The 52,107-nt window shown below is 47.0% G+C and carries 49 protein-coding genes and 2 tRNA genes (1 of these 51 running past the window's edge); 11 read left to right on the top strand and 40 right to left on the bottom strand.

Features of this window, described 5'->3' with window-relative positions; translation table 11 throughout:
• From FVR03_RS01575 to FVR03_RS01550, 6 genes are all read right to left on the bottom strand, one after another.
• The coding region (locus FVR03_RS01575) for a metal-dependent hydrolase (RefSeq protein ID WP_147920003.1) at positions 1–180 on the bottom strand (180 nt) is incomplete at its 3' end.
• A 94-nt stretch (positions 181–274) separates the two neighbouring features.
• The gene (locus FVR03_RS01570) at positions 275–1,441 is read right to left on the bottom strand and encodes a hypothetical protein (protein ID WP_147920002.1); all 1,167 of its coding nucleotides are present in this window, start codon (positions 1,439–1,441) and stop codon (positions 275–277) included.
• A gap of 369 nt (positions 1,442–1,810) precedes the next feature.
• Positions 1,811–1,883, bottom strand: a tRNA-Thr gene (locus tag FVR03_RS01565).
• 322 nt (positions 1,884–2,205) lie between these two features.
• Positions 2,206–2,278, bottom strand: a tRNA-Thr gene (locus tag FVR03_RS01560).
• Positions 2,279–2,407: 129 nt separating this feature from the next.
• Positions 2,408–4,603 (bottom strand): DUF349 domain-containing protein, encoded by a 2,196-nt coding sequence (locus FVR03_RS01555; RefSeq protein WP_147920001.1) that lies wholly within the window; start codon positions 4,601–4,603, stop codon positions 2,408–2,410.
• A gap of 30 nt (positions 4,604–4,633) precedes the next feature.
• Entirely contained in the window at positions 4,634–5,206 is a 573-nt protein-coding gene (locus FVR03_RS01550) for a YqgE/AlgH family protein (RefSeq protein ID WP_369410439.1), read from the bottom strand.
• 300 nt (positions 5,207–5,506) lie between these two features.
• Here FVR03_RS01550 and pdxH point away from each other — a divergent pair, with 300 nt between their 5' ends.
• The 4 genes from pdxH to FVR03_RS01530 all read left to right on the top strand — a co-directional run bounded on the left by pdxH (position 5,507) and on the right by FVR03_RS01530 (position 9,770).
• On the top strand, positions 5,507–6,157 hold the full coding sequence (gene pdxH, locus FVR03_RS01545; protein WP_147920000.1) for a pyridoxamine 5'-phosphate oxidase: 651 nt from the start codon (positions 5,507–5,509) through the stop codon (positions 6,155–6,157).
• Between the two features lie 401 nt (positions 6,158–6,558).
• Entirely contained in the window at positions 6,559–7,860 is a 1,302-nt protein-coding gene (locus tag FVR03_RS01540) for a DUF1015 domain-containing protein (protein WP_147919999.1), read from the top strand.
• On the top strand, positions 7,826–8,404 hold the full coding sequence (locus FVR03_RS01535) for a Maf-like protein (protein ID WP_147919998.1): 579 nt from the start codon (positions 7,826–7,828) through the stop codon (positions 8,402–8,404). The genes FVR03_RS01540 and FVR03_RS01535 overlap by 35 nt, the downstream gene beginning before the upstream one ends.
• A gap of 181 nt (positions 8,405–8,585) precedes the next feature.
• A complete protein-coding gene (locus tag FVR03_RS01530; RefSeq protein WP_147919997.1) occupies positions 8,586–9,770 on the top strand; it encodes a class I SAM-dependent rRNA methyltransferase in 1,185 nt (394 codons plus the stop codon).
• 280 nt (positions 9,771–10,050) lie between these two features.
• On the opposite strand, the gene FVR03_RS01525 is transcribed toward FVR03_RS01530, so the two are convergent.
• The 6 genes from FVR03_RS01525 to FVR03_RS01500 all read right to left on the bottom strand — a co-directional run bounded on the left by FVR03_RS01525 (position 10,051) and on the right by FVR03_RS01500 (position 15,983).
• Positions 10,051–11,073, bottom strand: coding sequence for an SDR family NAD(P)-dependent oxidoreductase (locus tag FVR03_RS01525; RefSeq protein ID WP_147919996.1), 1,023 nt, complete (start codon positions 11,071–11,073; stop codon positions 10,051–10,053).
• Between the two features lie 101 nt (positions 11,074–11,174).
• Positions 11,175–11,948, bottom strand: a complete 774-nt coding sequence (locus FVR03_RS01520; protein WP_147919995.1) for an outer membrane beta-barrel protein — start codon at positions 11,946–11,948, stop codon at positions 11,175–11,177.
• A 424-nt stretch (positions 11,949–12,372) separates the two neighbouring features.
• Entirely contained in the window at positions 12,373–13,293 is a 921-nt protein-coding gene (locus FVR03_RS01515) for a M28 family peptidase (RefSeq protein ID WP_147919994.1), read from the bottom strand.
• 288 nt (positions 13,294–13,581) lie between these two features.
• A complete protein-coding gene (locus tag FVR03_RS01510; RefSeq protein ID WP_147919993.1) occupies positions 13,582–14,169 on the bottom strand; it encodes a hypothetical protein in 588 nt (195 codons plus the stop codon).
• Between the two features lie 15 nt (positions 14,170–14,184).
• A complete protein-coding gene (locus tag FVR03_RS01505) occupies positions 14,185–14,907 on the bottom strand; it encodes a head GIN domain-containing protein (RefSeq protein ID WP_147919992.1) in 723 nt (240 codons plus the stop codon).
• 128 nt (positions 14,908–15,035) lie between these two features.
• Complete coding sequence (locus FVR03_RS01500) at positions 15,036–15,983, bottom strand: M48 family metalloprotease (protein WP_255474003.1); 948 nt, start codon at positions 15,981–15,983, stop codon at positions 15,036–15,038.
• Positions 15,984–16,249: 266 nt separating this feature from the next.
• Between FVR03_RS01500 and FVR03_RS01495 the strand changes: the two genes are divergently transcribed.
• On the top strand, positions 16,250–17,635 hold the full coding sequence (locus tag FVR03_RS01495; protein WP_147919991.1) for a high affinity choline transporter 1: 1,386 nt from the start codon (positions 16,250–16,252) through the stop codon (positions 17,633–17,635).
• Positions 17,636–17,679: 44 nt separating this feature from the next.
• Here the strand turns inward: FVR03_RS01495 and FVR03_RS01490 are convergent, their stop codons facing one another.
• The 5 genes from FVR03_RS01490 to FVR03_RS01470 form a co-directional block, all read right to left on the bottom strand.
• Positions 17,680–18,858 (bottom strand): Gfo/Idh/MocA family protein, encoded by a 1,179-nt coding sequence (locus FVR03_RS01490; RefSeq protein WP_147919990.1) that lies wholly within the window; start codon positions 18,856–18,858, stop codon positions 17,680–17,682.
• 200 nt (positions 18,859–19,058) lie between these two features.
• The gene (locus tag FVR03_RS01485; RefSeq protein WP_147919989.1) at positions 19,059–19,661 is read right to left on the bottom strand and encodes a hypothetical protein; all 603 of its coding nucleotides are present in this window, start codon (positions 19,659–19,661) and stop codon (positions 19,059–19,061) included.
• 271 nt (positions 19,662–19,932) lie between these two features.
• Positions 19,933–20,673 carry an SRPBCC family protein gene (locus FVR03_RS01480; protein ID WP_147919988.1) on the bottom strand — a complete coding sequence of 247 codons (741 nt, stop codon included), beginning with the start codon at positions 20,671–20,673 and terminating at the stop codon, positions 19,933–19,935.
• A gap of 386 nt (positions 20,674–21,059) precedes the next feature.
• Entirely contained in the window at positions 21,060–23,333 is a 2,274-nt protein-coding gene (locus tag FVR03_RS01475; protein WP_147919987.1) for a Tex family protein, read from the bottom strand.
• Positions 23,334–23,587: 254 nt separating this feature from the next.
• Positions 23,588–24,178, bottom strand: a complete 591-nt coding sequence (locus FVR03_RS01470) for a hypothetical protein (protein WP_147919986.1) — start codon at positions 24,176–24,178, stop codon at positions 23,588–23,590.
• 534 nt (positions 24,179–24,712) lie between these two features.
• On the opposite strand from FVR03_RS01470, the gene FVR03_RS01465 reads away from it, so the two are divergent.
• The 6 genes from FVR03_RS01465 (at position 24,713) to FVR03_RS01440 (ending at position 31,043) form a co-directional block, all read left to right on the top strand.
• Entirely contained in the window at positions 24,713–26,251 is a 1,539-nt protein-coding gene (locus tag FVR03_RS01465; protein ID WP_147919985.1) for a hypothetical protein, read from the top strand.
• 625 nt (positions 26,252–26,876) lie between these two features.
• Positions 26,877–27,125 carry a hypothetical protein gene (locus FVR03_RS01460; RefSeq protein ID WP_222707160.1) on the top strand — a complete coding sequence of 83 codons (249 nt, stop codon included), beginning with the start codon at positions 26,877–26,879 and terminating at the stop codon, positions 27,123–27,125.
• Positions 27,126–27,418: 293 nt separating this feature from the next.
• Positions 27,419–29,257: an LTA synthase family protein gene (locus tag FVR03_RS01455; protein WP_147919983.1), complete on the top strand. Its 1,839-nt coding sequence runs from the start codon at positions 27,419–27,421 to the stop codon at positions 29,255–29,257.
• A 772-nt stretch (positions 29,258–30,029) separates the two neighbouring features.
• A complete protein-coding gene (locus FVR03_RS01450) occupies positions 30,030–30,386 on the top strand; it encodes a hypothetical protein (protein WP_147919982.1) in 357 nt (118 codons plus the stop codon).
• A 20-nt stretch (positions 30,387–30,406) separates the two neighbouring features.
• On the top strand, positions 30,407–30,715 hold the full coding sequence (locus FVR03_RS01445) for a hypothetical protein (RefSeq protein ID WP_147919981.1): 309 nt from the start codon (positions 30,407–30,409) through the stop codon (positions 30,713–30,715).
• A gap of 100 nt (positions 30,716–30,815) precedes the next feature.
• Positions 30,816–31,043: a helix-turn-helix domain-containing protein gene (locus FVR03_RS01440; protein WP_147919980.1), complete on the top strand. Its 228-nt coding sequence runs from the start codon at positions 30,816–30,818 to the stop codon at positions 31,041–31,043.
• A gap of 58 nt (positions 31,044–31,101) precedes the next feature.
• Here FVR03_RS01440 and FVR03_RS01435 read toward each other — a convergent pair whose 3' ends face one another.
• The 23 genes from FVR03_RS01435 to FVR03_RS01340 all read right to left on the bottom strand — a co-directional run.
• Complete coding sequence (locus tag FVR03_RS01435) at positions 31,102–31,530, bottom strand: hypothetical protein (RefSeq protein ID WP_147919979.1); 429 nt, start codon at positions 31,528–31,530, stop codon at positions 31,102–31,104.
• 62 nt (positions 31,531–31,592) lie between these two features.
• On the bottom strand, positions 31,593–31,856 hold the full coding sequence (locus FVR03_RS01430) for a hypothetical protein (RefSeq protein WP_147919978.1): 264 nt from the start codon (positions 31,854–31,856) through the stop codon (positions 31,593–31,595).
• Positions 31,846–32,139, bottom strand: coding sequence for a hypothetical protein (locus FVR03_RS01425; RefSeq protein WP_147919977.1), 294 nt, complete (start codon positions 32,137–32,139; stop codon positions 31,846–31,848). Before FVR03_RS01425 ends, FVR03_RS01430 begins: the two co-directional genes overlap by 11 nt.
• On the bottom strand, positions 32,136–32,576 hold the full coding sequence (locus FVR03_RS01420) for an N-acetylmuramoyl-L-alanine amidase (protein WP_147919976.1): 441 nt from the start codon (positions 32,574–32,576) through the stop codon (positions 32,136–32,138). Before FVR03_RS01420 ends, FVR03_RS01425 begins: the two co-directional genes overlap by 4 nt.
• A 4-nt stretch (positions 32,577–32,580) precedes the next feature.
• Complete coding sequence (locus FVR03_RS01415) at positions 32,581–32,913, bottom strand: hypothetical protein (RefSeq protein ID WP_147919975.1); 333 nt, start codon at positions 32,911–32,913, stop codon at positions 32,581–32,583.
• A 468-nt stretch (positions 32,914–33,381) separates the two neighbouring features.
• Complete coding sequence (locus tag FVR03_RS24870; RefSeq protein WP_255474000.1) at positions 33,382–33,513, bottom strand: hypothetical protein; 132 nt, start codon at positions 33,511–33,513, stop codon at positions 33,382–33,384.
• 29 nt (positions 33,514–33,542) lie between these two features.
• Positions 33,543–33,953 (bottom strand): hypothetical protein, encoded by a 411-nt coding sequence (locus FVR03_RS01410; protein WP_147919974.1) that lies wholly within the window; start codon positions 33,951–33,953, stop codon positions 33,543–33,545.
• Positions 33,950–34,123: a hypothetical protein gene (locus tag FVR03_RS24210; protein WP_187270000.1), complete on the bottom strand. Its 174-nt coding sequence runs from the start codon at positions 34,121–34,123 to the stop codon at positions 33,950–33,952. Before FVR03_RS24210 ends, FVR03_RS01410 begins: the two co-directional genes overlap by 4 nt.
• Positions 34,120–35,496 (bottom strand): hypothetical protein, encoded by a 1,377-nt coding sequence (locus tag FVR03_RS01405; RefSeq protein WP_147919973.1) that lies wholly within the window; start codon positions 35,494–35,496, stop codon positions 34,120–34,122. The genes FVR03_RS24210 and FVR03_RS01405 overlap by 4 nt, the downstream gene beginning before the upstream one ends.
• Positions 35,493–36,494, bottom strand: coding sequence for a hypothetical protein (locus FVR03_RS01400; RefSeq protein ID WP_147919972.1), 1,002 nt, complete (start codon positions 36,492–36,494; stop codon positions 35,493–35,495). The genes FVR03_RS01405 and FVR03_RS01400 overlap by 4 nt, the downstream gene beginning before the upstream one ends.
• A 2-nt stretch (positions 36,495–36,496) precedes the next feature.
• On the bottom strand, positions 36,497–38,902 hold the full coding sequence (locus tag FVR03_RS01395) for a hypothetical protein (protein ID WP_147919971.1): 2,406 nt from the start codon (positions 38,900–38,902) through the stop codon (positions 36,497–36,499).
• Positions 38,902–39,405, bottom strand: coding sequence for a hypothetical protein (locus tag FVR03_RS01390; protein WP_147919970.1), 504 nt, complete (start codon positions 39,403–39,405; stop codon positions 38,902–38,904). Before FVR03_RS01390 ends, FVR03_RS01395 begins: the two co-directional genes overlap by 1 nt.
• Positions 39,405–41,054: a hypothetical protein gene (locus tag FVR03_RS01385; protein WP_147919969.1), complete on the bottom strand. Its 1,650-nt coding sequence runs from the start codon at positions 41,052–41,054 to the stop codon at positions 39,405–39,407. The genes FVR03_RS01390 and FVR03_RS01385 overlap by 1 nt, the downstream gene beginning before the upstream one ends.
• On the bottom strand, positions 41,051–41,833 hold the full coding sequence (locus FVR03_RS01380; RefSeq protein ID WP_147919968.1) for a hypothetical protein: 783 nt from the start codon (positions 41,831–41,833) through the stop codon (positions 41,051–41,053). Before FVR03_RS01380 ends, FVR03_RS01385 begins: the two co-directional genes overlap by 4 nt.
• A complete protein-coding gene (locus FVR03_RS01375) occupies positions 41,833–44,664 on the bottom strand; it encodes a phage tail protein (RefSeq protein WP_147919967.1) in 2,832 nt (943 codons plus the stop codon). Before FVR03_RS01375 ends, FVR03_RS01380 begins: the two co-directional genes overlap by 1 nt.
• Before the next feature lies 1 nt (position 44,665).
• A complete protein-coding gene (locus tag FVR03_RS01370; protein ID WP_147919966.1) occupies positions 44,666–49,489 on the bottom strand; it encodes a phage tail tape measure protein in 4,824 nt (1,607 codons plus the stop codon).
• A gap of 4 nt (positions 49,490–49,493) precedes the next feature.
• Positions 49,494–49,766, bottom strand: a complete 273-nt coding sequence (locus FVR03_RS24700; RefSeq protein ID WP_147919965.1) for a ubiquitination-like system serine protease family protein — start codon at positions 49,764–49,766, stop codon at positions 49,494–49,496.
• Positions 49,767–49,770: 4 nt separating this feature from the next.
• Complete coding sequence (locus FVR03_RS01360) at positions 49,771–50,043, bottom strand: hypothetical protein (RefSeq protein ID WP_147919964.1); 273 nt, start codon at positions 50,041–50,043, stop codon at positions 49,771–49,773.
• A gap of 2 nt (positions 50,044–50,045) precedes the next feature.
• Complete coding sequence (locus FVR03_RS24205) at positions 50,046–50,219, bottom strand: hypothetical protein (RefSeq protein WP_187269999.1); 174 nt, start codon at positions 50,217–50,219, stop codon at positions 50,046–50,048.
• Positions 50,216–50,740 carry a hypothetical protein gene (locus FVR03_RS01355; protein ID WP_147919963.1) on the bottom strand — a complete coding sequence of 175 codons (525 nt, stop codon included), beginning with the start codon at positions 50,738–50,740 and terminating at the stop codon, positions 50,216–50,218. Before FVR03_RS01355 ends, FVR03_RS24205 begins: the two co-directional genes overlap by 4 nt.
• Positions 50,741–50,786: 46 nt before the next feature.
• Positions 50,787–51,356, bottom strand: a complete 570-nt coding sequence (locus FVR03_RS01350; protein WP_147919962.1) for a hypothetical protein — start codon at positions 51,354–51,356, stop codon at positions 50,787–50,789.
• 3 nt (positions 51,357–51,359) lie between these two features.
• Entirely contained in the window at positions 51,360–51,869 is a 510-nt protein-coding gene (locus FVR03_RS01345) for a hypothetical protein (protein WP_147919961.1), read from the bottom strand.
• Positions 51,866–52,107: the 3' portion of a hypothetical protein gene (locus tag FVR03_RS01340; RefSeq protein WP_147919960.1), read on the bottom strand. Its footprint extends 193 nt past the window's final position; 242 of the gene's 435 nt are visible here — the last part of the coding sequence; its start codon lies off the right edge, out of view; the stop codon is at positions 51,866–51,868. The genes FVR03_RS01345 and FVR03_RS01340 overlap by 4 nt, the downstream gene beginning before the upstream one ends.

Genomic DNA, 52,107 nt, shown 5'->3' with positions numbered 1-52,107 from the left:
CGTAACCGACCGGTGAAAGCTCAGCTGACCCACCATGTCGAGCATAGGGTTAGCCAGCACATCCAGGTCCGGAATAGTACCTGCTATGGCACCCCATAGCAGGGCTTTGTTGCCGATTTTGCGCCCACAAACGGCCTCTCCTACCGATGCTCCTAAAACTATTTGTGTAAGTGAATCCATTTGAACTAATCATTAAAAAAAGCCTTTACCTCTACCGATATGTTTTTGTGGCATCAGCAGCGGTAAAGGCTCAGGCATTTTATTTGCCTATGGTTTAATTGATGATTTTCATCCTCTTAAATTCTTTGTCACGGTCGAAGAGGAAGCGGTAGGTGTGATAGGTTTTGTAAATGCGGCTACCACACTGCACGGCTACGTTCATCATTTTTGGGTTAAAGTCACCGATCCAGTTCATTTCCATTACCTGGTAAGGAATTTTAGGGTTGTTCTGCACTACTTTTGAGGCAGCCACCACCATGGCCGTTTCAACGCCTTTGCGCTGATGATCGGGCGCTACGCCAAACACCACGCCAAACATGGCTTTGCAGGCACCACGCCACCGATGAAACGCAAACTTCACTTTCCCCCACAGGTCGAGTTTTCCGTTTACGTATTTGAAGAGCTGGTTCAGCTCCGGCAGCAGAATCATAAAGCACACCGGCTCATTTTTGTAATAGCCAAACCAAACAATGCGCTCGTCCAGAATTGGCTTCATCTGGTTCATGGCACCCATCGCCTGTGCCTCTGTCATGCCTTTTACACCTTCATGCTTGGTCCAGGCCTTGTTGTAAACAGTTCTGAAATCCTCGGCATATTTCTTCAGGTCATTTTTATCCATGTGCCGGAAGCTGTAGTCGGGGTTAGCCAGAATCTGTTGCGCTTTCCGGTAAATTCCTTCCTCCAGTTTCTCATCTACCACCCGGTAATACACATATTGCTTAAAGAACACCTGGAAACCATAGTTTTCGATAAGTTGCTGGTAGTACGGGAAGTTATAATTCATGCCATAGGTGGGCGGATTAAACCCATCTACCTGCATGCCCCACCATTTATCGCGATCCCCGAAGTTAATTGGCCCATCCATGGCTTCCATTCCTCTTGCCTGTAGCCAGTCGCGGCAGGCATCGAAGAGCATATTGGCCGCCTTCTGATCGTTTATGCAGTCGAAAAAGCCCATGCCGCCTGTCGGCTGCTCGTAGGTGTTCGCAGTTCTCTTGTTTATGAATGCTGCAATTCGGCCTATATATTTTCCCTTTTCATCTTGCAGCAGCCACCTGATGGCTTCGCTGTTGCGCAGGAGTTTGTTTTTTTTCGGGTCGAACAGGTTATTGATATCCTTGTCTAGGGGCCGGATGTAATGAGGGTCATTTTTATAAAGCTGCACCTGCATCATCAGGAATTCCTGGGCCAGACTTGGAGTCGTTACTTCGATTAATTGCATAACAGGTTTGTGTATGAACAAGTCAAAATAAACGATAAAAGCTGATAAGTAAAAGAACAGAATAGTTAGGCAGCAAATTGAGTGCAGGATAGGCTTTGCTTTTAGAGAATTACCAGGCAAGTACAGCTGATAAAATAATAGCAGGTTTAAGAGCTGCAACCTTTTACTACCAAGAGTATGCTGTCTGCTAAGGCTGCATTAAAAATTTACCTACTATAGGAAAATGATTCTTGAATGGGCATAAACCGCCGATTTAAACCTACTTATAATTATTGCCTGGCGAAACTCTCATACGAGGCAGCAGATACAAGGGCAGGTAAAAACAAAAAAGCCTCCAGATTTCTCTGAAGGCTTTTTGTTTTGGAGGAGAGCCCCCAGTCGGAATCGAACCAACGACCTACTGATTACAAGTCAGTTGCTCTACCAGCTGAGCTATGGAGGCTTTACTCTTTTGTGTGCTCTAGCGTTCTAAAGCGATGCAAAGGTAGAAATTGATTTTTAAAATACAAACGCCTAAGGTAGAAAAATATAGATTTTTTGCAGTAGACCAGAAGGATAACATCTATCGTGTTATCCTTCTGCTAGTTATAAGTATTCTTTTTGCAGCGGTTTATAAATTATTCTAATCAAATTAGCTTTCCAAAGCAATTTGGCATAGTGGGGTTCAAGGGTCTCTTCTGAATTTTAGCTTAATTCTCCACATCCATACAAGCCCTAAAACAAAAAAGCCTCCAGATTTCTCTGAAGGCTTTTGATTGGAGGAGAGCCCCCAGTCGGAATCGAACCAACGACCTACTGATTACAAGTCAGTTGCTCTACCAGCTGAGCTATGGAGGCTTTACTCTTTTGTGTGCTCTAGCGTTCTAAAGCGATGCAAAGGTAGGCGCAGATTTTAAAATTGCAAACCCCTTGTCATACTTTTTTGCTTGGAGCAGAGTAAGCTTTTGGAAATCAGGGTTAAAAATTTTATCCTCTGAATGCCTGCTGCTGCCTGTGCAGCAAATCTATTCGTTTTTGCGCTTCCTCAATGCGGGCTTCATACTCTTCGCGCAATTTATCGGCGTTTTTAGAGCGGGCAAAAAACTCTATGTTAGTGCGCAAGGTCTGAATATCGTTTTGCAGCTGCGAAATTTCGCGACGTATGGTCTGTTCACGCTGTTGAAGTTTGTGGCCGGCATCCGGGGTTTGCTTCAGCCTTTCTACCTGCAGGCGCACCAGAATGTCGTTTCTGTCTTCGTACGAGAGCTGTGGTACCCGCTCCAGGAAATCTGCCATCAGAGCCAGAAACTTCTCTTCCACCTTCTGACTGCTGCGTTTGCCTTTGTCCAGGGCGTTCCACTGCGTCACCAGATCCTCAAACTCTTCGAGCGAAGTGGTAGCGGTTGGTGCCGCCAGTTTGGCTGCAATGGTGTCGCAAAGCGCCATTTTCTCAGAGGCCATTTTATCGAGTTCGGCACCACGTTGCTGTTCCTGCGCCTGCTTGCGGTCGAAGAACTCGTTGCAGGCACTACGGAAACGCTGCCAGATTTTATCAGAATATTTGTCGGGCACACGGCCGATGGTTTTCCATTTCTTCTGAAGCTGAATCAGCTTTTCCTTCGTAGAGTTCCAGTCTGTGCTGTCTTTCAGGCTTTCGGCCTCCTCGCAAAGCTCCGTTTTAATGCGGAGGTTCTGCATCTTCTGATCATCGAGGGTTTTAAAAAATTGATTTTTGTGCTGGAAAAATGCTTTGTAATTGCTCCAGAAAGTCTTGTTTACTTCTTCGGCATACTCTTTAGGCACTAATCCGGCAGCATCCCACTCTTCTTTCAGCTTCTGAATTTCATCGGTTTTATCGCGCCATTCATTTATGCGATCTGTATTGAAACCCTGAAAAGCCATGAGGCGCTCCAGCAAGTCCCGCTTTGTGGCCAGGTTCAGCATCTCCTTCGATTTGCGGTCTTCCTGGTATGCGCGGCGGTGTTCGTGCACTTTTTCGGAAGCTACAATAAACCGATCCCACACAACATCGCGCTGGTCGTTCGGCACCGGACCTATGTTTTTCCATTCTTCATGCAAATGCCTGAGCTCCTGCAGTGCCTTGTTAATAGATGGCTCCTGCTCCAGGGCTTCGGCACGTTCTATTAACAGCAGCTTTGCATCGAGGTTGCGTTTGCGGTCCAGCTCCTTCAGTTCATAAAAAATGCTGCGGTTGTTGTAGAAAATATCGAGCAGGGCATGGTACGAATCCCAGAGTTGTTGGGCCTCTCCTGCCGGTACTGGTCCAATGCCTTTCCATTCCTGTTGCAGCTTCTTTAGTTCTTCGCCACTGTTTTTTGTTTCCGCAGACTCTACTAATTCTCGGAGCTTAGTCAGTAGTTCGCGTTTGCGCTCCAGGTTCCTGGTGCGCTGCTCCTCCGACTGCTGACGTTCCTGGTACCTGGTTTCACGAAAAGAAGTGAGCAGTTTTTCGAGGTCCTGGTGCTCTGTTGCCGGATGGTAGTCGAAATCTTCATCGGCTCCTCCCTCACTCTTAAATTGCTCCAGTGCATCATGTTTTAGCTCCTGAAATTTAAGGTCGTAGTGGCGCTGAATTTCATTAATGGTTTTGTAGCGTTTGCGGGCATCGGTGCTTTTGAGCAGCGTTACCAGTTGCTGCCGTAGTTCCTCCAGCGACAACACCGACAGGTCAACAGCCAGTTCTTCTTCCTCATGCTCGTCGTCGTCGTGGTGCAGAGAGGCATCAGGCAGACCTGGCGCCGGTGTTGCGGCAGGCGTTGGTTCTGTTTCTGGTGTAGCGGCAGCGGTTATAGGCGATGCCGCTACAGGAGCCGGAACGCCTTCTTCTTCTATGATTTCCTGAGCATCAGCCATGGTTGCTTCTTTCGCGGCTACCGTAGCAGTTTCTTCTTCTGAGTTCAGCGAGGGTTTAATTTCCGGCTGTTCCTCTTTCGGAGTGGTTTCAAATGGTTCAGCTGTGGCAGCCTCTGCAGCATCCAAAGGAGCAGCAGGTGCAGAAGCAGGAGTTTCTTCTTCGCTTTTGGCATCGAGTTCAGCCATGCGCTTTGCCAGGATTTCCTGTGGCGTGTCGGCTTTCTTTACCGTTTCATTTGTTGCATTTACGTTCTCAGGCTTTTCAGCACTAGCACCAGTGGCGTCTGTATTTTTATTTTCGGTTGTCATGTCAGCAAGTTTAAGTACAACGAAACATCGTTAGTTTAGGCGTGGGTCAATCGGGTAGTTGGAGAGCACCTTGTATTTGCCTCCCATTTGGCGCAATATGTTGCTCCAAAGACTACCTGACTCAAAATTAAACAATTTATTCACAGCATTGTTATTTACTATCCAAACATTTTTATTAATTTCTTCCTGCAGCTGCCCTGCCGTCCAGCCAGAGTAACCTAAAAAGAAACGGATATCATCCGGTGTTACACCACCGGTTTTAATCATAGCCCTGAGTGCCTCAAAATCTCCGCCCCAGTACAGGTCCTCTCCCAGCTTTACCGCTTCCGGCAACTCGGCCAGGCGGTGCACGAAGTGTAGAGTGTTGTATTGCACCGGGCCACCTATACCCAGGTCCATATCAAACGAGTTTTCAAACACATCCAATACATCCGATAACTTCAGGTTCGACATTTTGTTCAGAACAAGGCCAAAAGTACCCTCGTTTTCTTCGTGGTTGCACAGCAAGATCACCGACCTCTCAAAATTAGGGTCGCCCAGAAAGGGTTCCGAGATCAAGATGCTACCGGAACGGGGTTTCGTCTCGCTTGTGTCTTCCATCATCTGGTTCAAGTTAAATGTTACATCACGACATGGTTCTGCAGCTTATGAGTAGCCAATTTTTTATTCGTTTCTGCTTGCACTAAAAGTAAAACAGGTTCATGGTTTTACTTTAAAATAACAACATAATGTTTCTTACGCAAAGAAAGCGATATAGTAGCAGATATAAGTAAGAACGTATAAGTTAGTTAAAGCTGATATATATCATTTGTAATATATAAGAGAATGTGTGCTTTTGCCTATCTGTTTTAGTTATTTGGGCTACTTAATTTTTTATACATTTGACAAAAAACAAGCATACTTATGGCACTTACTCAAAACATTGCTGCTATACGCATAAACTATTCTAAAAAGGAGTTATCTGAAGCGGTGGTTCTAAAAGATCCGCTACAACAGTTCAGTTCCTGGCTGCAGGAAGCCATTGAGGCGGAAGCGCTCGAACCGACTGCCTTTGTTCTTTCTACCGTTAACAGCCAGAACCGACCATCAGCCCGGGTAATGCTCCTGAAAGATGTGTCGGACGATGGGCTTACGTTTTTTACGAATTACGAGAGCAAGAAAGGAAAAAGCATAGCCGCTAATCCGTTTGTAGCTGTTACGTTTTTCTGGCCTGAACTCGAGCGCCAGGTACGCCTGGAGGGCGAGGTAACAAAAGCAGATGAGCAGTTCTCGACCGACTATTTCCATAGCCGGCCCAAAGGCAGCCAGATTGGTGCCTGGGCCTCCCCGCAAAGCCGCGAAATAAGCGGTCGCTCTGAGCTGGAAGAAGCTGGCAACCGCTATGCCAGCGAGTTTGCAGAACTGGAGCTGGTGCCAAGGCCGCCACATTGGGGTGGCTTTAAGCTGAAGCCCGATTACATTGAGTTCTGGCAAGGCCGGCCAGACAGGCTGCACGACCGCATTGCGTTCGAACTGCAAGACAATAGCTGGAAGACAAAACGCCTGGCTCCCTGATTTTCGCAGCTTCTGTACTTATAGAAGTTCCTATGCAGGGCCTTTACCCTTGGATGTTTTTAAGTGAAAACCCTCCTGGAGACCATTTTCATTTGAATAATTACAAAGGGTGAGCCACCAGGTTAAGGGCAGAAGACTGACCGTGCTTCTTTGACTGTACAACAAAATATTCGGCTGCCAGTATTAGAAATTACCGCTGCAGGAACTACAAACAACTGATTTTACCTGGTGCTTTGCTGAGAATCAGTAATTTTTCTAATGAAAACAGCCTTCCAAAGAAAATTTATCTGAATTTTGCCAAGGGTGTTACATTTAAACAGGACGGTCACAACTCTCGCAATTCAACATTTGGTGTCTTCTATCAAAAGAAAGGGGATTAACATCAACTACCTTTTATAAGCATGGCTGAAATATTACCAATCAGGCCCTGGCGATACAACGACGGGTTGCACCTGAATATTGAGGAACTGACATCGCCGCTTTTTGATGTGGTGTCGGCAAAACAGCGTCAGCACCTTTACCAGAATAAACTGAACAGCATTCATTTGTCGGTGCCGCAGGGTGAGCAGCCAGCTTTGCATGCCGCAGCTTTGCTGCAAACCTGGAAACAGGAGCAGGTACTGCTGCAGGACCCGCTGCCCGGCATTTATGTGTACTACCAATACTTCAGGTTGCCGGGCAGTAGCAAAACGTATTGCCGCAAAGGGTTTATCTGCCATATCAAAGCCTACGACTGGAGCGAACAGGTGCTGCTGCGCCACGAGAGTACCATGCCCGGCTCCGTAAACGACCGGATCGAGCTGCTGGAGCAAACCCAGTTAAACAGCAGCCCCACCCACGGCCTCTACACCGACCCTGATTTCATACTGGAACCTTACCTCGATGAGGCCATCCGCTCTCCGCTCTACGAAACGGAAGATTACCAGGGCGTACGCGATGTGCTGGCCGTGATACACGACCGGAACGTAATAAAGCTATTCGTGAATACGCTGCAGGCACGGCAGGTGCTCCTGGCCGACGGGCACCACCGGTATGCCGGTTCTCTGGCTTACCGGAAGGCCATGGCAGAACAGAACGAAGCCAACCACACAGGCATGGAGGCTTACAACTACCACCTGATGTACCTGACCAATACCGAGGCCGATGACCTGCGCATCCTGCCCACCCATCGGGTGCTGCAGCACCTGGACATGCCGGATGAGGAGTTTTTACAGAAGTTAGACACCTACTTCACAGTTACTCCCAAGTCAGACCCTTACGAGCTCAACGAGGTAATAACCGGTAAACCCTGGGCTTTTGGGCTGTACCTCTCCGGCAACTCCTACAAACTTCGCCTGAAGCCGGAGGTGCTCCCGCAGATAACCTGGGACCTGCCACAAGAAGTAAAGGAACTCGACCTGACAGTGCTGCACTTTTTCGTATTCGAGAAGATACTGGGCATCAGCCGGGAAGAGCAGCGAACTTACGAGCCTTTAACGTATGTGCGGAACTTTACCGCCTGCATTAGCCAGGTAGATGCCGGCAATGCCCGACTAGCGCTTATCACAAACGAAGTTACCATAGAACAGGTAAAACGTGTCTGCTACAGTGGCGCCATAATGCCGCAGAAATCAACCTTTTTTTACCCTAAAGTTATAAGTGGATTTTTATTTAGCTCCATTAAAGAAGATGAATTTGTCTCAGCCACTGCTGCTTGCCTCTAATTCGCCCCGCCGCAAAGAACTATTGGCCGGGCTTGGTCTTGCCTTTACCGTGAGGGTGAAAGAAGTGCACGAAGATTTTCCGGATCACCTGCAACCTGCCCAAGTCGCTGAGTATTTAGCTGGCCATAAAGCCGATGCTTATGCAGGCGAACTTGACGACGAAGTTTTGATAACCGCAGATACCATTGTATCAGTTGGTGACCAAATTCTGAACAAACCTGCTGATGAGGCAGAAGCTTTTAAGATGCTCAGCCTGCTCTCCGGCCAGCAACACCAGGTAATTACCGGTGTTTGTCTCCTAACAAAAACCTCTAAAACAGTTTTTCACGACACCACCAAGGTCTACTTTAAACACCTGACAGATGCTGAAATAGAGTACTACATCCGTACCTGTAAACCCTTCGATAAGGCAGGTGCCTACGGTATTCAGGAGTGGATCGGTATGATCGGGATAGAACGTATTGAGGGCTCCTACTTTAATGTGGTAGGCCTGCCGGTGCAAAAACTGTACAGCCAGTTGGTAGAACTAAACCTGATTAGGTAAGTTTTTGGCCTGAATTTGTAGTACTTTTGCAAACTGAAAATAAAGCCCTGGCAAATTCTATTGTAAACGAAGGTTTCCAGTTGAATTATTTACATGAAAACGGCCTTCCAAAGCAATTTCAGCATAAAAAGCTCAAGGGTTTGTTTTTAGTAACTGAAGTATAAATTTCCAAAGCAACAGCATGTCGATCATTAAACTATATTTAGCAAACGGTAAGGAGCATTCTTTAAAACGATTTCACCCGTGGGTTTTTTCTGGTGCCATTAAGAAAATAGAAGGCGAACCCAAAGAGGGCGATGTGGTAGAAGTGTACTCCGGCAAACGCGAGTTTCTGGGTTTAGGCCACTACGCGCCTGGTTCTATTGCGGTTCGTATTATTTCGTTTGAGCAAGTGGAGGTCGATCTGGCTTTCTGGAAACGCAAAGTACAACAGGCCTACGATTTCAGGAACCGGCTGGGCATGATCGATAACCCTACAACCGATGTGTACCGGCTGCTATACGCCGAAGGCGACCAGGTGCCGGGGCTTATAGTAGATGTGTACAAAGACACGGCAGTGCTGCAGGCGCACTCTCTCGGCATGCACCAGGCCCGCCACCTGATTGCCCAGGCACTGCAGGAGGTATATGGTTCTAAGCTGAACGCTATTTACGATAAAAGTGCAGAGTCGCTGCCGCAAAAGGCACAGTCGGGCGCGCAGAACGGCTACCTGTTCGGGGCATCATCGGCAGGCACTGTGGTAACAGAAAATGGCCATCAGTTTTTTGTGGACTGGGAAAGCGGCCAAAAAACCGGATTTTTTATTGACCAGCGTGAGAACAGAAGCTTGCTGGCGCATTACGTAAAAGGCAAATCGGTACTCAACACCTTCTGCTACACAGGCGGCTTCTCGGTTTACGCCCTCAACGCCGGAGCCAGCGAAGTACATTCTGTCGACAGCTCCAAAAAAGCTATTGAACTAACCGAGCGAAACGCCGGGTTAAGTCAGGCCCCGGATCGCCACGAAGCCTTTGCCATCGATACATTTGAGTTTCTGAAAGGGAAAGAAGAGCGCTACGACGTTATTATTCTGGACCCTCCTGCCTTTGCCAAAAGCCAGAACGTGCGCCACAACGCCCTGATGGGTTACAAACGCCTGAATGCTGAAGCTATGAAAAAAATTAAACCAGGCGGTATTCTTTTTACCTTCTCCTGCTCGCAGGTAGTTGATAAATACCTGTTTAACAATACGGTAATGGCAGCAGCCATAGAGGCCGGCCGATCCATTAAAATCATGCACCACCTCTCCCAGCCTGCCGACCACCCGATCTCTATTTTCCACCCGGAAGGCGAGTACCTGAAAGGGCTGGTTCTTTTTGTGGAGTAATCAATTAGAATATACAGATCAAATATATTTTAAGAAAAGCCCTTCCGGAAAGAAAATACTTTTTTCCGGAAGGGTTTTCTCAATTGGAATTAGATAAAGGCACTGCCGCCTTTGTACTTGCCTGTTACAGCAAACGCCGAACGCATCCCGACATCCAAAATTTATTATACTAAATTTTTACAACAGGAAAAAGGTCTTGTGTCCTGTTCTCAAAGTTCTACAAATTCGAATTCTGAAAAGTGCAGGCGCTGTCTGCCATAGCGGGCGTATAGCAGCGGCTTTAATACTGATTGTTTTTTTTAGCGGCTTCCTGTGTTTTCTTCGTTAGCGGCGACTGCGAAAGCGGCGATTCGCTTTGGTAGCCTTTGGCGCGGGTTTTACCTATGCCGCCCTCACCTGGCAACACACCATTTATAAAAGCAAATATCTCCGACATAAGCTCCGGCGAAAAATCATGCAGAAAGGCTCCTATTTTTGCCGGCAGGGTGGTAATAATTTCTGCATCGCCGTGCCGCAGCGCGTCCAGAATTTTTTCTGCGGTTGCCTCGGCACTCATACTAGACAAGGTGTTGGAGTCCATGATCTTAAACAGGGCGTACTCTTTTTTATGCTGTCCCTTCACGATGGCATGCCTCGGGCTACCCGATCTTATTAAACCCGGAGTGGCTGTGGTAACGGTAATATTAAATTTCTTAAGCTCTGCCCGCAGCCCTTCCGATAAACCCACCAGTGCAAACTTGCCGGCGCTGTACGGTACCAGGTGCGGCACACTTATTTTTCCTCCTATCGAAGATACATTCAGTATTCTGCCACCTCCACGTTCCTTCATGCTATCTACTACCGCTAAAACAGTGTAGAGTGGCCCCCAGAAATGGGTGTTAATAGATTCTTCGTAATCCTGCTCTGTCATCTCTCCCACAGGGCCGGCATGTATAACACCGGCATTATTTATCAGCACATCTACGTGCCCAAAGGTATTGCTGACTTTGGCGATCAGGGTCTCCACTTCCTGCCGCTTTGTTACATCGCAGATTTGAACCATTACGTCAGCTCCTTCGGCGGCAAGCTCCTGGCGGGCATTTTCGAGTTGCTGCTCATCGCGGCTGCATAACACTAGTCTTGCTCCTTCCGCTGCCAGTTGCCTGGCCATCACCAATCCTAGTCCGCGGGCACCACCGGTAATCAGCACGACCTTGTTCCTGAAATCGTAGGCATTCAGTTTACGATTAAGTGCCCGAACGGCCACCAGTGCACCTGCTCCGGCAGCCAGCCACCATAATTTCTTTTTCTGCTGTTTATTCATGATTGAGTTTTTAGAAAGTTCGGATGGCACAAAAAAATTCCCTGCGCCTATCCGTAATCGTACGGCAGATGCAGGGAGTGGTTAACGTAGCACCAGGTTCTTTACCGGCCTTCGTAGTTCTTCTTCGAGAAAATATTGTTTTTCAGGAACGGTGTGTACAGCAGTTTTATGGCAGCCAGCCCATAGTGGTCTGTGTTGCCTGCATTACCTAGTCGTGGCCCTATGTTGTCGAGGTAGTCGGTGGTGGTGATGTGGTAAACCAGCTCAGGTGCTATGCTGAACTCATCGTTTAACCTGAACCGGAGACCACCGCCAAAAGAGAAAACGGGTGCAAAAGCAGGATACTTGCGCTCATTATCGTAGGTAACCTGCGAGTCGTTCAGCCGGGAATTTGCCGGAAATGAACTGGGCGTATAATAGATGAAGCCTGCGCCACCTTTAACAAAAGGCACTACAAAACGCTTATGGGAAGACCGGTAGTTGCCAGAGCCACTGTAGCTATCGAGTAGGTTTAACACCACCATTCCCGATACCTCTATCACCTCCGACTGAAAGGCAACATTTAATGGGCGAGCCGGATCTTTTTCTTCAGCGCCAAGCCTGAAATAATCTACTTCTCCGCTTATACCCAGGGTCGGGTTAATTTTGTAAAGCGTGCCAATGCTAACGTTTGGCCCTAGGTCGTTGCAGCCCCAACTACCGCAAATGTCGCTTTTAATGGCCGTTACGCCACCACCCACCTGCACTACAAACCCGCGCTCAGGAGCATTGCTTACGCCACGTTTTTTGTAATAGCCAGACTGGCCGAAGCTATACAGAGGAACAAACCCAATGGCCAGCAAAAGTAAGACTGAAAGGTAAAATTTTATGTTCATATGTTTAATACACTTAACGTTAATGAGGCATGTGACACATGTGCTCCAGAATAAATAAAATAATGTGAAGTTTATAAACTACTTATTGATGCATGCCTTAAATATAAACTGCAAATACCTTTTACACCTGTTGAAGTACGATTCTTAAATTTCAGAATTATGAATTTAAGTTCGAGAGCCATAAAACTGGTGTGCCCGGACTTGCAGCTAGATTATTTTAAATGCTTTTTATGGTCGCGTTATTTAAGACACTATATATCTCTTACCTACGAAATATCTAACATAACAGATAACCTATTTGCTCTTATGCACCTATAATATTTAAAAAACCATATAAAAATATATTCAGAATCCTGATGCGATTACAGCTTATACCTTCTGCTGCAACTCGTAAAGCAGCTACGCATGACAATGCCACAAATTTCTACTTCTGCTGATTTGGCTTCGGCCTGTGTTGTTGATCTACAATCTGTATAAAATCGAGAACCAAAGCCGTGGCGTCAGCATAAAATGGCCTGTTGATGTTTTCGAAAGTGTCGGTGGTTTGGTGGTAATGAGTATGGTCTTCTACCCCAAAGTAAATAAACGGTAGTTCCCGCTTATGAAACTGGTAGTGGTCGCTTTGGTTTGTCCAGTCCTGAGGCCCCTGCTCCGGCCGGTCGTGCCCCACTCTTATGGCTGCATGAGGTAGAGCCTTAACCTGCTGCAGGTACGGCAGTAGCCATGGGTAGTGGTAAGAGCCACTAGCATAAAGTTCACCTTTGGAGTTTATGCTCAGCATGTCGAGGTTCACATTTAGCATTATGTTATGTAAAGGTACAGGAGGTGCATTCAAAAAGGCATTAGCTCCTTGCAAACCTAGTTCTTCACCATCTAAGGCTACAAAAAGCAACGTATAGTAGGGCTGATGCTTTTTAAAATAGGCCGCAATGGCTAACATGGCTCCAACACCCGAAGCATTGTCGTCGGCCCCGTTAAAAATAGAAGCCTGACGCTGGCCTAAATGGTCGTAATGTGCCGTAACAACAAGTACCTCCTGCGTTTGCCCCGGAATATAGCCGATTAAATTAATGGCATCCTCTACAACTAACTTTTCTTTCTGCAGCCTGACATGCTGCTTATAGGTTTTATTATAAGCAGTTAAGCCAATTTGTTTAAACCGTTGCTCCAGGTATCGTTGCGCTTTTCGGCTGCCTTCTGTGCCGCTCTTACGTCCGGCCATCGAATCGGCTGAGAGTACCCTGATGTCTTGAAATAGTTGTGCGGTATCTGGCAAGTTTTGTTGTGCACGAGCATGTACGCTGAAGAACAGCAACAACAAAGCAAAGCAGTTTTTTAGGAACATGTAGGGGTTGAAGTTAAGAGGCAAAAGCTAATTATTTAAATAAAAAATGCCTTCCAAAGCTTTTTAGCCAAAATTCTGCCAAGGGTATTACAGGTTATGGTGTAGGGTAAAGCTGTAAAAAGTAAAAAGTTTGGCATCAGATGGAGCATCTGTTGCCAAACCTTCAGAGCCAGAAATATGAATGGCTATAAAATAAGAGGTCAGTAGACACTTTAAGGAAAAGACCGTGTCTTTGCTCCCGTTACAAGAAAAACCATGAATGGGCATTCCTTGTAACGAGGCTGTACATTAATTTTTAATATTAATAAAAGCTGGTACTTCAAACGGACCAACAGAGGTTTGGATGGTTGGTTTTATCTGAAGCGTAATCTTCGGTTTATCTGCCGCATCTGCTTTAGAAAAAAGTGTAGCCAGTCGCATCAGGTGCGTAATGCTCGGGCTACCGTTTTCAGAAGCCAGAATAACAGGTGAACTTACCGAAATCGTATTTAAACCTTCATGTAGCTCTACCGGCTCACTCACAATACCTTGTGCTGTGTTGGTGCCATTTACCAGTAGTTGCCACTTCAGCTGGGTTACGGTCATAGATCGCTCCTGGCTGCCTTCGGGTAACTTCACGTCTAAGGCCAGTTTAGAGGAGGCGGCTAACTTGTTCTCTGAAACTGCTGAAAATAAAATAGCTGCATCGCTGAAGGAGAAATCCTCTGGCTTTTTTTTGTTCAGCAGATCGATGCCGTTCAGGTGTATTTCGTTTACACCTACCAGGTTGTATTTAGCTTCTCTAAACGCATCAACATCTTTTTTTGTGCCGCATGCAACAACCAGTAGCAGGAGACCAAAGAACAGGAGAGCCTGTTTAAACGTGTTTTTAATCATCTTATAAAAATAGTGTTATCGCTTTTCAACCTTACCAGAGCCGGTAATGCGCGAATTTACGGTAGGCGTACCTTTGTAATATACTCTGCCGCTACCTGTAATGTTAGCCTCCAGTATATCTGCAACCAACACCTCGGCATCGCCTGAACCAGAAATAGTTACAATAGCACGTTCGGTAGCAAGGTTAAAGGTATGCGCTTTTCCTGATCCTGAAATAGATACATCCTGCTGCTCTGCTGCACCCTGCAACTCTGCTTTGCCAGACCCTGTAATTCGCGTAAAAGCATGCTCTGCAGTAAAGTTAGCTTTTATTTTTCCTGATCCGTTAATCTGAGTCGTAAATTCATTTGCCTCAAATCTGTCGTTAATCACAATTTCTCCCGACCCGTTTATCTCTGTATAATCAATGGCCGGAGAGGTAATATAAACTTCAATCGTTTCATGCTTCCGGAAACACTTATCTGTTTCTATACGCCAGATGCCATCAGATACCCGTTGGTTTATGGCATCGAGTACATTGGGCTCAGCTTTTACCTCCACTCGTTGCTGTGGGCCATAGCTGATGTACACACGGCTGCTACCGTTAACTTCCACGCCACGAAAATTGGCAAGTTGCATGGTTCGGGTTTCGACATCTCCCTGTCCTCTGCTGCACCTCACTTCGTCGCCGCAGCCAGACAAAACAAAAATAGTGAACAGTGCAGCCGCACCGGTGTTTAATAATGTAATAGGCTTCATAGTTTTATTTGGTTATAGTAGTAGTATGCAACTGGCGTAGCGGCAATAACACATGAGCTGCTGCATCTCCATCTCTTCTTTAACCAGCTTCTAGTAATGCCTGCTATATGAATAATTTACCTGTTCAATCAGGTTCTTAATTGGCTCAGGTAACCAACCTTCTGGCCTTTCTGGTTTACCAGCACGCCATTTTCTGTTACAAAAACCTTATGCAGGTAGTCACTGTCTAAATAATATGGGTAGCTCCTGCTGTTGGTGCGGGCAAGCTTGCCAATAACCGAAGCGCCTTTTTCGGTCACGTGCACCAGGTTCATGTGTTTGGTTAAATAAAACTGCTCGCGCGGCGCGGCACTGAAGTTAACTTTCCGGAAAACATCTTTCGTTAGCAGCACGCCCTGGTTTTCGGTTGCTACACGGGCTACCTGCGGTTGCTGCGGCTCACGAACCCTTTGTTGTTCCTGCGCCACGCTCTGCTGCCGTGTTGTCTGCTCTTCCGGTGCAGATGAACGTGTGGCAGAGGCGAGGCCTTGTTCTTTGTCGAGGCCTTTGCTACTGGCAATAATCTGGGTATCCGCACTGCGCCAGCCTTTGCTGATGGCAGCCAGACGATAGCTACGGCCCGGATGTGTGGCCGAATTTCGCTCCTCCGACAATAGGCTCATGGCTGCCTGAGCGTCTTCCAGGCTTGCTCCCATTTTCCGAAGCACAAATCCTGAAAACTCATCTGCTTCCAGTTCATCGGCGTGGTTGCTGCCTTTGCCGGTTAAGGTGTGCCCGTTCAGGTGGTGCCCGATTTCGTGTGCCAGAATACTAACCCCAGCCCAGTCGGTGCGCACAGCATTGTTGATAGAGGCCAGAAAGCGCTCATTGTATAAGATGTACCGTTTGCCGCCGTAAATTACAGCCGCAGCATTTTCTATGTTTGCTGCCCGAACTTCAAACCGTGGTTTAAGGCCAATAACTTCATTTATTTCAGCAATAATATCGCGGGGGCCGGCAGTAGTGGCAGTTGCAACAGGAACTGCTATAGTTGTAGCAGAGGCAGACAAGGCAGTACTCAGAACCAAGCCTAGCATCAAGGTATATATCCTCAGTTGTTTCATGTCTTCTATTGGATTATAGGGAAAGTCGCCTTACATAACGCACAGGCAACCTCAGATGGTATATTTTTAAACAGCAACTACTTTGCCAAAGTGTAGATGGGTAAGGTTGTGGAGCAGAACTGCTTCTAAGAGGAGTTTTAAGGCGCATACATCGCAACCGATGTAGTTCAGCGGGTAATAAGAGGTTCGTTTCGCAGAAGCCGATTTAATGTTTACTTTAGCGCCAAAATCTGTTCCGGATGCTGGTCTTTTTTATACTGCTTTATCTTCTTTTCACCATAGGTATAGGACTCTGGGCCTCGAGGCGGGTGCACAACACCAAAGATTTTTTACTCGCAGGTCGCCAACTGCCGTTTTATATTTCTACGGCAGTGGTTTTCGCTACCTGGTTTGGCTCCGAAACGCTGCTGGGTGCCTCTTCGGAATTTGCGCAGCACGGACTGCTGGGCGTCATAGAAGATCCGTTTGGTGCTGCTCTTTGCCTGGTGCTGGTAGGGCTGTTTTTTGCCCGGAAACTCTACCGCCTAAACCTGCTCACCATGGGCGATTATTACCGTATCCGGTACGACCGGGTAACAGAGGGTGTGGCAGCAGTTTTTATGGTGATCTCCTACTTTGGCTGGATAGCGGCCCAGATGGTGGCTCTAGGTATTGTGATGAACCAGGTATTCGGAATTTCCACAACAGCGGGTGTTGTGTGTGGCAGCCTGATTGTGGTGGCCTATACTTATTTTGGCGGTATGTGGTCGGTCAGCATCACCGATTTTATGCAAACCATCATGATTATTGCCGGGCTCATCTTTATTACCTACGCCCTTACCCGCCAGGCCAGCCTGCAGGAAGTTACAGCCCAGTTGCCCGCTGATTTTTTCAGGATGACCCCTCCGGACCGCAGTGCAGTAACATGGCTGAATTACGTTGCCCTCTGGATAACTATTGGTTTAGGATCTATTCCACAGCAGGATGTATTTCAGCGGGTTATGTCAGCAAAATCGGAGCGAATTGCTGTCTTATCCTCTCTTAGCGCTGGTGTGCTTTACCTCACGGTGGCGTTTATGCCTTTGTTGCTGGCACTTTATGCGCGTCTCCTGTACCCTGAAATTTTGCAGGAAGATGCACAGCTGTTGGTGCCGGGACTTGTCATGCAGTCGGCTTCGCTCTGGGTGAAGGTTCTTTTCTTTGGTGCCCTGATATCGGCTATTATTAGCACGGCAAGTGGAGCCATACTGGCACCTGCCTCTGTGCTGAGCGAAAACCTGCTCAGGCCCCTGTTGCGGCAGCCCACCGATACACAACTGCTCCAACTCTCCAGGCTGTGTGTTCTCCTGGTTGCAACCATATCCTTAACAATGGCGCTTATGCGCACTAATATTTATGAGCTGGTAAGCGAGTCGTCGGCTTTAAGTTTAGTTTCGCTGTTTGTGCCGCTGGTGGCGGGGCTATACTGGCGCAAAGCCAATGCTGCAGGAGCTATGCTGTCGATGCTCCTGGGAATGGGCATTTGGTTAATTTGTATTGCCTATGGCACAACCATAAACCCGATGCTCTATGGGCTAGCAGGTAGTGTGGCCGGTATGCTGGCAGGCATACTTATTAAAACTAAAGATGCGCCCCAGCTATCATAATAAAAGATATTTACTTATAAAAATAGCTGGGGCGGGATGATATTTCAAGAAAGTTGAAGCGGAATTTTTTTGCCAGTGCGGGCAGCCTCATAAATTGCCTCCATAATTTTTACATCGCGTAAGCCCATCTCGCCGGGTACAATCGAGGGTTTGTTCTGTTTAATGCTCTGGCAGATGCCATCCATTTGCAGGGCTTGCTCAAACACCTGCGGATAATCCATTTTGCCCTCGCTGGTTTCACCGTCTTTGCCGTCGTAGGCATAAGCCGGGCTTACGCGCCACCACCCATTCTCTGCCTCACCCGAGAGCAGGTTCGCCTCTGTGCTGTAGCTGGAGGTGCAGTTAGCCATTACGCCACCCGGAAATTCGAGTTGCCAGCTTATCGATTCCTCTACATTTTTGAAGTAGGCAGGGTTCGTTACTTTGCCAAACTGTGCTGTTACGGCCACCGGGTTTTTGCCCATGGTGTAACATATGCCCTGCACACAGTAAATACCAACGTCCATGAGTGGTCCTCCGCCCGAAAGTTTTTTATCGAGCCGCCATACATCCGGACTCTCTTTAGTCATATCCTGGCTGTTATCGGCTTTCATGCTCTTCACTTTGCCAAACACCTCCTGCTGGCCCAACTCCATCACACGTTTATTATAAGGCTCAAAATAGAGTCGGTACCCGATCGAGAGTGTTACATTGTTCTCTTTACAGGCTTCGATCATGCGCTGGCAATCTGCTGCTGTAATGGCCATTGGTTTTTCGCAGATAACGTGCTTGCCTGCTTTGGCGGCTCTGATCGAGTATTCGGCATGCATGCTGTTGGGCAGCACGATGTAAACAACATCTATGGCCGGGTTGTCTTTTAGCTGATCGAATGTCTCGTAGTTGTAAACGTTTTTGTCTGGTATGCTGTATTCATCCTGCCATTCTTTTACCTTGGAGGGCGTTCCGGTAACGATGCCAGCCAGGTAGCAGTCTTTTGTTTCTTGTAAGGCTGGTGCGAGTTGTTCTTTGCTATATTTACCCAATCCTACTAAGGCTATACCAAGTTTTTTTGCCTCCTTAGCGCTTGCCTCACCCTGGTCAGCAGTTGCTGTTGTGTCGTTTTCGTTGCCAGCCGATTGACAGGAGCTTAAGTTCAGTAAGGGAATTCCTAAGGCGGTTGTGCCAAGCACCATCGTAAACCGCTTCATAAAGTGGCGCCGATCCTGTAAAGATTTTTGAGTCATAGGTTGAGGAGGTTTGATCTAAATTATTTTGAGACATAAAGTTAACTTGTAAAACTCACCTGATTTACCCTTGACAGTTTTAATAGCCTTTTGCTTTTGAAGGCCGATTTTATTAGCATAATTGAGTTGTAGAGCCGGAGCAGGTGCTATAGTTTGTATTGGACTGTTAACGAAGATGCGGTAATGAAACACGTTTGCAGTTACTCCCTTGGCTTCGACACAGAAATAAACTTAGGCGATTCTATGTTGCCGACCGGCGTTTTAACTGTAGGTTTTATCTGAAACGTGAGCGCCTGCCGGATGTCGCCATTGCTGCTCACCAGGTTTACTACCCGCGAAAGGCCTTCATAATTAGGTCGCCCGTCTACCTCTGTCAGTTGCACAGGCGACTGCACCGGAATTCTGTTCAGGCCATCGTGTAAGACCATGGCCTGGTCCATGTTGCCGGTCAGCGCCTCCTGCCCCTCCACCAGTATCAGCCACTTCATGTTGGTAATGGTAAGGGTCTGGTCGCCGGTTGGCTCCCTTAGCGACACATGTAGCAGCATAGTGGCATCTAAGGTTAAGTTGTTTGTAGCAACGGCTGCTAAAAGATCATCACGCTCCTGGTTGCTGAGGCGCCGGCCGGTTCCGGCACGTTCTTCCAGGCTAAGACCGTTTATTTTTACGTTTTCTATACCTTCCAGCCTGTAATCTGCCTCGGTAAAAGCTTTAATGGTTTGCGCCTGCTGGCAAGCTGCCAATAAACATACACTTATTGCACTGAGTAGTCGCTGCACCAATCTGTTACTGCTGCTGATCATGCTATCTCCTTCTATAATTGGTTTACTTTGTGAATAGTGTTGTACTGCCTGTAATATTTCAATTTCTTCTACCAAAATTTGTAGACTGGCTTTACTTACAGAAATGTATGTTAATTTTTTCAGGTAAGACCCTTGGCCGTTTTTTGCCTAAAAACCTTTTGAAGGGCATTTTCATTTAAAAAATTGCACCTTAGCCTTCAGAAGCGGCTAAGGTGCAATAGTGCCTGTTGAGTATAAAAGGCGAAAATTAAAGGTAGAATTCCTGCTACCACTACAGCGTAGCAGAAGGCTCAAAGGTTACCTCGCCAGTCTCGAGCAGGCGCTTGAACCGCCGAATGTCTTTTTCCACCATTTTTTTGAGCATAGGGTTTAGGAGTTTGGCAGCCATGCCTCCCATAGAGCCTGCCGGCGGACGATAAGAAATAGTTACCTGCACAATCGTTTCTTTCCCAGCTGCATCGTCTGAGAATCTCACTTCACCGGCATTGTCTATATCAGCGGCTGGCAAAGACTGCCATGCAATCAGTTCATCCGGCACTTCCTGCACAATGTCTGCATCCCAGTTAATTGTACCGATACCTCCGGGTATACGCGCACTCCACTGCGATCTTTTTGGCCCTAGCTGCCTCACGCTCTCCAGGTGCTCCATAAACGTTGGCAGGTTCTCTAACTGGCGCCAGAACTGGTATACTTCAGAACGAGGCTTGTTAACGGTAACGGTGCGGGTAATCTCCACCGAAATATCTTCGTTTTCTCCGGTGTCGCGACCAATGGCTTTGTTTACCGCGCAGTAGCCGGTGGCGCTACGGTACAGCATAGCACCGCCTGCAGCAGCTAATATTAGGCCAATAAGATTCGGTTTCTTCAGGCCATAATAGGTCAGCAATGTGCCGCCAACTGCCGAGGCAATTCTTTCTGGCTTACTAACATTAATATGGCTGGAGCCAGTGGCTGGTGGTACAATGTGCGTTGTTTGCAGCAATTCTGAAAAGTATTTATTTGAAGTATCCATAGTGTTTCTTTTCTAATGAATACGTGCCGCAGGTACCTAGTTGTTACTTTTTCATATAATTATTCTATAATGAGGCACTTACAGATCATAACCAGCATCATAACTTTCCTGAAATCGATTTTGCATACTTCCGAGAAGCAGGGCACAGGTTCCAACACACAAGTCACAGGGCTTTTTTTATCTTCCTGTTGAAATTAAACAAATCATGTTTTAAAGGCCAAGAGGTTATGTCGTAGTCTATATCATTCTGGCAAATTATTTGAATGAAATATGCCTTCAGAAGGAAAATGATGTGCTTTTTGTCAAGGGTTGATGAAAAACTTGAAAGAAAAAAGCCACTCCATCAGTTTGGAGTGGCTTGTAATAAATGAAGTAAGAGGTTCAGCTTATTTAAACTTTCCTTTGAGCATGGCTAGCTTGGCCTGGAAATCGTTGAGTTCTTCGACCTTCTCTTTTCTGCCGCCACCTTTGTTGCTACCAGGTTTATTGGCTACTCCATTACTTGCCGGGCGGGCTGTAGTTGGTTCACCTTTCATGGAGAGGGAGATGCGTTTACGGGGCACATCTACTTCCATAACAGTTACTTCCACCTTCTGCCCTACCTTCACCACATCATGCGGGTTGGTTACAAAGCGGTCCGAAAGGTGGCTTACGTGTACAAGCCCGTCCTGGTGAACGCCAACATCTACAAAGGCACCAAATGCCGTAATGTTGGTAACGATGCCGGGCAATTTCATGCCTTCGCGCAGGTCTTTTATCTCGTTTACTCCTTCTGTGAAGCTGAAAGCCTCAAATGTTTGGCGAGGATCGCGACCTGGTTTTGCCAGTTCGCTTAGTATGTCCTGTAAAGTTGGCAAACCTACAGCTTCGGTTACGTATTTCTTCAGGTCAATTTGTTTGCGGAGTTCATCGCGTTGCATCAGATCCTTTACTGTAACGCCCAAATCTTTGGCCATTTGCTCCACAATCGGGTAACTCTCGGGGTGAACCGCAGAGGCATCGAGCGGGTTATCGGCATCGCGCAGACGAAGGAAACCAGCCGCTTGCTCAAAGGCCTTGTCGCCGAGGCGCGGCACTTTCTTCAGTTCTGTTCTTGTTTTAAACGGACCGTTCTGGTTCCGATAATCTACAATGTTTTGCGCTAAGGCAGGTCCAAGGCCAGAAACATAGGTCAGTAATTGTTTACTGGCAGTGTTCACCTCTACTCCTACGGCGTTCACGCAACTCATCACCACATCATCAAGCGAGTGTTTTAAGGCTGTTTGGTCCACATCGTGCTGGTACTGGCCTACGCCTATCGATTTAGGGTCTATTTTTACCAGCTCCGCCAGAGGGTCCATGAGGCGACGCCCAATAGATACAGCACCACGTACGGTAATATCCTGATCCGGGAACTCGTTACGGGCTACCTCGGAGGCAGAATAAATGGAGGCTCCACTTTCGTTCACCATCAGCACCTGCACGGTGGCAGGCAAGCCAAGGCTACGCACAAATGTCTCCGTTTCGCGACTGGCTGTTCCGTTCCCGATGGCTACGGCCTCTACCTCGTAGCGGGTTACCAGGTATTTAACAGCCTGACCGGCATCCTGTGCCTTCTGCTGCCCGGTGTGGGGGTAAATGGTTTCGTTGTGCAGCAGTTTACCCTGTTTGTCGAGCACCACAAGCTTGCAACCTGTTCTAAAACCTGGGTCCAGGGCCAGAACAGTTTTCTGCCCGAGCGGAGAAGTTAGCAGCAGCTGCCGCAGGTTATCTGCAAACACCCTGATGGCTTCTTCGTCGGCTCTTTTTTTGGAACTCAGGCGCACCTCAGTCTCCATGCTCAGCTTCAGAAGGCGTTTGTAGCAATCTTTTGCCGCCAGGCGTACCTGCTCCGATGCCGCATTGCTTCCTTTCACGAACATGTCTTCGAGTTTGGCTAGAGCTTCTTCTTCGTCTGGTTGAGCGCTTAGCATCAGCACCATTTCGGTTTCGCCACGGCGCATGGCCAGTATACGGTGCGAAGGTGCTTTTTCAATGGCTTCTTCCCATTCAAAATAGTCTTTGTATTTCTGACCTTCCTCTTCTTTGCCCATCATGACACGGCTCTTGAACACACCTTTCTTTTCGAAAAGCTGCCGCATGGTGGCGCGAGCTTCTACATTCTCGTTCATCCACTCAGCCATTATGTCGCGTGCACCGGCAAGTGCCTCTTCCGCGTCTTTTACTTCTTTTTCTTCTGAAATAAACTGTGTCGCTTCTGCTGCCACATCAAAAGACTCCTGCTCGAACAGGCGCTGGGCCAGTGGTTCCAGGCCTTTTTCACGGGCAATGGTGGCACGGGTTCTTCGCTTTGGCTTGTAAGGCAGGTACAGGTCTTCTAAGGCGGTCATGGTTTCGGCTGCCATCAGTTGCGCCTCCAGTTCAGGTGTCAGTTTTTCCTGCTCCTTTATCGATTTCAGAATACTTTCTCGCCGTTTATCTAACTCACGCAGCTGTTCCAGCCTATCACGAATGGCGGCAACTGCCACCTCATCCAGCGAGCCGGTTGCCTCTTTCCGGTAACGGGAAATAAATGGTACTGTCGCTCCCTCTTCCAGCAGATCTGCCGTAGCCTGCACCTGTTTAATGGTTAGGTTGAGCTCTTTGGCCACTTTTAACAAATGGTCTAAATTCGGTTCCATAATTTAAATAAATGAAAAATCTCTGTTTCGCCTGCGAAAGGCTTTTGTGTTTAGCCTCAGCTTTTTAAAATGCCATTGCGCCTGTTCAGCTGCTTCTTTACAAGGTGCAGCAGGTAGGCCTCTGTATTTACTGAGCCAAATTTAGGATTAATTGCCTTAACCAAAAACTTGCATTTGGTGTTTTTGCTTGTCTGGAGTTCCAGGAGCATTTTAGGAGACTTGCTTAAACAGTAACCAGGTAGCTGAAAGTGGTACTAAAGAAGTGGTTGAGGTTGGGTGTGAGCGGGAGAAAGGGGCAGCCGCTGGAGGAGCATGGTGTCTGGCTGAATGGTAATCTGATTATCGAATATCTGTTCTTTTCTGCTGCAGGTGTTGTGTTCGTAAACCGAGAACTGGAGCCCTTGCCCTGCTACCTTTGGAGAACTGAACACAAAAGTGGCGCAGTCTTTCGATGTAGTTGCCTTTAGCAGGTAGTGGCTAAGTGCATCGTTGTAACAACCCACCAACGTATGCGTGGTCTCGAACTTGGTGCCCATAACTATAAAATAGATTTTCCAGCTGTTGGTGGTTTCATACAGCTGAATGTCGTGCACATAAAAGTCTGCCTCCAGCAGCTTGCGTTGTAACTGGCTTGTCTTTTGATTTTTGTAGAACTTCTGCGTGATGTCAGCTGCCACCTCTGCCGGTATTCTGCCACCACTGGTGCTCACGAACCTGGATAGCATTTCTTTGTTTATGTACCGGTTGTAGATGGTGATGTCCAGTTTGCTGGAGAACAGCAATGGGTCGTTTTTCGGAGTTATGGGTTTTATAGCAGCCGGTGGCGTAAGGACAGGAGTTGACATAATGGGGGCATCAACCGCCAGAGAGGGCTTGCTACTGTTTTGTAGGTGCTTGATCGGAAGCAGTTTCTTTTTGCTACAGCCAAGTGTGCACCATAGAAACAATAAATAAACAGCGTGTATAGCTGCAGTTCTCATGTTAGTTTAGGAATGCCATGGGTTACCTAATTTAAAAGTGAAGTAGTTACTTTTGCACAACTATAAATTTAGTAATAATAAATTAGAATTTAACTACAGAGAAGTCAAATTAATTTTAAGATATCAAAATACTATTTTAAAAGGCTATGTGACTAACTGTCAGGTTAATATATGTCCTTGCATCTTTAAAATGAAAATGCTTTTTGCTATAGGTGGTTAATTGAAAATTTGTTATTTGTATATGAACTTACATTCCACCGGTTAAACACATAAAGGCTAGGCAAACTGAATTATTCCAATAAAATAGCTCTCCAGAAGGTTTTTTTAAGAAAATGTCTCAAGGGTTCAGGAGTTGAATTTTCTTCCTTTTATGTAGATTGCGGCACAAACAAGAGCTGCATGTTTTTTCTTCCTTCTCATAACCGCTTACTTTTGCTGCTGTTCCTGGTGCTGTATGTGGTTTTCCCGACAAGCAACTCATCTTTGGATGCCTACTTTTATGCCGGAGCTGTTAAATATGGCGAGCATCTGTTTTTGCCGCATCACCTGCTCTATAACAGCACGTGCTACCTCCTTACCTTACCGCTTCGCTTACTTGGTGCGGGCGTGGATGTTCTCTCACTTTTAAAAGTCCTAAATGCACTATTCGCGGTACTATGCCTGTGGGTACTGACAAAAATACTACAACAGCTGCAGGTGCCTGCAGCCGCAATTTTTAGTTGGCTACTTGTGGCTGGCGCCTCTTTCGGCGTTTGGCGTTTTGCAACCGAGAACGAAGTGTACCTTCTGCCGCTCATCTTTTCGCTTGGGGCCAGTTACTTGTATGTGCGCTATAGTAGACAACCCAAAAAGGCCTTTTTAGTTGTATCAGGTATACTGGCTGCACTTGCCTGCCTTTACCACCAAGTGCAGTTTTTCTGGTGGCTAGGATTATTGGCAGGGGTACTTTGGCAGTGTAGATCTATCGGAGCTTTTGTAGCCTTTGCCCTGCCTGCCTTACTTGTTCCAGTTGGGTATGTGCTGGTGGTAGTTTTTTACCTGCAGCAGCCCGTGCACCTGCAGCACCTGCTTACGTTTGTTTTTCATGATTTTACAACAGGAAGTGCCGGAACATCTGTTGGCCTCCTGAATTTTACCCTCACCGGCATTAGCCTTGTGCGCACGTTTGTGCAGGTGCATGGCCTGATGTGGCATTTGGTTTCTCAGAGCTGGTTCTGGATTTTACCGGCTATGGTGAGTGGCACACTGGTGGTGTTCGCTTTGTTAAAAGTACCCTTATTTTCTACTGCAACCACTACGGCTTCTGTTCATTCTACCGGTAAAATCCATCTTCTCATCCTGTTACTACACCTGGGGTTTGCCTGGTTTGCGGTAGGTAATGCTGAGTTCATGGTCATGGTTCCATACCTGCTACCACTCGTGCTATGGAACCGGGTTAATGCGGTGGTCATTCGTTATGCAGGGCTGGCGATGCTGGTGTGGAATTTCTGTTATGGCATTTTTCCTGCCTATTACTTCAACCTCTCTACAAGCAAAGAGTTGGCTCAGAGAGTGAAGCAACAGCCAGAAGCCCTTTTTGTGCTGCAGGAGGCTAATGCAGTACGCAATTTGTACTATTATATCTATGGCCTGGAAGATGTGCCAACAGTTCTAAAATCACCGGCTCAGTTGGCTGCTAATCCTGCTGCTTTGGCTGCACTGGCTAACCAACTCCACTCCCACCTGCAAACCAACCCTGAAGTTCCCATCTTAACAGACTGTGTGCAGAAGCAGACGATATTAAATCGCGCTTTTTTTGTAACAGAAGATTTTAACGAGCAGTTCTTTCAACAATTTGGTACAGCAACAGCAGATTCTCTTGCTACTTTTTATGGCAAACACTACCTGCACATTTTAAAAACTAAAGCTGGACAGGCTACTGCAAACCACCTTAAATAACAAGCTACCTATTTAATAGCCTAGCCAGACTGTGCCGTACATTTACATTCCTTCTCTTTCTTCGCTGCCTTTAGCTGCTAAAAATGACTTTAGGGTTGTATGTTACTGGAGGAGCAGCTAAATAGAGCTAACTTTTTCAATTCCTTAAAAAATCCTTATCTACTATTTTTGGAAGCTGAAATTTATGAAATTCGTAATAAAACAGATTGAAAATTAGGCTTTTTTACATGCTTAAAAATTAATAAGGTTTCTTCTTTCAAAATAGTAACATTTTATACAGATGCTCTCGTAAAAGCAGCATGAGAACAGCTCTTCAGACTATAACACCCAAAACTTTTTGAAATTTATTAGCAAAAAGGTTATTTAGGAGTGAATTTAACATAATTAAAAGTTTAGAAATACATCTTAAATATTATATAAATATTTTTGTTTATATTTATCTTTTTCTAAATTTGTATTCCACAACACCCATTTTTGCTTTACATTTGGTAACGTTTGCATACTTTAATTTTTAAAGGAAAAGGGCAGATGGGGTGATACCCGCTTTCGGGTTATGGTAGGTGCATTAAATTAAATTTTATATAATTAGGAGATCAGATAACTTATGCAGACTGCAGAAAAACCTTTGAACGTTGTGGACACGGTACTAAAAGTTACCAGAAACCAAACGGTTAGCGCGGAACCGATCATTAATTTCATGAAAGAAATTAACCCGAGCGACCTGATGGATCATTTAAAGCTGGTGCTGGAGTATGCATCGTGTGGCGTAGTGCATAGAGAATCTGGGAAAACAGATGAGCATATCGGTGAAACGATGTTATTTGTGCATGGGCTGCGTAATGCCATTAAGAAAGCTACCGGAGAAGAAAAATAACATTTTTACCTTCCTTGTCAGGCGGAGCTTCTATCTTAGAGACTCCGCCTGAATATTTATACCCCTACTTCGCTCACTTGCCTGCTGCCAGGAAAGCCATTAATTGTGCACTTATACCTAAAACTGTAGCTTCAGCTATTTACCTCAATTGGTTGCGCCACATGCTGCATTCAACTTTTGCGTCTCGATAACATTGAGAAGCAGAATTAGAATCCTCTTTTCACTATTCAGCCGGAACAGGTATCGCAAACTTTTTCAGAAAGTGGCTTCTTCTAAAGCTGTATATTTGCCTTGTGAAACGAAGAATTTTTTATCAGCCGCTCTATTTTCTGTTCTGGATTATTTACTTTTTTGCTACCAGAGCTATATTTTTACTGTACCACCTGCCGCGCACCAAAACCCTTACCGGAACCGAGCTCTTTACACTGTTCAAAAAAGGTCTCCCGCTTGATGTATCATTTGCCGCCTATTGCTGCTTACTTCCTTTTTTAGCCATTACAATTTCTATGGCTATACCAAGAGTGAAAGTTGGTGGCTTTATCAGGTATTACACGTATGGGCTTATTTTGCTGCTCACCGTTTTGCTGGCAGGCGACCTGGAACTTTACAATTTCTGGGGTTTCCGCCTCGATGCTTCTCCCCTGCAGTACCTCAATACGCCTGCTGAACTTTTGGCCTCTACAGCCATTGCTCCCTGGTTTCTGCTGACTTCCATAACTGCCCTTACCTCTGCCCTGGCAATTTTGCTTTACAGGTTTGTGTTTGATTACCGGCAGTTCCGGCATTATTATTCTAAATTGCTGTTTTCGAGCATTGCTTTTTTATACCTGATTTTTCTGGTAGTACCTATGCGTGGCGGTTTTCAGCAGATACCCATTAACCAGAGCATCGCTTATTTTTCTGATAAGCCTTTTGCCAACCACGCCAGCCTCAACATGCCCTGGAACCTGATGCACTCGCTGCTCAAGTACAACAAGGAAAAAGAAAACCCTTACCAGTATATGCAACTGCAGCAGGCAGAAGCGATGGTAAATGCGCTCTACACGGCCACGCCCGCTGCTGCGGCTCCTGTGTTGGTAAGCCCTACTCCTAATGTTCTTTTTATTGTTTTAGAGAGTTTTACAGGTAAACTGGTAGGTAGTATTGGCGGCGAAGCAGGCGTAACTCCTATCCTCGATCAACTGGCAGCGGAGGGCATTAACTTTACAAATATGTATGCCAGCGGCGACAGGAGCGAAAAAGGCCTGGTTTCTATATTAAGTGGCTACCCGGTTCAGACCACCACCTCTATTATAAAAAACCCCAGAAAGTCTGAAAAGCTGCCGGAGCTGAGCCAGGTGTTTGAGCAGCAGGGTTACAGCACCAGCTTCTATTATGGCGGCGAGCTTGAATTTGCCAACATTAAATCCTATTTGCTTAACGGCGGTTACGACCGGCTCATCAGTAAATCGGAGTTCGACCCGGAGACTTATAATTCGAAATGGGGAGCACACGATCATGTGCTGTTTGAGCGGGTACTAACAGACCTGAAGTCAGAAAAACAACCTTTTTTCTCTACCGTGTTTACACTCAGCAGCCACGAGCCATACGATATTCCCATACCGGCTAAATTTCCGGGAAACGACTTTGCAGCCAAATTCCGCAATTCTGTTTACTATACCGATTGGGCTTTAGGTAAATTTATAGAGGCTGCCAGGCAGGAAGCCTGGTGGCAAAATACCCTGATCGTACTCGTAGCTGACCACGGGCATCCCTTACCGAACGAAGACCAGAACCATGTGCCTTTAAAGTTCCGGATTCCGTTTATTATGACAGGTGGTGCGCTGCAGGTAAAAGGTGAAGAGGTGCATACAATTGGCTCACAAACCGACATTGCAGCTACCCTCCTGCACCAACTCCGCTTACCGGCATCTCAGTTTAACTGGAGCAGAAACCTGCTGGCACCAGGCACCAATCCTTTTGCTTTTTATGTATATAACGATGGATTTGGTTTTGTAACAGAAAAAGGAGTAGTCGTAGTCGATAATATAGGACAAAATATTTTGCTACGCGGCGAAGGTGTGCCAGACGAGCAGGTAGAGCTAGGAAAAGCCTACATGCAGGCTTCTTTTGAAGACTTTATCCGAAAGTAAAAAGTAAAAGTACCCTTGACTAAATTTCCGCCAAAAACCTTTGGAAGGGGCATTATATTAGAATAATTGTGCCATATTGAATGTATTATTCGTCTTTGTCTCTAGGTTCTTGCCCCTGACGCATAATGCGAAGTTAAGTACTAAATGAATACTGGTATTTAGTCCTGATCGCACTGTAATCTGTAAGACTCAGATCAGGCAACTTTATGAATAAACAAATTATGTTTTCGCGAAGCTTAAACTGTGTAGTTCAGTTCCTCCAGATATTTTTCAGTTCCGAAAATCAGCTGAGAACTCCTCCACTCATTCAAAATTAATTTTCGTACCTTTGTGGCTTGTTATGAAAAGAGTTGCATTTTATAGCCTTCCATTGCATAAGTAGTTGATTTTCAGTGTATTGATTCGTGTTTTAGCCTTTTTGAATTTCTTTTCAGGTAAACATTAGGAAAATAATAGCTGATTCCCTGTATCATTCTCCCCACTCTACCCCAAATATAACACTTATCAGATACTTACCCCCATGAAAGACAAGGCTGCTCACCATACCCCATGCAAGTATCCTGTAGAAGATGTTAGGCTCCTGGTTGTAGTAGTTTCTCATGGGTGGGAAACAGAAGGAGACCATGTGTTAGTTCTGCGGCAAATACTGAATTATCAATTTATCTTAATTATTTTGATACATTATATTGTATCTTAAATAATTATCCGTATCTTTATAACATCAGAACAGCAAAACAGAGCGGTGCAGCTCGATAAACTCCGCAGAAAAAACATGAAAGCTCCATTCAACAAATCACAAATCTTCAAAGCAGCCTGGTCACTTGTTAAGACTGCTGGCAAATCTCTTTCTGAAGCTCTTAGAGCAGCTTGGGCTATGGCAAAGCAACCAAAATCAATTGTGGACATTGCAAAAGAAATCATAAACTCTGATTCTTACACAGTATCTCTTTGGGAGAAAGGCGACAAAAAAAGATTATACATCAACGCTCCTTACGAATCAAGAGCTTACGCAAAAGTTGGTTATATTGATCTGAACACAGGCAGAACTTTCTGCGAGGTTCACGAAACCAGAACTTCCAGAGGCAGAGAGTATGCTTCACTTCTTAATAATATTGCAACAGCTATTTAACAATCAAAACTTATATCGTTATGAAACTATACCCTAAAACAGAAGAAATTAAAGGCGATTCAACCTACGCTAAATTCATCAAGCAAAATTTGGAGAAAATTGTAGACATGAAAATAAATATGGATAACCCCCAAAAGGGATATGTATATGTTCATGAAGATGGCCGGTTATTGGAGGGTAACAAGGAACAGTTTGGGCAAAATTCAGCGGCTGATTTCGGGGGGTACTCAAGCACTGAAAAAGACGCGATCAACGAATTGCAATATCTTATTGAAAACGAACCGTTTGGTGAAAATGCCTTTCAAAAACTAAAAAAACATCTACAATAAAAAATCAGGGGAGAAAGAATCTCTACAAACGAAGTAGTAGATGTTTCAATCCTTGTTATAGTGGAACCTCCCCTGATAAAGCAAATATAGAAAAGAAAAGATGAAAGGCAACATAGATAATGCTATCCTGCTGGCTAACCGTTACAAGGTAGGCCAGCAGCTTAAACAAGCAAGAGAAAAAAAAGGTCTAAGCCAAAGGGAGCTTGCAGATATGTTAGGAATCAGGCAGCCAACAGTAACAAGTATTGAGAATGGGGAATGGGCGGCAAGCTTGGATAAGTTATTCCTTTTCTGTCACTTCCTTGAAATTAAGACAATAGAGCTATAAAAAAGCCCACCCCTATAAGGAGCAGGCTTTTCAAGCTATGAATCCAAGGAAATAAAAACTAAAATGGCTTGAACCTCAACAGCAGAATAACCCCTATCACAAGACTGGCTAACCCAAAAAATGCAGTTCTCCACTTCCGTTTTCCGCTGCGTTCCTGGTCACGCTCTGTTTCCAGTATCCGGTACTGACCTTGCAGCAGGTCAACTCTATAGGTATTCTCCTGTGTTACGGTCTTTGTAGTGTTGATATAGCGTATCTCGGTTTCCACATCGGGGCACTTGACTTGTGGCGTGTATCGTATGCCAGTTGTCGGGTTAACGGTTTCGGGACAATCCAGCACGGCACCTGGAATACTTACCACCTTAACTACTGTGTCGGTTTCGGTTACGATGCTTTCCTTGATCTCTCCCAGGTCGGCACAAAGTTCCAGGGCTAGCAGTTTGTGCTTTGGCTTTCGAAGTTCCTCTACTGCCCTCTTGCCGCTCACACACCCTGCTAGTGATACCAGAAAGGTTAGTGCCCATATACATAATATGATGTACCTATGCTTCATTCTACAGGCTCGTAAATTTCTGCAAAGATCTCCGGCTTAACAGGGTAAAATTCGCCTGTTGTTCCTTTCACTATCCAATCACCAACAGAGGCAACATGCTTAACTTGGTTCTTGCTCCCGTCTTCCAATGTCGGAATAATGAGTTCTCTGGTTTGGGTGTCGTAATCTGCATCACGTATACCCATGAACTTTTTAGCTGGTGCCAATTCTCCTGTATATTGGATGGCCTCGATAATTACTGGTTTCTTTCTAAATTTCATGGTCTTCTTCTTCTAGTGCATCGTTTTTCTTTCTCTTTAGTGCAGGGTAGTTACTAGTGGTGAGCTTTGCCAGTGTAGCCCCGAATAAGGCTGCTGAGTACACCATACGTAGAGCGGTCTTGTAACTTTCCGGCACAAACTCATCATGCAGGATAGTAGGTAAGAAGTCGGTTATCATAGCGCAAATACCACCTATGGAAACAAAGATTACGGCTGCGTTACGCCACCAGGTATTAAGCGGCTCCTTCCATCGAAGCCATAATTCTGTGAAAAACTTGTTCATATCTGATTTGCTTTGATTGCGTTCTCAATTGCTTTCCACCAAGGTTTGGCGTTAAAACATGGGCACGCTTTTGCAACTCCGGGGAAGTCCCGGTGCCCTTGGACAATAGCATTAGGGTACTTCTTTTTCCATTCAGCCACAACAGCAGCGAGCGCGTACTTTTGGGCCTCTGTCCGATTATCTAATGCGTTCCCTTTTGCATCTATGCCGCCTATGTAAGAAACATGCAGTGAGTTGTTATTATAGCCTGCAACGCCATTTGTAACCTGATCGTCAGAGGCAAGGGTAACTACGTTTCCGTTAGCCTCAATAATCTTCGCATACCCTGGAGACTTCCATTTAAGGGTATTTCTCCAGTAGCTTTGAATGCTTTCCACCTTTGCGTTCTGAACTGTGGCAGTTGTGTGGATTACGATGTATAGTACGGCTCTTGCCATTGTCTTATTTACCTGGTTTAGGCTGATAGTTGTATCTGATATATTTCAACTCTTCTTCAATATTCAGTAAGCGTCGGTCTGTATTCTGATTGCGTTCTACCTGTGTTTGCTGTGCTGTCTTGATGTCTTGTAGCAGGTCGAATATCTTGGACTGCTGGTTTTTAAGTTCCTGCTTCTCCTTAATTTGGTCGGGCGTTGGTGATTGTGATTCATTCTTAATCCCTCCGATATAGGACACGGCAACTATCTGAACCAGTATGGCAATTACATTAACTACAGTCAGTGGCAGATTAACGCTCTTGCCCGTGCTTTCCCTTATTGTCTCCAAAATATTCATATTGCCAAGTATATAAGCGAGAAATCGGAGAGAGAAAACAAACCGAAATCCAAAGCAAGTTGTACAAATGCCCTATCTGTCCATCGAACAAAAAGAAAATGGCTATTTGGTATAGTGCGAAATACCGTATCCCTTTTACGTAGTATAGTAGGTTTCTAAAGAAGCCTGGGACCGGAATATCCAGCACATGCAGGGTTTTAACAAGCTCGTGTATCACATGCACTAACAACAAGACTATCAACTTAGTGCACAGCTTCCAGCAATAGAACTGAATATCCATTTTAACCCCTTCAGGGTACTTGTGGAATGGGAATATGCTGGTAATATGTAAGTATGTGCTGAATAGGTGTATATCCATATTCAGCACATCATAATTGACATAGCGGAATATCTCGTGAAAGTAGTACAGTACCAACAATAATAACGTGTAGCTTACTACTTTGATCTTAATATTTCGCTGGTCTTTAATCATGGTTTTGACGGTCTGTCCTTCCCTGCTGGCGGGTCGCTTTGCACTGTAACCGGCTGCTCTTTATCGTCGGTAGGCTTCTTAACCTTTACCGGCTTTTCTTTCTTTGGATTCTTCTCTGTTTTACTCATTATTGAAACGTTAAGTTAGGTATAAATTATTAAAAAAGTGATAGTGCGAACCATGTTATTGCTATGGTTAAAATACCTGCTTTCAGGTACATGTTCAGCGTTTCAGGTTTGACTGCCAGTATCTGTGCTATGTCCCGTATCTGTTTATCTGTAGAGGCATTGTAACCCACATAGAAGGGGTGCTTCTTTCGCTTCAGGTTCAACCCTGTATCGAACACTACCCAGAACAAAGCCCCTAATGCAAGCGCTGTAATGCCTGCTCTAAGCGATACCCCAAGCAGCAGGAACGTTGGCACTACCACGGCTAACGCTCTGGCACACCATGCGTACCTGTGCGTTAGATTCTGTCTGCTGCTGTAGGTATGGTTCAGGATAGCGTAACCATCGCGCTGTATTTCCAGGAATGCCAGCAGTAGTGTATAGCATATTAGGAATATCATTTGTTCCTGCTGCTTACATAGCTACCAATAAGGAATATTGCCAGGACTACCAATGCAGCATAGGCAAACGGATCTGCGTCCGGCACTGCGAAGCCTGTTATAATCGCTGCTATTATCGCGCCTAGCACGATCAGGTTAGCGGGCTGTGTGATGTATTTTAGGAAGCTCATAGTTTTCCGATTTTTCTGTTACTGTATCTCTGTTCCCAAGCTTGAATAGCCTTTTGCTCGTCTGCTTTTGTTACCGTAGGAAGGTGCTTGATATTCTTCTGAACCGCCCCTTTCATAACCGAAACATTCAGGTTGTTTTTCCCATGCCATAATGTGCCGATAGTGATGTTATCGAACAGGTTATTATCCATTACTCCTTGTGTAGAACGTTGCGGGTTAGCCCAAATGCCGCTGACATTGTTTCCTATTTCCTCATATCGCTTGCCTGTATCTGTTACCCCTGCCACTAACACCGTGCTGTTTCGCATTGTGATATGGTGCCCTGCTGCCATTCCTAAGCCATAGTTGCCAACGCCTACCAATAGCACATCTTCTACCAGAATGTAAGCAGGTGCCTTGCTATAATCTCCGTCACCATCCGTAATAATGCCGCCGCCTGTGTAGTCTAATTTGGCCTTGCTGCTGTTGAACTCCCTGGTTATGTCGTAGAATGCACCTTCAACCAGCACATCATGTATCCAGATAGGCATGTTAACCAGGCCGCGCGCGTTGTAGATGTTGATATTATCTTCTACGTGCGTTTTGCCATACTTATTTTCAATCCTGATGAATCCTATATCAGTAGGCAACCCATTGTACACATCCGCGATTTGCAGAAAATTAGCCTTAACAAAGCCGCTCCACTTGTTCCTACCCTGAATGTTTTTGGCGTAACAATCCTGAATTACCAGCTTATCGCCTTTGCTGGCATCGCCCCTGAAATTACCCGCTGTTTTCATGAAAGACATGCTTTCGGTCTCGCAGTTGGTAATTATAGCCCTCTTGATATTGTCTGTTGAAAGAAACCGATTTGGGTCAGATGTGTTGTTGCTCCCGTTAGAGCTTTTCCCATCCATCGGCCCCAAGCTAATTCCCCTGCAATTATGCAACTCGTAATTCGAAAAGATGTTACCATTGTGGTTTTTAAGCCCGTGTTCGGTGAAAACAAGATCGCAATTCTCGAAGCGCACTAATTCGTTAGTTCTCAATTCTGCTGCTGAACCAAAAGGGTTAGTGACAATCGAGTCCTTAACAACCATACCGCGTTCTGCGATAATGGCACCAACGTTAATTTTGCCGATAATAGGCGGCTTCGGCACTACAGGCGGTACTACAGGAACAACAGGCTTCTTCAGTTCTGCTATCTCTGCTTGCAGGGCTGTTATGGTACTGTTGGCCTTTGCAAGTGCGTCCGTGGCTGTTTTCAGGCTTTTGTCGCGCTGGGCAAGCGTTTCCTTCAACTGCTGGTTTTCAGAGAGCATTGTTATCACCATTTCTGCTATCTCCTGCTTCGCCTTAAAATGGGCTGATATTTTTTGTGCTAGTTCGCTCATGCTGACCCTTGTATATTTGTTAAACTAACCCTCTTGTAATTGTATGGCTCAAACCGGCCTGCTGAAACAGGCACCGTCGTTCCCTTGAAGTAGATATGCGCTGTCGTTCCCTCAAAGTAGACATTGAGAATACTTAGCAGGTCAGAGGACATATGGTCTGTCAAGTCCCGAACAAACTCCATTGGCCGCAAATCCGCATCCAGTTTGATGATACAAATGTGCTTGGTGCTGCCTGACCGGATGCCAACCGCATAGTTTTGCCCACTGCGCCTGAAAATGCCGCACTGCTCCATGCTGAAAGTATAGCCCGAAGGCATCCCCACGCTCAGCAACGCATCGCTCTGCTCCCTACGTGCCCATGCAATGCCGTCAGGCGAAATAGAATAGTACTGCGCGATTGGGAGAATACTCTTGGTCAGGTGGTGCGCGATGTACTTATCTGGCCCCGCATAAGCCGGGTTTTCGGGGTGTTTCTCCCAAACCCTGCAATAGCCGGTGTGGTTGTCCTGATTAGCTGTTACCAGCCCCAGCACGTACCCCCGATCCGTCCAGGTGGCTTGGTGCAATATGCCTCCGGTTGTGGTGTAGAGCTTCGTCTGCTGAAAGCTGGTGCCAAAGCTTGGTGTTTCCCTATGAGTGTACAAATGCAATAGACCGTTTAGTCCCCGAGCCAGCCACGGTGTTTCGATCTGCTCCCCGATGAACAGCATGCCCCGCTCCACGAACCCCGTAAGGTCGGGCGCGTCGGCCTCCCCCCACCACACCTGCCCCAGCACGTTACGCGGCACCCCGGTGTGGTGATCGGTACTCCACAGGAAGAAATAAGGCTTCGTGGTGGTTATCTCCGGCCAGTCGTAGGATTTGTGCGCCTGTAGCCAGTAGAGCGAGGGTGAGGTGACATCGCTTACGCGCAGGACGGAGTACATCGTGATATCCTCCTGTACAGGGGCGGCAACGGCTGCCGAGCCGCCCAGGGTATGGATAAAGAGGTTAATCATGGCTATATCCCCAGGTTTATCTTCGAGCGAATCTTATACACTTTGCCCAGGTTCGATATACAGTAGATGGCCCCCTGGTAGTAATCGGCTGCCGTCACGCTCTCTGTTGCCGTGTCAGGGAAGAAGGTGTTGAGCAAAGCCCCGGTTGGACCATAGACGCGCAGCGGCCCCAGCCAGCGGGCTGTGCCGAGCAGGTGCCCGTTGGGGGTGAAGATCGCCATCAGGTTGGCGTTTGTCGGGCTGCCCAGTGATCCGTAAGGCGTGTCCTCAATGACGTCGCCTGTTGGGTTGTATCGCCGAAAATTGGTGCCTCCTGAAATCTCAACCGAGAAGTAGAAACGTCCGGCATACTGGCTCCCGGCGTAGTTGGTGCCCGACAAGGTGACGGACTTTACAAAGGTAAAATCCGTGTTCCACACCTCCATCTCTGCCCCTGCGCCGAGCAGGTAATACTTGTCGCCGATCTTCTCAGCCCAACCAGTGTGGACCGATCCTATCGTTTGCAGCAAGGCCCCGGCTTTGCTGTACACCTTCACGGGGTTGGTGTTGGCCCCTGACCTGCCCGTGAAGAGCATGTTGTCAATCACGTTGAGCGAGTAGATGCCTCCCTCGCCGGTCGCAAAGCCATCCTCCCAGGTGTTCGTCGCAATATTGAAGTTGCCGATTTTGTCGTCGGTTTCATTGAAGGCATATAGCACACCAGTACTCTTATCTATCCTTGCTACATTGTAGGTTTTCGCCGGTATGGTGGCGATCTGCTGCACGCTCCAATCGCCTGTAAAGTCTGTCTCCCCCTGTGCCGTAGCCCAGCCGGAATCAGTATAGGTCGTGCCGTTACCCACTGCCTTAATTCGGTAGTAGCGTATGCTTTCTGCTGTCAGCCCTGTATGGCTGTAAGTGGTGGCGTTGGCGGCAGGCGAAGCAAGCAAACCCCAGGTGCTGTTATCCGTGCTAACCTCTATGCGATAACTGCTCTCGTTGGCAACATCATTCCAGGCTAAGTTAATTTGCGAATCGCTGACAGTGGTGGCCGTGAAGTTGGTAGGCGTGTTAAGCACAAAAGTACCGGAGTCATTGTTGATCACATTAACACTGACAGATGCAGTTCTTGTGACACCCCCCTCTGTGTAAGAAACATCTACTTGGGTAGTAGCGTTGGCTGTGATGCTGTTTGCCGCTACCGATAAGACATTACCACTCAAAGTACCAGGGCCACTCGCTTTTGTTAAGGTGGCTTGATTAGTTATATTAGCTGTGCTGCCATCTGAATAAGTGGCTGTTACCGTAATCGTTGACCCTTCTTCCCCTTCGTTTATAGTGGTAGGGTTGGCAGTGGCGTTAATGCTAACAAGCGTTACAGGAGGCGGTGTTACTGCTCCTAGTGGCCCCTGAAAGGAGACTGTTGTAAGGTTGCCTAGGTTACAGAAGAATAAGTTGTAGTTCCCTGCTGCCAGTGTAATGGCATTATCAACGACTCCTACGCCTGAAGTCGGATTAGGGAAGGTAAGCACACCTGAACCTGTTGAGGTATAGGCTTGCACGATGGCACTTCCTAATGTGTTATTCTGTCTGGTGAAAGTCTGTGCCCCGGTCAATGCATCCTTTCTGATATGCCCGAAGGGGTTTGAGAAGTTAAGAACGGTTGAAGCTGCTTCTGCTGTTGCGCCTTGCTCTAACTTAACCACCCTCGCTTCCAGCATCGCAAGGTTCTGTATTACCTCGCCTCCTACCGAATTCCAGTGCACCTCTCCTACGTACATCTCTCCTTCTGCTAAGGATGGTGCTGTAGGATTAGGGGAAGGATCGCCGTTAATCCGCACATAGGTACCGTTGGGTTGTGCTATAATATAATCTATGCGCCTGTTCTGTCCTGTTGGCAGCGTGACGTTCTGGAATACTGGTCCGGTTGGATAGGTGATGTTCTGCGAACTGCCACCGTGATTCCCGTTCCAATTAATGACCGCTGCAGGCACATCGGCTATTACAGTCTGCCCTTCTGTGTAGAAAATAGCATACTGCACGATTGAAACGCCAACAGGAGCAGGAGGTACTACAGGGGTGTCTGTAACCTTGCCATCTACATATTCCTTAATACCAGCGGATGTAACTGCGTTAGGGCTTCCTGCTGTAGGAACCGCATCGAACAAGATAGGCTCGAACTCTCCTGTGTCTACCTGGTTTGCACCTGGCAAATCGAATTGAGCAGTAGCTACTAACCAATAGTGTTCTCCGCTTACAAGCTGTGTTACTGCAGGAAACAGAGAGGAGGGCTTATAGGCTATCCATCCGTTACGGGTCTGGCTGGTCTTGTAGATTGCCGATACGTTGGTACGCCAAGGGGCATTGGCTATGGTAACAGCCGTTCCGTTATAGTGAAAGATGGTTATGCCTGGTTGTATGATCGCCATTATGCTAATATGTTAAGAGTGCCATCTATGAATGTCTTATGGTACATGGTGCCATTGTAGGTAATGCCGCAAGGCTGGCTTAGGTACTGCAGCGTGAAATCCACCGCCCCGATGGCTTCACCGCCAGCGAAGAGTTCTAACCTGGCCGGGAATGGATCGCCTGTCGCCTCCAATCCGTTGAAGTGGAACAGCACATCCGGAAGAGAGGTAAGCGTTACGGCCCCTACATTCTCCCCGTTAGCCAGCGTCGTGTCATAAGCCGGGCCTTCCGGCTCCTGCGGTTCCTCTATCACATTTCCCATGTTCTGCAGTATCCAGATAACAGCGGTTTTAAGCGTGTTGAATCCTGGGTGGTTCGGGTTGTACTGGCCGGCCGTGGCTGAAAACTCCAGTTTGTCCACTGCGGTCTTTAGTCCGGTGAAGTTCCCGTCTATCTCATCGTTCGTCAGCCCGTTTCCCTCTCCCGGTGGCCTGCTGCTTCTAAGTGTTATCTCTACTGGCATTATGCTAGAATATTTAAGTCTCCGTCAATGAATGACTTGTGATACATGGTCCCGTTATATGTAATGGCACAAGGTTGGCCGATATATGGTACTGCGTGATCCACGGCTCCTATCTGCGTGGCTCCTGCGAAAATCTCCATCCTTGCAGGGAAAGGATCGCCTCCAGGCATAGGCTCGTTGTAATGGAAGAGCAAACCTGGCAGGGATGTAAGCGTAACAGCCTGCACATTCTGCCCATTGGACAAGGTGGTGTTATAGCTCGGCATTGCTGTGAACTCCGGAGAATTCGCTACAGGAGACTCATTTCTGCCGGTCGCGGCTTTGGTCTTGAACTTCCAGTACCCGAACGGACGGTCCACATCGCCTACATTGATAACTGCCCCGTTGTACTGCGCGTAAGCCCCGTTATTCACGCTTACCAGAATTTCAGTTGCTCCTAATGAATGTGTCGCCTGTAGCGTGTTGGCGCTGTCGTCGGCGTTAATAGTTGGAGCGGCCGGTGTCGTGGTCGGTGCCTGGGCAAATGATATCACCACCTGCCGCGATATAACCAGTCCTGCTGTGTTCGTGAACTCTACGCGGTAGGTGGTCGTTTCTCTTGGGGACACATTGTAAGTGTAGGCCAAATTGTTGAATGTGCCGTAAGGCAGGAAGGTCCCACTAGTGCCCGGACGGTATAAGAATCGCCTGTTGGTGATGCTCGTTTCCCCGTTCGGGGTGATCTCTCCGGAAATATTAATCGTCGGTGTATCTCCTATGTTATAGTTCAGGGTTGAAGGGCTTACAACCATTGTTATATCCCCGTAAGCAAAGCCACCTGCTATGTCTAGCAGTACCTCGTACATGGTCTTGCCTACAACCGGGATGCTCTGGCCGGGGGTATACCTCCCTAAGCCATTTGGCGCTGTAACCGGAATGGCCGGTGTGCCGGTCGGGAAACGATAATCGCCGCCTGTAACTGGTATTTCTGTGCCGTTGAACCGCTCTAACCTGTTGTTCCTCCAGTAAGCGTAAGTCTGTTGCTGCTCATGGATGTACCCCGAACTGATCCCGTTTACACTGCCCTGCTGGGGTGTTTGGTCAATCGTCGGTATCTGGAACAGCAACTCCCAATTGGCTCCGGCCTGTGGCGCCGTGCTGGAGTTATGTGTCTGTCTGGCCTTCCATAATGCTTTTCTGTCCGTACTCAGGGTTATCCATCCCTTTTGGTAGCGTTGTGCCTGCCAAACGCCCATGTAGTAGTTCAGGTCGAGCTTAACCTCTTCGCTTAACTGGAAGAGACTGCCGGCACTGTACGAGATACCGCCGTTCGTCAGATTAGAAATACTCTGCTGCAGGTTATAAGCCCATCCTGAACTGATAGGCCGTGTGCCGTTTTGCACAGGAGTACTATCAACTGTGCCGGTCAGGAAAGGCACTAAGTTAGCATCGCCGTAAGGAGGCAGGAACCAGTACGGAACATTACCCACCAATATCAGAAAGTGTCCGGCCCGTTTCTCTGTCGTGTCGAAATAGGTACGGACCTCTGCTAATGAATTGAAGGGTCGTTCATTCACGCCATCACTCCAGTACGCACGGCCATCCAAAGGCTTACCTACTATGCCGAGACTCTTGTTGTGGACAATATATCTTTGTGCGTTGTAAGTCATTTCGTCAGTTGTATCCTGCTTTGGGTCGTGTCAAACAAAAACTTTCTTCTGGTGAAGTAATAGCGGTGGTCGCCAAACTCATAGTAAGACATCAGTACCTGGTCCGGTATCGGGCCGTAGTTCTGGTCGTTATGCTTCCATCTGGTATAGATATCTGTTCCTTTCTCAGTCCTGATGTACAGATACATCTCATGCGCGGCCTGTGTAAAAGTGAAGGTCGGCTGCTGCCGATCCAGGTTGCCGCTAAACTGGAAATTCAGACTGTTGAAGTCCACATCGAAAACTTCCGCGCTTGGGCTATACCCCCAGGAGAAATAACCTAGGCTTTCATTCCCTCCGCTATCCGGAGCCTCCACTAACATGCTAGGGTTCGGCTCCAGGAAATTAACAGAGAACTTGGCCCCTATTTTATACCCGCCCCTTAGAGGCGTATATCTCCTGAAAGTGCCCGGCGATTCATACTTGATGTAGAACTCCCTTCTAGCTTCTCCTATGTAGAGTTTCTGAACCCCCGGCTGGCTTATCTCCGCAATGAAGGCCCTGTAGTTTGTCCAGAACTCCGCTTCCGTATTAGCCAGAATAGCCAAATACAAAGTAGCATTGCGCGGCTCAAACCTGTTCGGCTCAGAATGATCGATCTCTACCCCGTTTTCATCCCCCCAATCGTAGCGATAGAAAGGCTTGGCCTTCGGGATCTGCAGGAACGTGTCGCTCCCTGACTCCACGATAATGCCGTAAGTCAGATGAAGGTCCTTGTTATTTATGCTGTAGGCTCCCATTATCTGTTCCTCATCCAATAAGTGCCCGAAAAAACGAATCTGTGGTAATAGTTTGCCCCTGGAATAGAGTTAATAACCGCGTTCGTGTCATTCAAAATCTGCTTCCCGTTCCCGTTGATAGTCAGGTTGATATTGGTCGTTCTCCTTATCTCTATCTGCTGCCCTGGCATAGGGTTAGGCGGCAAGTTGATCGTGCCGTTGCTGTTCAGAGAATAGACAATGAAGGCTACCTGATTAGTGGCTGTATAAGAAGAAGTCGTAGGAAACACCATGCCCGAATCATTCCTAATAACCTCATGGTTGAAAACTATAGGCCCTCCGTATAATGTTGCCCCATAAGCTGCGATAGCTATATTGTATCTACCTCCTGATGCTGAAGCTACTACTGAATAATTATCCTGATTAGGGTTATCCCGGTTGTTGGTGAACCGGGCCGCCTGCCGGTATTGGTCCCGAACATTTGCCGGTAAATCAAAATTAGCGTTAGAGCCTATCCGAGCTTCTACCCCATCATTCGATTTCAGAATGATATTCGCCTCGCCGTCGTCGTTGTACAGGCTACCTTCCTCTATATCGAAGTTCCCAATGCTGCCGGTTCTTGCTGTTATTTTGCCTGCTATATCTGCGTTAACAGCGAATATCTGCCCGTTATCCAATACCCGAAACTCTCCGTTTGCGCCTGCTGAAATCCTTACACTCTGCGGCCCGTTATCGCTAACTCCAGAAATATAGGCGTTCACCTGTCCTCCAGAGCCTACCATCACCTTTTCAGCCATGACCGCCTTCTTGATGGTAAGCTGCCCTTCTTTCGTTACCCCGTAATCTATACCGGTGTCACCTGAACCCAGATTGAAAGTACCGTTGTTCAGGTTGAAGTAGTTTACTTTGTCGATACTGCGAACAGTGCCGGTCGTGATCGTGTCGCCAACTATGGTCGTCATGCCCTTTGTCAGGTCGAAGTTTCTATACCCGTCCTTTACAGGGTACACGATACCCAAATTGAAGTACCACACGCCCGGTTCTGACTCCGTGGCTTTGAAATCCTCTGTGATGGACCAGGTGCCGCGTAAGGCTGTGCGCTCCACTCTTGCTGCCAGATAATAGGCTTTCGCCGGGTCGAGTCCGGTTACATACTTTTCTTCTATCTGCCAGATATAGCCTAAGCCCTCAATCTCTATTTCGTAGTGAATCAACCGGCCGGAGCTGATATAGATACTGTTTGGGTCTGCGTTGGCATTGACATTAATCGTAACCCCGTCTAATCCGAAGTTCTGCGACTTGGCCCCAACTGCTAAGTATAAGGTTTCAATGGTGCCAGGCTTTATTCCGGTTACATCGAAGTAATCATCCGGGTCCTTTATTAGGCCCCGTAGCTGCCGTAACTCTGCGGCTGTTCTTCTGGCCCGTTCCGCGTTGATCCGGTCTACAATGATAGTTTCCCGCTTGTTCTCGATGGTATCCACTATTAACCGCTCCTGACGCGTGTAAGGGATATAGTCGGCAATAGTGGCCTGTATTTTATTTCGGTTCAGCAGAGGCCAGCTAACAGCCGTGGTGCGAATCAGCGTGTCAATGCCTAACTTGGGTTCCTGCACGGTTACACGGTCGCCTGGCTGTAGTCTGATGCCTTGCTCCTTGACGTATTTCTCGTCCAGGTTCAGCGTAAACACCATCAGTGGCCGGCTGTTGGTTTCGATGTACTGCTGTGTTTCGGCTAGTATCTCCGCTTCTGCCGACTCCACGTACTCCTGTGGCATGCGGATGTTCACCAGCGTATAAGAATCGCCTGTTTTAGGCAGTTGCCGCCCTCTGGTGTTCGGAATAGGGTAATCTACCTGGTTCTTATCCACGTTCAGCGCAAAGGTGCGCGTGCTGTGGTCGTACCTGCTGATGGTGAACCCGTAACCGGCTAAATCTCCCGTCTTAAACTCTACCGTGGCATCCAATCCTTCCAGAAGATGGTCGTTGATGTTGAACTCTAAGGTAGAATCCGTCACAAAGAACAGGTTGTTACCTACATCCCCGGCCCCGGTAAGCTTGCCGGTTCTTCTTGGGAATATTTCGTCATTCTGATATATCCCTTCCTTCACTCCGTACAGGTCGGTGTTCATTTCCAGGTAGCCCGGAGCGATGCGAATACGGGAAGCTGGTATCTGCGCCGCGTTCAAACGATAATCAGCCGGAATGTTCTTATCTCCACCGAAACCGTACACCCGGGTAACAATGTTGGCATCATTCCGGGAAGTCATGTTGAACGTGTACAATCCTTTGCCCCGGCCCTGTGAGAACACCAGCGAGGTAACCGCCCCGGCTGACTTCACCATGTGAATTACTTTGCCAGTTAGGTAGTACTCCAGTTTGAACTGTTCTGCTACCAGCGTTAAAGCACCTCTGCAGCTTGGCTTGTCTCCGAATTCGATATGCTTCTCGGAAGTCTCCGCTACCTCGCCAATCTCCCAGCCTGAGTCTATCTCGTTGATGTTGTTGACGATCAACTGCAGGTAAAGCCGGGCATCCCCGAAGAAGTCTGTGATAAACTCCCCGTTCTGCATCAGCTTTTTATCATAGAGCCGGTAAGCCAGAGATTCAAACGTGATGCTGTAAACGTGCTTGTGCGCGTGGTACTTAGTATAGGCCGGTACTGTGTTTATATAGAACCTGTTCCCTTCATAGGAAATGTAGTCGCCTAACTGAATATCGAGCACATCTGTTACCTCTACATCGTTGCAGGTAATCTTATGCTCTCCCATCAGTATATGGCTGTAAGTGCAGTTCGCGTTAAGCGGAATGCTGCTTACTACTACATCGCCTCTGAATATCTCTAGCTTCATGTTATTCTGGCTCTACACCCATATCACGGCCGGACTGTCCTGGCTTGGTGTTGTTTGCAATCGTGTTTAAAATGGCTTCTGATCTATGCACGCCCTCGTAAGTGAGCTGAGTATTTTGCGCTATCTGCATGTGATACAAGAGGCTCTGCCGTCCTACGTCGAGTAAATCCCCCATGCTCATATAAGTGCCCTCCTGCACGACCAACATCTGCTTGTTCAGGGTGAAAATGCCCTGGTAGATGCCGGCCAACTTGCCGCCTGTTTCCTCCGTTAAGGAGGCACGGATAGCACCGGATAAGGTGTTCTGGCTGCTCTTGTTATCTCCCTCAGTCAGAGAAACGCCGGAGGCTTCTTCTACCTGCTTGACAATCGCGGAACCGGCTTCTACAATGTCGTTGAAAGCTTTGTTGAAAGCGTCGATCTCTTCTTTGGATAGCTCCCCGTTGCTCAGTGCGTCGGTGCCGAACTGGTCAATCAGTTCGGATAGTGGGCCTTCCAGGTATTTGTATTGGATAGCAGACAGAAGCGCGTTCCGGATAATATCTTCTGCATCACCGGCAAAATCTTCCACTGCCCGTTTCCCTTGCTTGAACCCGTCGATGATGGTATTGCCTATGCCCGATGCTGTTACGCCGCCTGTGAAGATGGCTTTGTACTCTTTCTCCAGGTCTTCCAGAGTTAGCCCGATTTCGTCCAGCTCCTGCTTTAACTCCCTCAGTGCCTCGAAATCTTCTTTGGCCTTGTCCTTTAGTTGGCCTTGGGAGTAGAGCTTTTCTAACTCTTCATAGCTGAATCCCTGCAAACTCTGGTTCTGTTCAACTGCCTTGGTTTTCTTCCCGAATCCCATGAGATAGCCCACCGCTCCGAACAGGAAGGAGCCGCCGTACTTCTCTGTGCCCTGGCCAGCTACAAAGCTTTGTTTCTGCAGGTCGGCTAATACCGCCTCGTATTGTGCGCGTACATCTTTTGCCTGTTGCTTCAGCGCGTTAGATTCTGCCTCGATACCGGCTAAGGTGGTCTTATTCCTCCGGATATTGTCTAGCTCACGCTCACGTAACAAGGCCTGATACTCCATCTCACCGGATAGCATCGCGTCGTAGAACTCATTCACCTGGCGCTGTGCTTCTTTGGCAGTCTCTTTTGTCTGCTTGAATATCTTCACGATACCGGCAATGGCATTAACACCTTGCTGAATGCCGCCTACTATATCACCAGAAGCGAAACTTGCAATAGAACCAGCCGCTGCACCGCTTATACCTACCACCTCAGCTAAACCTCGCAAGGTTTCTGCCATGTTATCATTAACACCTGTCAAGGAATCAGCAAGCACATTAAATTCACCGGCAATGGCATTTGCATAGTTCTGCATTAACTTTCCATTCTTGAAAAGTTTACCTGTTTCGTCTATTGCCTGGCCGAATTGATCTGTAATTTGTCCGACATATTGCTCTGCTGTACTTTGGGCACTTTCAATAATCTTCCTTTCTAAAGGAGATAAATCCGGGTTTTCAAGTGCTTTTTTAAGCTCTTTGATTCTCTCCTTAAGTTCTTTCTTAGAATAAAATGTGACATCGGCCATCATTTCACGATAGAACTTCGTTTGCTCAAACGCCCTGTGTTTGTTTTCCTGAAGGTCCATTTCGCGCTGCTTCGCTAGCATTTCTTCACGCTCTGCGAGTTCAGCCGCATTGCCCTCGCCTGCTAGATTTTTGCGTAAAGTGGCTAAATCCTTCTGATACTGTTCCTCGATGCGCAAACGCTCGGTGTTGGCTGAAGCCGTGGCCTCTATTATCCGTTGGAAATTTTTTACGTTCTCATCAAATGCTTTTCTGTTATCCTCCAATCTTGATTTTTCAATCATAGGCTTCAGCGTGTCCCGTAATTGATTGGCTAAAACAGATGTATCAGATACGTCCGGTACAAGGGATTCCAGGTAAGCGGTGTAGCTCTCAAACTCGGCTATCTCCCCGGCGAAGCGTTCTTTGGCTTTGGTCTGGCCGTACTGCGCTTTGTATTGCTCGAACTGGTCGAAGAGTTGTTTCTGCTCTGCGATAGAAGTTTTAATGGCTTCTACCTCAAACTTGGCGTTTACCCGCTCGATCTCTTTCTTCTCAGACGAATCCAATCCGGAAGCATCTACCTTCAGCCCTTTGTTGCGCGGGTCTTTGTAGAAGGCATCGATCTCTTTCCGCATCTTGGCGTACTTGTCTCGTACTGCCTGTAGCTCCTGGTCCTGCTGGCTTAACTGTTTTCTGTTAGCCTCTGCGTTAAGTGCGTCAATCTTGGCCTGTAGTGCCCGTTGTGCGGCTAATCTTTCTTTTGCGGCTTTCTTTGTAGCTTCAATAGCTGCCAGTTCTTCTTCAGATAGATCAACACCTTTTGTTTCCCGTAGCTTCTTTTCAGATTCAGCAATGCGTTTATCCTGGTTGTTGTATCGTTCGTTGAATAGGCGTAATGCTGCATCATTCTGCTTTTTTGTGTCGTCTAAGATGAACTGATTACTGGATTTTGCTTGCTTCTTGAAGTTGGCGTACAGTTTGTCAATACCAGAAGAATCTGCCTCGGCAAACGGGTTCAGCAGGTCTTTCATGTACTTGCCAAGCTCTGGCCCGGCATCTGAAAGGAACTTGAAGAACTGCTTGAAGTCAGTCGTTAGAATATCGATAGCGGCCCCTAAGTCCCGGAAAGAGTTGGGAATGTCCACCACAAAGAACTTCAAAAACTCACGGATGCTGAAGTTCTCGAACAGTGCTTTGATGCCGGCAAAAGAATCAGCAAATACCAGCGCCTGACCTGCTGTTTGCTCCATGCTTGGGAATAGGTCGTCTAAGTATTGCTTGATAACCCCAAATGCGGCCCCTAGATTGTCTATGACCTCTTTGGCAGCGTTAAGTGAATCAGCGAAAGCATTACCTAGGTAAGCACCTGTTTTGGCTATAATACCCTGCCCGTTCTCGAATGACAATACTAAGTTATCCCAAGACACCCCAATGCGCTTGCCAACGTTCTCTAATTTCTTGTTGGCTGTTTCAAATTCCTTATCGAGGGAACCAGCCGAATCCCGTACAGCCTCTAATGCGTCGGTAAGCTCGCCATAGCCTTTTACAGCAAGGGTTGATATTACAGCTTGATCTCTAACAGCATTGATGCCCAACTTTTCGAGTACCGCCTGAACGCTACCACCGGCTTTGTTTACACCATTAAGCCCAGAGATAAAGTCATTGAATACACCTGCCGCATCGTCTTTGAATGCTTTTTTTAGACCCTCTACTGACTTACCAGTAACCTTAGCAAATAAGTCTAATCCGTTACCGGTGCGGATAGCCTTCTCCATCTGGCCCAAAGTACGGGCAAAAGAAGATCCGACTACCTCCGCTTCAATACCTACAGCCTTTGTTGCGGTGGCATAAGCAAGTACATCTTGCCGGCCAATTTTGTAAAGGCCTGTGGACTGCGCTAATCGTTCGGCATTAGATAATATTTCCTTTTCAGAGGCGGCGAAACTATTGCCAAGGTTTACAATCTCATCACCGAATGCGCTAATATTTTCAACGCCTCCATCAGTTAAAGTTAGAAAACGTGCAATCTCTTTGGCGCCCTCTTCTCCTGAAATGTCTGAGGCAATAGAAAGCTTAGCTAAGGCACCAGAAAAGCCAAGTAAGTTCTTCGTACCCTCTACCCCTAACTGACCGGCTGCGGCCGCAATCTCTAGTATTTCCTTTGAAGAAACTGTTTTCAGATCGTTGGAGAGGCTGATTACCTCATCCCCGAAGGCTTCCATATTATCGATAGAATCCCCGGCTGTTTTCTCAACATTCCGTAAGCCTGCATCGAATTCAATAACTGTTTTCTTGTTGGCAGATATAAGCGCGTACATGCCAGCCAGAGCCGTTATAATCGCACCAACGGGCGTGAGCATAAAAGCTATGGTGGCCTTGCCAAACGCCATCAGAGATGTTCCTAATGCCGCAAATGGGTTAGGTGCTGACGCTAATGCAGATATGGAAGTGCCAAAAGCGGATAGACTTTGGTTAATAAGGGCAAATTGTGGGCTTAGATTGGTTAATGCCTCGCCATAGTTACCTACGTTCCTTTGGTGCAGGCCTAATGAAGCATCTATTCGCTTAACTCCATTGTCTAAGATGCCAGTTTGAGCTGTAAGGGTTTTCGATCGAGCCTCTAGCTGCTTGTAAGCATCACTTGCTTTCTTCCCTTCGCGTTCCAGCCTAAACATTTCAGCCTGCACATCTTTGGCCTCCTTGCGCACGTTGCCTAGTGCAGTGGTGAGCTTGTAGTACTCAGAGGATTCTTTTTCAAGCTGCTTTCGGTTGCGCTCTGCCTGCCGTTCCTGCTCTTTCTGGAGTTTTACCTGCTCTCGGAGGGTCTTTTCAGCCTCCTTCTGCGCTTGTGCGGCGGCACGTTGGGAGTCGGCAATCTTGCGCTGCTCTAAGGTGTATTCCGTCAGGGCTATCTTGCCGGCTTTGTACTGGTTGTTTAGCTCCTGCTCGGATAGTTTAAGCTGGTCGATGGAGGCTTTGGCGGCGGCTGAGGAGGCCCGGCTTTTCTCCAGGTCGTTACGCTGTAGCTGCTGTTCCTCTTTTAACCGTTGGAGGGCTAAGCGGGACTCGGAAAGGGCTTTCTGAATGGCAAGCTGCTCTTTGCGAAAACTGTCATCAGCACCGGCACTAACACCGCTCACGCTGTTTACCTGCTTCTGTACATTGGTAATCAGGTCCAATACCTTCTTGCTGTTGGCCTCGATCTCTGATATGTCGAAACCACCAACAAAATTAAGTCCTCTGTCCCCGTTTACCTTTACTGCCATTTGATTATTCTAATTCTGGAAGTTCTACTGTTTGCCCTGCTAACTCATGGGTGCAGTCGCTTAGAAATTGAATGTTACCATCTTTTACAAAAGAGTGGCATATCTTCACCTCTGGGTGTGGAGGCCTATCCATTCGCACCAACACGCTAGGACTTAAAGTAGGCTTATCAGGATTGCCATTATATGACCACTTCGAATCAATCTTATGGCTACACTTGCAGCCTGGACACTCAAATACATAAGTGCCCGGATCATTTATTATTGGTAGTACTTTCATTAGACTAGTTAAATGAAAACTGTAGGCCGTTCTTTTTCTCTTGGTGCTTATAGGCTTTCCACAAGCGCAGAACGCTCTCAAAATTTGCTAATAGTGTGATAGATAAACCTGATTTCAAGTACACATCTGTTTTGGCATCTTTATTCTTCCAATCAGGCCAAGCATCTTCGTTAAGAGTCTCTATCTGCGATAGCTCAAAGGATAGCTTCACGATGCTTTCAACCTTAGTATCTTCATCCTGTGAAATGCTTTCAAACACCTGTATGTCGTCTATCATAATCATTTCCACAAGTCGTTAGCGTCTATACTGCCTCCTGTGCTACCAGAATCTTTCTCTTTGTCGTCGCTGTCGTAGGTCGGTATGGCGGCCAGGTCGGCAATAAAGTTTGCCCAACTCATAGCCATCACAGCTTCGCGGCTTTCCTTAAAGTATTTCCGGTAAGAACCGATCATACGCCAGGGGCTATCATCTCCCCTGTCTCTTTTAGGCTCGTCTTTGGTTTTAGAACTTCGCCTGTACCTTTCACCAAGACGATAGAATTCAAAAAAGCCTGCATGTGTGTAGAACCCAGAAGCGGGACAATGATACTGGCCAGGTCTAAGGCGTCGGTGTTATCTTCCAACCACTTTAGGAGAGTCTTTTTAGGAGGTTTCCCGTCGTTCTGAATAACTACCGCACAAGCATACATGACATCCTCTAGGTTTGCATTAATCACTGCAAGCGCATTGGCAATGTTATTTGCCGGGTCGTCACTCCCAAGCAGCGCAAATAGTTTCTCATCCCAAAGTATGGAACGCTCCCCCATCAGGTACATGCTTGATACAGTTGTGGGCTTTACCTCAAACAGCCGCTTATCTGGCCTCCTAAACAACTTATCCCAAAAGCTCCGCTTCTTTACTGTAATTGTAACCTCTACTATAGGCTTCTCTGTTACAGTCGCGGCAACCTGACTTAATAGTTGCTTATCTACCATAAATGAACATTAAACCCCTGCTATATTAAAGCAGGGGTATTAGGTGTTATCCGGCTGGTGTGGAATCTATCGTTGCACCTTCAGCAGTTACTTTCTGCATGATGAACTTGGCATCCCTTCCGTCAGCCAGTTTAAAGGCCAGAATGTCGGCAACCGCTGCGATCTGTACCAGACCATCCTTTGTGAAAGGGTTCTCTAAGGTAGAGCTTACAGAGGTGTTCGGGTAAGTAATCACTTTCTTAGCACCGTTGGCCGGGCGTGTCGTGATGCGGATAGCGAGTGAGGCCTGCTTACGGTCTGCCATAACGGTAGTCGTAGAGGTGGCCGCGTCGTAGTCCACGTCGAACAGGTCGGCAAAGTTCTGCTGTGAGAACTCCAGCAAGGCGAAGTTGAACGTGTCCGGGTCGCCAGGTGTCTTTGCCGTGAAAATCGGAACGGTCTTATCTTCCGGGATAAATGGGGTGCTGGTATCTTCGTTGTTCACGTAAGAAACAGAGCCTTCGGCAAGGTTTTCTACCCATCTCCAGTCACCAGAAGCCGGGGCGTTGGCGATGTCGTCGTATGCCGGGGCAAATTCTAGTTTCTCGATGCCGTATATGATGTCGTTAGCAGCCATGATTTAGATGTTTTGATAATTATTTTGAAATGAATAATACATTACTCTGATGTTCAAGTACCACCCTGCACCGTCCTGGTAAGGCTGGCCGGGTTGGTATATTTCTGTATGAAAGTCGTATTGCCAGTTCGTTTCGAGAATGCCCGTTACGATCTTCCCTATCTCCAGCATCTTAGCCAGGTCCGGCATAGTCGAATCCTGCTTCCCTCCTATGACGTTCACCTGGTTTGGAACATGTATATTGACGTTAACAACTCCCTGCTGTAGCTGTTGATTCGTAAGGGCCAGGCTGTTCACTACAATATCTACCGTGTCGGAGTTTGCCGGTCGTTGGTGCTGCCAGATACGGCCGTTGATCTTGCCCTCTGTCACTGACGTAGTGGCTCCTAAAGCATAATCCTGTGAAGAATACCCCTCTAAGAAGTAGAAGCCCTCCTGTATGGTGCCTCCGGTCAGCTCTGGCACATCCAGAAGCTTTGCCACGTCGATCACCATTTCTAACCCGCTTTTCATGCTGCTAGTAGCTCTGCCAGGTCCTGTTCCATGTACAAGGAAGAACCCGTGATTACATCGTAGCCCTTGCTTTCCACCGCTGCGGCGTACTCCATGCCTGCCACACAGATTAAGACAATGCCTGCCGGATAATTACCGGCCAGCTCCCTCGCATAAGCAAGCCCTTTCTCAGCTCCTGCGTCACCTGTACCTACTACCTCGAATGATTCGGCTAACTCTACCCCGTCTTTCAACAGAA

This window comes from Pontibacter qinzhouensis (genome assembly GCF_008017455.1).
GTDB classification, from domain to species: domain Bacteria; phylum Bacteroidota; class Bacteroidia; order Cytophagales; family Hymenobacteraceae; genus Pontibacter; species Pontibacter qinzhouensis.
This window is presented reverse-complemented; position numbering and strand designations above follow the sequence as displayed.

What these genes read in the sequence shown, in the direction of transcription:
- FVR03_RS01505 (WP_147919992.1), bottom strand. Translation starts at nt 14,907, where the DNA reads ATGAAGCCTATTACATTATTAAACACCGGTGCGGCTGCACTGTTCACT.
- FVR03_RS01390 (WP_147919970.1), bottom strand. Translation starts at nt 39,405, where the DNA reads ATGCCAGTAGAGATAACACTTAGAAGCAGCAGGCCACCGGGAGAGGGA.
- FVR03_RS01550 (WP_369410439.1), bottom strand. Translation starts at nt 5,206, where the DNA reads ATGATGGAAGACACAAGCGAGACGAAACCCCGTTCCGGTAGCATCTTG.
- FVR03_RS01415 (WP_147919975.1), bottom strand. Translation starts at nt 32,913, where the DNA reads ATGAATATTTTGGAGACAATAAGGGAAAGCACGGGCAAGAGCGTTAAT.
- FVR03_RS01475 (WP_147919987.1), bottom strand. Translation starts at nt 23,333, where the DNA reads ATGGAACCGAATTTAGACCATTTGTTAAAAGTGGCCAAAGAGCTCAAC.
- FVR03_RS01450 (WP_147919982.1), top strand. Translation starts at nt 30,030, where the DNA reads ATGAAAGCTCCATTCAACAAATCACAAATCTTCAAAGCAGCCTGGTCA.
- FVR03_RS24870 (WP_255474000.1), bottom strand. Translation starts at nt 33,513, where the DNA reads ATGAGTAAAACAGAGAAGAATCCAAAGAAAGAAAAGCCGGTAAAGGTT.
- FVR03_RS01570 (WP_147920002.1), bottom strand. Translation starts at nt 1,441, where the DNA reads ATGCAATTAATCGAAGTAACGACTCCAAGTCTGGCCCAGGAATTCCTG.
- FVR03_RS01400 (WP_147919972.1), bottom strand. Translation starts at nt 36,494, where the DNA reads ATGATTAACCTCTTTATCCATACCCTGGGCGGCTCGGCAGCCGTTGCC.
- FVR03_RS01375 (WP_147919967.1), bottom strand. Translation starts at nt 44,664, where the DNA reads ATGAAGCTAGAGATATTCAGAGGCGATGTAGTAGTAAGCAGCATTCCG.
- FVR03_RS01540 (WP_147919999.1), top strand. Translation starts at nt 6,559, where the DNA reads ATGGCTGAAATATTACCAATCAGGCCCTGGCGATACAACGACGGGTTG.
- FVR03_RS01470 (WP_147919986.1), bottom strand. Translation starts at nt 24,178, where the DNA reads ATGTCAACTCCTGTCCTTACGCCACCGGCTGCTATAAAACCCATAACT.
- FVR03_RS01515 (WP_147919994.1), bottom strand. Translation starts at nt 13,293, where the DNA reads ATGTTCCTAAAAAACTGCTTTGCTTTGTTGTTGCTGTTCTTCAGCGTA.
- FVR03_RS01430 (WP_147919978.1), bottom strand. Translation starts at nt 31,856, where the DNA reads ATGAAATTTAGAAAGAAACCAGTAATTATCGAGGCCATCCAATATACA.
- FVR03_RS01530 (WP_147919997.1), top strand. Translation starts at nt 8,586, where the DNA reads ATGTCGATCATTAAACTATATTTAGCAAACGGTAAGGAGCATTCTTTA.
- FVR03_RS24700 (WP_147919965.1), bottom strand. Translation starts at nt 49,766, where the DNA reads ATGAAAGTACTACCAATAATAAATGATCCGGGCACTTATGTATTTGAG.
- pdxH (WP_147920000.1), top strand. Translation starts at nt 5,507, where the DNA reads ATGGCACTTACTCAAAACATTGCTGCTATACGCATAAACTATTCTAAA.
- FVR03_RS01370 (WP_147919966.1), bottom strand. Translation starts at nt 49,489, where the DNA reads ATGGCAGTAAAGGTAAACGGGGACAGAGGACTTAATTTTGTTGGTGGT.
- FVR03_RS01395 (WP_147919971.1), bottom strand. Translation starts at nt 38,902, where the DNA reads ATGGCGATCATACAACCAGGCATAACCATCTTTCACTATAACGGAACG.
- FVR03_RS01425 (WP_147919977.1), bottom strand. Translation starts at nt 32,139, where the DNA reads ATGAACAAGTTTTTCACAGAATTATGGCTTCGATGGAAGGAGCCGCTT.
- FVR03_RS24205 (WP_187269999.1), bottom strand. Translation starts at nt 50,219, where the DNA reads ATGATCGGTTCTTACCGGAAATACTTTAAGGAAAGCCGCGAAGCTGTG.
- FVR03_RS01355 (WP_147919963.1), bottom strand. Translation starts at nt 50,740, where the DNA reads ATGGTAGATAAGCAACTATTAAGTCAGGTTGCCGCGACTGTAACAGAG.
- FVR03_RS01350 (WP_147919962.1), bottom strand. Translation starts at nt 51,356, where the DNA reads ATGGCTGCTAACGACATCATATACGGCATCGAGAAACTAGAATTTGCC.
- FVR03_RS01360 (WP_147919964.1), bottom strand. Translation starts at nt 50,043, where the DNA reads ATGATAGACGACATACAGGTGTTTGAAAGCATTTCACAGGATGAAGAT.
- FVR03_RS01535 (WP_147919998.1), top strand. Translation starts at nt 7,826, where the DNA reads ATGAATTTGTCTCAGCCACTGCTGCTTGCCTCTAATTCGCCCCGCCGC.
- FVR03_RS24210 (WP_187270000.1), bottom strand. Translation starts at nt 34,123, where the DNA reads ATGAGCTTCCTAAAATACATCACACAGCCCGCTAACCTGATCGTGCTA.
- FVR03_RS01495 (WP_147919991.1), top strand. Translation starts at nt 16,250, where the DNA reads ATGCTGGTCTTTTTTATACTGCTTTATCTTCTTTTCACCATAGGTATA.
- FVR03_RS01440 (WP_147919980.1), top strand. Translation starts at nt 30,816, where the DNA reads ATGAAAGGCAACATAGATAATGCTATCCTGCTGGCTAACCGTTACAAG.
- FVR03_RS01510 (WP_147919993.1), bottom strand. Translation starts at nt 14,169, where the DNA reads ATGATTAAAAACACGTTTAAACAGGCTCTCCTGTTCTTTGGTCTCCTG.
- FVR03_RS01490 (WP_147919990.1), bottom strand. Translation starts at nt 18,858, where the DNA reads ATGACTCAAAAATCTTTACAGGATCGGCGCCACTTTATGAAGCGGTTT.
- FVR03_RS01410 (WP_147919974.1), bottom strand. Translation starts at nt 33,953, where the DNA reads ATGATATTCCTAATATGCTATACACTACTGCTGGCATTCCTGGAAATA.
- FVR03_RS01525 (WP_147919996.1), bottom strand. Translation starts at nt 11,073, where the DNA reads ATGAATAAACAGCAGAAAAAGAAATTATGGTGGCTGGCTGCCGGAGCA.
- FVR03_RS01405 (WP_147919973.1), bottom strand. Translation starts at nt 35,496, where the DNA reads ATGAGCGAACTAGCACAAAAAATATCAGCCCATTTTAAGGCGAAGCAG.
- FVR03_RS01465 (WP_147919985.1), top strand. Translation starts at nt 24,713, where the DNA reads ATGTTTTTTCTTCCTTCTCATAACCGCTTACTTTTGCTGCTGTTCCTG.
- FVR03_RS01500 (WP_255474003.1), bottom strand. Translation starts at nt 15,983, where the DNA reads ATGCTAGGCTTGGTTCTGAGTACTGCCTTGTCTGCCTCTGCTACAACT.
- FVR03_RS01445 (WP_147919981.1), top strand. Translation starts at nt 30,407, where the DNA reads ATGAAACTATACCCTAAAACAGAAGAAATTAAAGGCGATTCAACCTAC.
- FVR03_RS01520 (WP_147919995.1), bottom strand. Translation starts at nt 11,948, where the DNA reads ATGAACATAAAATTTTACCTTTCAGTCTTACTTTTGCTGGCCATTGGG.
- FVR03_RS01420 (WP_147919976.1), bottom strand. Translation starts at nt 32,576, where the DNA reads ATGGCAAGAGCCGTACTATACATCGTAATCCACACAACTGCCACAGTT.
- FVR03_RS01480 (WP_147919988.1), bottom strand. Translation starts at nt 20,673, where the DNA reads ATGGATACTTCAAATAAATACTTTTCAGAATTGCTGCAAACAACGCAC.
- FVR03_RS01385 (WP_147919969.1), bottom strand. Translation starts at nt 41,054, where the DNA reads ATGACTTACAACGCACAAAGATATATTGTCCACAACAAGAGTCTCGGC.
- FVR03_RS01485 (WP_147919989.1), bottom strand. Translation starts at nt 19,661, where the DNA reads ATGATCAGCAGCAGTAACAGATTGGTGCAGCGACTACTCAGTGCAATA.
- FVR03_RS01555 (WP_147920001.1), bottom strand. Translation starts at nt 4,603, where the DNA reads ATGACAACCGAAAATAAAAATACAGACGCCACTGGTGCTAGTGCTGAA.
- FVR03_RS01345 (WP_147919961.1), bottom strand. Translation starts at nt 51,869, where the DNA reads ATGAAAAGCGGGTTAGAAATGGTGATCGACGTGGCAAAGCTTCTGGAT.
- FVR03_RS01380 (WP_147919968.1), bottom strand. Translation starts at nt 41,833, where the DNA reads ATGGGAGCCTACAGCATAAATAACAAGGACCTTCATCTGACTTACGGC.